The sequence below is a fragment of the Cupriavidus sp. 05N39 genome, assembly GCF_056397325.1.
In genome coordinates this window covers 1-55,917 of record NZ_JBFTNE010000030.1, presented here as the reverse complement: position 1 = coordinate 55,917, position 55,917 = coordinate 1, and the positions used below count along the sequence as shown (strand labels likewise).

At 65.0% G+C, this 55,917-nt stretch carries 54 protein-coding genes and 1 pseudogene (1 of these 55 only partly in view); 31 read left to right on the top strand and 24 right to left on the bottom strand.

Going from position 1 to position 55,917, the window contains the following annotated elements; genetic code table 11:
• Positions 1–286, bottom strand: partial view of a TetR/AcrR family transcriptional regulator gene (locus tag AC1DN0_RS16500; protein ID WP_441633229.1) — the 5' end (the start) only. It extends 419 nt beyond the left edge of the window; 286 of the gene's 705 nt are visible here — the first part of the coding sequence; its start codon is at positions 284–286; its stop codon lies beyond the left edge, outside the window.
• Positions 287–441: 155 nt separating this feature from the next.
• Between AC1DN0_RS16500 and AC1DN0_RS16495 the strand changes: the two genes are divergently transcribed.
• From AC1DN0_RS16495 to AC1DN0_RS16485, 3 genes are all read left to right on the top strand, one after another.
• Positions 442–906, top strand: a complete 465-nt coding sequence (locus AC1DN0_RS16495; protein ID WP_477111827.1) for a YybH family protein — start codon at positions 442–444, stop codon at positions 904–906.
• Entirely contained in the window at positions 900–1,331 is a 432-nt protein-coding gene (locus AC1DN0_RS16490; protein ID WP_441633225.1) for a VOC family protein, read from the top strand. Before AC1DN0_RS16495 ends, AC1DN0_RS16490 begins: the two co-directional genes overlap by 7 nt.
• Before the next feature lie 224 nt (positions 1,332–1,555).
• Positions 1,556–4,063: a GcvT family protein gene (locus AC1DN0_RS16485; protein ID WP_477111826.1), complete on the top strand. Its 2,508-nt coding sequence runs from the start codon at positions 1,556–1,558 to the stop codon at positions 4,061–4,063.
• A 114-nt stretch (positions 4,064–4,177) separates the two neighbouring features.
• Here the strand turns inward: AC1DN0_RS16485 and AC1DN0_RS16480 are convergent, their stop codons facing one another.
• Positions 4,178–4,378 (bottom strand): hypothetical protein, encoded by a 201-nt coding sequence (locus AC1DN0_RS16480; protein WP_428180234.1) that lies wholly within the window; start codon positions 4,376–4,378, stop codon positions 4,178–4,180.
• A 97-nt stretch (positions 4,379–4,475) separates the two neighbouring features.
• Complete coding sequence (locus AC1DN0_RS16475) at positions 4,476–4,826, bottom strand: hypothetical protein (RefSeq protein ID WP_441633221.1); 351 nt, start codon at positions 4,824–4,826, stop codon at positions 4,476–4,478.
• A gap of 177 nt (positions 4,827–5,003) precedes the next feature.
• Here AC1DN0_RS16475 and AC1DN0_RS16470 point away from each other — a divergent pair.
• Positions 5,004–5,459 (top strand): annotated as a pseudogene (locus AC1DN0_RS16470) (alpha-ketoglutarate permease); the annotation flags it as partial.
• 18 nt (positions 5,460–5,477) lie between these two features.
• Here the strand turns inward: AC1DN0_RS16470 and AC1DN0_RS16465 are convergent.
• Complete coding sequence (locus AC1DN0_RS16465; RefSeq protein WP_441633219.1) at positions 5,478–6,449, bottom strand: pyridoxal-phosphate dependent enzyme; 972 nt, start codon at positions 6,447–6,449, stop codon at positions 5,478–5,480.
• Positions 6,450–6,619: 170 nt separating this feature from the next.
• Here AC1DN0_RS16465 and AC1DN0_RS16460 point away from each other — a divergent pair, with 170 nt between their 5' ends.
• Positions 6,620–7,546, top strand: coding sequence for a LysR family transcriptional regulator (locus AC1DN0_RS16460; RefSeq protein ID WP_441633217.1), 927 nt, complete (start codon positions 6,620–6,622; stop codon positions 7,544–7,546).
• On the opposite strand, the gene AC1DN0_RS16455 is transcribed toward AC1DN0_RS16460, so the two are convergent.
• The 4 genes from AC1DN0_RS16455 to AC1DN0_RS16440 are packed head-to-tail and all read right to left on the bottom strand — an operon-like array spanning position 7,543 to position 12,213.
• On the bottom strand, positions 7,543–9,015 hold the full coding sequence (locus tag AC1DN0_RS16455; RefSeq protein ID WP_441633215.1) for an efflux transporter outer membrane subunit: 1,473 nt from the start codon (positions 9,013–9,015) through the stop codon (positions 7,543–7,545). The two genes, AC1DN0_RS16460 and AC1DN0_RS16455, sit on opposite strands and share 4 nt — an antisense overlap.
• A complete protein-coding gene (locus AC1DN0_RS16450; protein WP_477145851.1) occupies positions 9,012–9,920 on the bottom strand; it encodes an efflux RND transporter periplasmic adaptor subunit in 909 nt (302 codons plus the stop codon). The genes AC1DN0_RS16455 and AC1DN0_RS16450 overlap by 4 nt, the downstream gene beginning before the upstream one ends.
• Positions 9,917–10,129 carry a DUF1656 domain-containing protein gene (locus AC1DN0_RS16445; RefSeq protein ID WP_045235883.1) on the bottom strand — a complete coding sequence of 71 codons (213 nt, stop codon included), beginning with the start codon at positions 10,127–10,129 and terminating at the stop codon, positions 9,917–9,919. Before AC1DN0_RS16445 ends, AC1DN0_RS16450 begins: the two co-directional genes overlap by 4 nt.
• The gene (locus AC1DN0_RS16440; protein WP_441633211.1) at positions 10,123–12,213 is read right to left on the bottom strand and encodes an FUSC family protein; all 2,091 of its coding nucleotides are present in this window, start codon (positions 12,211–12,213) and stop codon (positions 10,123–10,125) included. Before AC1DN0_RS16440 ends, AC1DN0_RS16445 begins: the two co-directional genes overlap by 7 nt.
• Before the next feature lie 73 nt (positions 12,214–12,286).
• Here AC1DN0_RS16440 and AC1DN0_RS16435 point away from each other — a divergent pair, with 73 nt between their 5' ends.
• Together AC1DN0_RS16435 and AC1DN0_RS16430 are read left to right on the top strand one after the other, a co-directional pair.
• Positions 12,287–12,517, top strand: a complete 231-nt coding sequence (locus tag AC1DN0_RS16435) for a hypothetical protein (RefSeq protein WP_441633210.1) — start codon at positions 12,287–12,289, stop codon at positions 12,515–12,517.
• A 45-nt stretch (positions 12,518–12,562) separates the two neighbouring features.
• Entirely contained in the window at positions 12,563–13,456 is an 894-nt protein-coding gene (locus AC1DN0_RS16430) for a LysR family transcriptional regulator (protein WP_441633208.1), read from the top strand.
• 84 nt (positions 13,457–13,540) lie between these two features.
• Here the strand turns inward: AC1DN0_RS16430 and AC1DN0_RS16425 are convergent, their stop codons facing one another.
• Positions 13,541–14,443, bottom strand: a complete 903-nt coding sequence (locus AC1DN0_RS16425) for a LysR family transcriptional regulator (RefSeq protein ID WP_441633206.1) — start codon at positions 14,441–14,443, stop codon at positions 13,541–13,543.
• Between the two features lie 117 nt (positions 14,444–14,560).
• On the opposite strand from AC1DN0_RS16425, the gene AC1DN0_RS16420 reads away from it, so the two are divergent.
• From AC1DN0_RS16420 to AC1DN0_RS16390, 7 genes are all read left to right on the top strand, one after another.
• The gene (locus tag AC1DN0_RS16420) at positions 14,561–15,547 is read left to right on the top strand and encodes a 2Fe-2S iron-sulfur cluster-binding protein (protein WP_441633204.1); all 987 of its coding nucleotides are present in this window, start codon (positions 14,561–14,563) and stop codon (positions 15,545–15,547) included.
• A gap of 49 nt (positions 15,548–15,596) precedes the next feature.
• A complete protein-coding gene (locus AC1DN0_RS16415) occupies positions 15,597–16,853 on the top strand; it encodes an aromatic ring-hydroxylating dioxygenase subunit alpha (protein WP_441633255.1) in 1,257 nt (418 codons plus the stop codon).
• Between the two features lie 3 nt (positions 16,854–16,856).
• Positions 16,857–17,330: an aromatic-ring-hydroxylating dioxygenase subunit beta gene (locus AC1DN0_RS16410; protein WP_441633202.1), complete on the top strand. Its 474-nt coding sequence runs from the start codon at positions 16,857–16,859 to the stop codon at positions 17,328–17,330.
• An 8-nt stretch (positions 17,331–17,338) separates the two neighbouring features.
• Complete coding sequence (locus AC1DN0_RS16405) at positions 17,339–17,650, top strand: non-heme iron oxygenase ferredoxin subunit (RefSeq protein WP_441633200.1); 312 nt, start codon at positions 17,339–17,341, stop codon at positions 17,648–17,650.
• A gap of 576 nt (positions 17,651–18,226) precedes the next feature.
• Positions 18,227–18,634: a PAAR domain-containing protein gene (locus tag AC1DN0_RS16400; protein WP_441633198.1), complete on the top strand. Its 408-nt coding sequence runs from the start codon at positions 18,227–18,229 to the stop codon at positions 18,632–18,634.
• Between the two features lie 18 nt (positions 18,635–18,652).
• Entirely contained in the window at positions 18,653–18,880 is a 228-nt protein-coding gene (locus AC1DN0_RS16395; RefSeq protein ID WP_441633253.1) for a T6SS effector amidase Tae4 family protein, read from the top strand.
• Entirely contained in the window at positions 18,865–19,218 is a 354-nt protein-coding gene (locus AC1DN0_RS16390) for a hypothetical protein (RefSeq protein WP_441633196.1), read from the top strand. The genes AC1DN0_RS16395 and AC1DN0_RS16390 overlap by 16 nt, the downstream gene beginning before the upstream one ends.
• A 358-nt stretch (positions 19,219–19,576) precedes the next feature.
• Here AC1DN0_RS16390 and AC1DN0_RS16385 read toward each other — a convergent pair whose 3' ends face one another.
• The 3 genes from AC1DN0_RS16385 to AC1DN0_RS16375 all read right to left on the bottom strand — a co-directional run bounded on the left by AC1DN0_RS16385 (position 19,577) and on the right by AC1DN0_RS16375 (position 23,708).
• The gene (locus AC1DN0_RS16385) at positions 19,577–20,593 is read right to left on the bottom strand and encodes a Bug family tripartite tricarboxylate transporter substrate binding protein (protein ID WP_441633195.1); all 1,017 of its coding nucleotides are present in this window, start codon (positions 20,591–20,593) and stop codon (positions 19,577–19,579) included.
• A 97-nt stretch (positions 20,594–20,690) separates the two neighbouring features.
• Entirely contained in the window at positions 20,691–22,658 is a 1,968-nt protein-coding gene (locus AC1DN0_RS16380) for an aconitase family protein (protein WP_441633251.1), read from the bottom strand.
• A 150-nt stretch (positions 22,659–22,808) separates the two neighbouring features.
• Positions 22,809–23,708, bottom strand: a complete 900-nt coding sequence (locus AC1DN0_RS16375) for a LysR family transcriptional regulator (protein WP_441633193.1) — start codon at positions 23,706–23,708, stop codon at positions 22,809–22,811.
• A 449-nt stretch (positions 23,709–24,157) separates the two neighbouring features.
• Between AC1DN0_RS16375 and AC1DN0_RS16370 the strand changes: the two genes are divergently transcribed.
• Genes AC1DN0_RS16370 through AC1DN0_RS16360 form a run of 3 tightly spaced genes read left to right on the top strand, consistent with a single transcriptional unit; the run spans position 24,158 to position 28,835 of the window.
• Positions 24,158–26,992: a xanthine dehydrogenase family protein molybdopterin-binding subunit gene (locus AC1DN0_RS16370; RefSeq protein WP_441633191.1), complete on the top strand. Its 2,835-nt coding sequence runs from the start codon at positions 24,158–24,160 to the stop codon at positions 26,990–26,992.
• Positions 26,989–27,540 carry a (2Fe-2S)-binding protein gene (locus tag AC1DN0_RS16365; RefSeq protein ID WP_441633189.1) on the top strand — a complete coding sequence of 184 codons (552 nt, stop codon included), beginning with the start codon at positions 26,989–26,991 and terminating at the stop codon, positions 27,538–27,540. The genes AC1DN0_RS16370 and AC1DN0_RS16365 overlap by 4 nt, the downstream gene beginning before the upstream one ends.
• The gene (locus AC1DN0_RS16360) at positions 27,540–28,835 is read left to right on the top strand and encodes a c-type cytochrome (RefSeq protein WP_477111825.1); all 1,296 of its coding nucleotides are present in this window, start codon (positions 27,540–27,542) and stop codon (positions 28,833–28,835) included. Before AC1DN0_RS16365 ends, AC1DN0_RS16360 begins: the two co-directional genes overlap by 1 nt.
• A 92-nt stretch (positions 28,836–28,927) precedes the next feature.
• Here AC1DN0_RS16360 and AC1DN0_RS16355 read toward each other — a convergent pair whose 3' ends face one another.
• The 3 genes from AC1DN0_RS16355 to AC1DN0_RS16345 all read right to left on the bottom strand — a co-directional run bounded on the left by AC1DN0_RS16355 (position 28,928) and on the right by AC1DN0_RS16345 (position 30,398).
• Entirely contained in the window at positions 28,928–29,335 is a 408-nt protein-coding gene (locus tag AC1DN0_RS16355; protein WP_441635003.1) for a hypothetical protein, read from the bottom strand.
• A gap of 276 nt (positions 29,336–29,611) precedes the next feature.
• The gene (locus AC1DN0_RS16350) at positions 29,612–29,932 is read right to left on the bottom strand and encodes a DUF3470 domain-containing protein (RefSeq protein ID WP_045235870.1); all 321 of its coding nucleotides are present in this window, start codon (positions 29,930–29,932) and stop codon (positions 29,612–29,614) included.
• 58 nt (positions 29,933–29,990) lie between these two features.
• Positions 29,991–30,398, bottom strand: coding sequence for a cupin domain-containing protein (locus AC1DN0_RS16345; protein WP_400092867.1), 408 nt, complete (start codon positions 30,396–30,398; stop codon positions 29,991–29,993).
• Positions 30,399–30,661: 263 nt separating this feature from the next.
• Here AC1DN0_RS16345 and AC1DN0_RS16340 point away from each other — a divergent pair, with 263 nt between their 5' ends.
• The 4 genes from AC1DN0_RS16340 (at position 30,662) to AC1DN0_RS16325 (ending at position 34,124) form a co-directional block, all read left to right on the top strand.
• Positions 30,662–31,999, top strand: coding sequence for an MFS transporter (locus AC1DN0_RS16340; protein WP_441635001.1), 1,338 nt, complete (start codon positions 30,662–30,664; stop codon positions 31,997–31,999).
• 167 nt (positions 32,000–32,166) lie between these two features.
• Entirely contained in the window at positions 32,167–32,856 is a 690-nt protein-coding gene (locus tag AC1DN0_RS16335; protein ID WP_477103696.1) for a helix-turn-helix domain-containing protein, read from the top strand.
• A 94-nt stretch (positions 32,857–32,950) separates the two neighbouring features.
• On the top strand, positions 32,951–33,580 hold the full coding sequence (locus AC1DN0_RS16330) for a DJ-1/PfpI family protein (RefSeq protein WP_441634997.1): 630 nt from the start codon (positions 32,951–32,953) through the stop codon (positions 33,578–33,580).
• Positions 33,581–33,749: 169 nt separating this feature from the next.
• Positions 33,750–34,124 (top strand): hypothetical protein, encoded by a 375-nt coding sequence (locus AC1DN0_RS16325; RefSeq protein WP_477145850.1) that lies wholly within the window; start codon positions 33,750–33,752, stop codon positions 34,122–34,124.
• Positions 34,125–34,316: 192 nt separating this feature from the next.
• Here AC1DN0_RS16325 and AC1DN0_RS16320 read toward each other — a convergent pair whose 3' ends face one another.
• The 5 genes from AC1DN0_RS16320 to AC1DN0_RS16300 all read right to left on the bottom strand — a co-directional run bounded on the left by AC1DN0_RS16320 (position 34,317) and on the right by AC1DN0_RS16300 (position 38,768).
• Positions 34,317–34,688: a hypothetical protein gene (locus AC1DN0_RS16320; RefSeq protein ID WP_441634993.1), complete on the bottom strand. Its 372-nt coding sequence runs from the start codon at positions 34,686–34,688 to the stop codon at positions 34,317–34,319.
• Between the two features lie 8 nt (positions 34,689–34,696).
• The gene (locus AC1DN0_RS16315; protein ID WP_441634991.1) at positions 34,697–35,770 is read right to left on the bottom strand and encodes a porin; all 1,074 of its coding nucleotides are present in this window, start codon (positions 35,768–35,770) and stop codon (positions 34,697–34,699) included.
• Positions 35,771–35,896: 126 nt separating this feature from the next.
• Entirely contained in the window at positions 35,897–36,715 is an 819-nt protein-coding gene (locus AC1DN0_RS16310; RefSeq protein WP_441634989.1) for a carbon-nitrogen hydrolase family protein, read from the bottom strand.
• Between the two features lie 16 nt (positions 36,716–36,731).
• On the bottom strand, positions 36,732–37,706 hold the full coding sequence (locus AC1DN0_RS16305; RefSeq protein WP_441634987.1) for a Bug family tripartite tricarboxylate transporter substrate binding protein: 975 nt from the start codon (positions 37,704–37,706) through the stop codon (positions 36,732–36,734).
• 141 nt (positions 37,707–37,847) lie between these two features.
• Positions 37,848–38,768, bottom strand: a complete 921-nt coding sequence (locus AC1DN0_RS16300; RefSeq protein ID WP_441634985.1) for a LysR family transcriptional regulator — start codon at positions 38,766–38,768, stop codon at positions 37,848–37,850.
• Between the two features lie 81 nt (positions 38,769–38,849).
• On the opposite strand from AC1DN0_RS16300, the gene AC1DN0_RS16295 reads away from it, so the two are divergent.
• From AC1DN0_RS16295 to AC1DN0_RS16285, 3 genes are all read left to right on the top strand, one after another.
• A complete protein-coding gene (locus AC1DN0_RS16295) occupies positions 38,850–39,773 on the top strand; it encodes a carbon-nitrogen hydrolase family protein (RefSeq protein ID WP_441634983.1) in 924 nt (307 codons plus the stop codon).
• Between the two features lie 52 nt (positions 39,774–39,825).
• Positions 39,826–40,725, top strand: coding sequence for a LysR family transcriptional regulator (locus AC1DN0_RS16290; RefSeq protein WP_477145849.1), 900 nt, complete (start codon positions 39,826–39,828; stop codon positions 40,723–40,725).
• A gap of 151 nt (positions 40,726–40,876) precedes the next feature.
• Positions 40,877–42,073: a trans-sulfuration enzyme family protein gene (locus tag AC1DN0_RS16285; protein ID WP_477145848.1), complete on the top strand. Its 1,197-nt coding sequence runs from the start codon at positions 40,877–40,879 to the stop codon at positions 42,071–42,073.
• On the opposite strand, the gene mdeB is transcribed toward AC1DN0_RS16285, so the two are convergent.
• The 3 genes from mdeB to AC1DN0_RS16270 all read right to left on the bottom strand — a co-directional run bounded on the left by mdeB (position 42,070) and on the right by AC1DN0_RS16270 (position 45,682).
• On the bottom strand, positions 42,070–44,745 hold the full coding sequence (gene mdeB, locus AC1DN0_RS16280; RefSeq protein WP_477145847.1) for an alpha-ketoglutarate dehydrogenase: 2,676 nt from the start codon (positions 44,743–44,745) through the stop codon (positions 42,070–42,072). The two genes, AC1DN0_RS16285 and mdeB, sit on opposite strands and share 4 nt — an antisense overlap.
• Before the next feature lie 230 nt (positions 44,746–44,975).
• Positions 44,976–45,413, bottom strand: coding sequence for a helix-turn-helix domain-containing protein (locus AC1DN0_RS16275; RefSeq protein ID WP_441634975.1), 438 nt, complete (start codon positions 45,411–45,413; stop codon positions 44,976–44,978).
• Positions 45,398–45,682 carry a type II toxin-antitoxin system HigB family toxin gene (locus tag AC1DN0_RS16270; protein WP_441634973.1) on the bottom strand — a complete coding sequence of 95 codons (285 nt, stop codon included), beginning with the start codon at positions 45,680–45,682 and terminating at the stop codon, positions 45,398–45,400. Before AC1DN0_RS16270 ends, AC1DN0_RS16275 begins: the two co-directional genes overlap by 16 nt.
• 288 nt (positions 45,683–45,970) lie before the next feature.
• Here AC1DN0_RS16270 and AC1DN0_RS16265 point away from each other — a divergent pair, with 288 nt between their 5' ends.
• From AC1DN0_RS16265 to AC1DN0_RS16255, 3 genes are all read left to right on the top strand, one after another.
• Positions 45,971–46,975 (top strand): 5'-nucleotidase, encoded by a 1,005-nt coding sequence (locus AC1DN0_RS16265; RefSeq protein WP_441634971.1) that lies wholly within the window; start codon positions 45,971–45,973, stop codon positions 46,973–46,975.
• Complete coding sequence (locus AC1DN0_RS16260; protein WP_441634969.1) at positions 46,972–47,289, top strand: YnfA family protein; 318 nt, start codon at positions 46,972–46,974, stop codon at positions 47,287–47,289. The genes AC1DN0_RS16265 and AC1DN0_RS16260 overlap by 4 nt, the downstream gene beginning before the upstream one ends.
• 115 nt (positions 47,290–47,404) lie before the next feature.
• Positions 47,405–47,725, top strand: coding sequence for a hypothetical protein (locus AC1DN0_RS16255; RefSeq protein ID WP_441634967.1), 321 nt, complete (start codon positions 47,405–47,407; stop codon positions 47,723–47,725).
• A 24-nt stretch (positions 47,726–47,749) separates the two neighbouring features.
• Here the strand turns inward: AC1DN0_RS16255 and AC1DN0_RS16250 are convergent, their stop codons facing one another.
• On the bottom strand, positions 47,750–51,310 hold the full coding sequence (locus AC1DN0_RS16250) for an indolepyruvate ferredoxin oxidoreductase family protein (RefSeq protein ID WP_441634965.1): 3,561 nt from the start codon (positions 51,308–51,310) through the stop codon (positions 47,750–47,752).
• A gap of 117 nt (positions 51,311–51,427) precedes the next feature.
• On the opposite strand from AC1DN0_RS16250, the gene AC1DN0_RS16245 reads away from it, so the two are divergent.
• From AC1DN0_RS16245 to AC1DN0_RS16230, 4 genes are all read left to right on the top strand, one after another.
• Positions 51,428–52,375, top strand: coding sequence for a LysR family transcriptional regulator (locus AC1DN0_RS16245; RefSeq protein ID WP_441634963.1), 948 nt, complete (start codon positions 51,428–51,430; stop codon positions 52,373–52,375).
• A 231-nt stretch (positions 52,376–52,606) separates the two neighbouring features.
• Positions 52,607–54,127, top strand: a complete 1,521-nt coding sequence (gene adh / locus AC1DN0_RS16240; protein WP_441634961.1) for an aldehyde dehydrogenase — start codon at positions 52,607–52,609, stop codon at positions 54,125–54,127.
• Between the two features lie 111 nt (positions 54,128–54,238).
• Positions 54,239–55,267 (top strand): alcohol dehydrogenase AdhP, encoded by a 1,029-nt coding sequence (adhP, locus tag AC1DN0_RS16235; protein WP_477145846.1) that lies wholly within the window; start codon positions 54,239–54,241, stop codon positions 55,265–55,267.
• A 40-nt stretch (positions 55,268–55,307) separates the two neighbouring features.
• Complete coding sequence (locus AC1DN0_RS16230; RefSeq protein ID WP_441634957.1) at positions 55,308–55,724, top strand: DUF779 domain-containing protein; 417 nt, start codon at positions 55,308–55,310, stop codon at positions 55,722–55,724.
• Positions 55,725–55,917: the final 193 nt, after the last annotated feature.

The following is a 55,917-nucleotide window of genomic DNA, read 5'->3' as shown; positions in this document are numbered from 1 at the left end:
CCAGCAACGCCAGCGAGGCGGAACGCACGGCTTGCAGCAGGTCCTGGCGGCTGGCGAAGTGCCGGTACGCGGCATTGGGCACCACCCCGGCGCGCCGGGTGGCCTCGCGCAGCACCACCGCGTCCGGCCCGCCGTCGCGCGCCAGTTCCATGCCGGCTTCCAGCAATGCGCGCCGCAGGTCGCCGTGGCGATAGGTGCTGCGGGCCGGAGGGCCATCGGCAGGGCTGGCCGGGGCTTCGGAATCCGCCGGATCCAGGATGCGCGCAGTGCGCTTTGCGCCCGTCATTTCTTCTCCATGTGGACATCGTCCATTTTCTTGACTACCTTGGTGTTAGTGGACAGTGTACACAACGGATTCAGGCGATCACAGCCACGCATGCGCGGGCGCTGTTATCGCCCAATGGCCCAATGGCCCAAAGGCCCAAAGGCCCAAAGGAGCACATGATGGTGCACGCATCCCCGCCCGCATCTCACCCGGGCAGTGAAGTGGAAGTCCGCGCCCTGGTCGATGCCTGGGTGAACGCCGTGCGTGCAAAGGACGCGGTTGCCATGATGCGCAACTATGCTGAAGACGTGATCATCTTCGACGTCGTGCCGCCGGCGCAGTCCCGCGGCGTGGCGCCATACCGCCAGCGCTGGCAGCAATGGTTCGACAGCCTGGATGGCCCCGTGGGCTTCGAGATGACCGGGATGCACCTGACGGCCAGCGAAGACCTGGCCTGTTGCTACAGCGTCAGCCGGGTAAGCAGCCCCCCAGGGGCGGCGCTCCCCAGGAAGCGTGGGTGCGCGCCACTGTCTGTTTTCGCAAGATCGGCGGTCAATGGCTGGTCGTGCATGAGCACGCATCGGTGCCGATCAGTTTCAACCCCTCAGCGTGAAAGCGCAAAAAAGGAGACAAGATGCTAGTCCAACCCTACCTGTTCTTTGAAGGCCGCTGCGAGGAAGCGGCTGAGTTCTACAAGCGCACGCTGGGCGCCGAAGTGATCATGATGATGCGCTTCAAGGAAGCGCCCCCGCCGGAGTCGCCCCCGCCAGAAGGCGCCTGCGGCCCCGCTGCCGGCAGCGAAGAAAAGATCATGCACATGTCCATGCGCATCGGCGAGACCACGGTGATGCTGTCCGACGGCCGCTGCACGGGCAAGCCCGACTTCCAGGGGTTCTCGCTGTCAGTGACCGTACCGGATATCGCCACCGCGGACCGCGTATTCAACGCCCTGGCCGAGGGCGGCCAGGTGCTGATGCCGCTTGGCAAGACGTTCTACTCGCCACGCTTCGGCATGACGACGGACCGCTTCGGCATGTCGTGGATGGTCATCGTCCTGGAGTCCTGAGTCCTGAGTCCTGAGTCCAACCCACCCGGCGGTAGCTGCGCCGCTGCCCGCCTGACGGCATCCGACGCCGCCGGGCGGGCTTCCCATCTCCTCCTTCCCTGCGCCGCGCCAACTCAGTGGCCTGCCGGCGCACGCGCCGTTTTGTTGCGTTTTGTGTTTTTTATTGGCAAACTGTGGCAAACAGATACAGCGCCTCCCGGCGCGCTTTCTCCACAGGTGCCCCTATGTCCGCGTCTTATCGCCGCCCCGTTCCCGAGCACGCCCGCGTCGTCATCATCGGCGGCGGCATCATTGGCTGCAGCGTGGCCTATCACCTCACCAAGCTGGGCTGGAAAGACGTGGTGCTGCTCGAACAGGGCCAGCTCTCCTGCGGCACCACCTGGCACGCGGCCGGCCTGGTCGGGCAGTTGCGCGCACAGGAGAGCATGACCAGACTGATCCGCTATTCGACGCGCCTCTATAGCGAGCTGGAAGCGGAGACCGGACTGGGCACCGGCTGGAAGCAGTGCGGCTCGCTTTCGGTGGCGCGCACCGCCGAGCGCATGACCCAGCTCAAGCGCACGGCGGCGGTGGCGCGTGCTTACGGCGTGGATTGCGAGGTGATCTCCCCCCGCCAGGCCGGCGAGCTGTGGCCAGTGATGCGCACGGACGACCTGCACGGCGCGGTGTGGCTGCCTGGCGATGGCAAGGCGAATCCCACCGATCTCACCCAGGCGCTGGCGCGCGGCGCCCGCAGCCGCGGCGCGGTCATCGTGCAGGACACCAAGGTCACGGCGATCCATACCCGTGACGGCCGCGCCGCGGGTGTGAGCTGGCAGGACAAGCAGGGCGCGGGCGGCCGTATCGAGGCGGAAATCGTGGTGAACTGCGCAGGCCAGTGGGCCAGGCAGGTAGGCCGCCTGTGCGGCGTGACCGTGCCGCTGCATTCGGCCGAGCATTACTACATCGTCACCGAGCGCATTGCCGGCGTGCACCCGGACCTGCCGGTGATGCGCGACCCGGACGGGTTTATTTACTTCAAGGAGGAAGTGGGCGGGCTGGTGATGGGCGGTTTCGAGCCCAACGCCAAACCCTGGGGCATGCAAGGCATTCCCGAGCCGTTCGAGTTCCAGCTCCTGCCCGACGACTGGGACCAGTTCGAGATCCTGATGCAGAACGCGCTGCAGCGCGTGCCGGCGCTGGAAACGGCCCAGGTGAAGCAGTTCTACAACGGCCCCGAGTCCTTCACGCCAGACAACAACTTCATCCTGGGCGAAGCGCCCGAGCTGCGTCACTTCTACGTGGGCGCGGGCTTCAACTCGATGGGCATTGCCTCGGCTGGCGGCGCCGGCATGGCGCTGGCGGAGTGGATCGTGGCGGGCGAGCCCACCATGGACCTGTGGCCGGTCGACATCCGCCGCTTTGCCGGCTTCAACGGCAACGAAAGCTGGCTGCACGACCGCGTCAAGGAAACCCTGGGACTGCATTACGCCATGCCCTGGCCCAATCGCGAACTCGATACCGCGCGGCCTTTCCGCCGCTCGCCGCTGTACGCCCACCTGCGCGACGCCGGCGCCAGTTTCGGCAGCAAGATGGGCTGGGAGCGGCCGAACTTCTTTGCGCCCGCCGGGGAGACGCCGGAGATCCGGTACGCGTTCGGCCAGCAAAACTGGCTGCCATGGAGCGGCGCCGAGCATCGCGCCTGCCGCGAGGGCGTGGCGCTGTTCGACATGAGCTCCTTCTCCAAGTACATCGTCAAGGGCGCCGATGCCGAGGCCGTGCTGCAGCAACTGATGAGCAACGACGTTGCAGTGCCGCCGGGGCAGACGGTCTACACCGCGATGCTCAACGAAGGCGGCACCTATGAGTCCGACCTGACCGTGACCCGGCTGGCGCAAGACCAGTACCTGCTGGTGACAGGCTCGGCGCAGACCACGCGCGATTTCAGCTACATCGAACGGCTGATCCCCGCCGACCAGCGTTGCGCCATCGTCGACGTAACCGGCCAGTACGCGGTGCTGGCGGTGATGGGACCGCGCTCGCGCGAGCTGTTGCAGAGCGTCTCGCGCGCGGACTTCTCCAGCGCGGCCTTTCCCTTCGGCAGCTCGCGCGAGATCGACCTGGGCTACGCCACCGTGCGCGCGACGCGCCTGACATATGTAGGCGAGCTTGGGTGGGAACTGTATGTGCCCGTGGAGTTCGCCGTAGGCGTCTACGAGACCTTGCACGCAGCGGGCAAACCGCTCGGGCTGGTTAATGCCGGCTACTACGCCATCGAATCGCTGCGCATCGAAAAAGGCTACCGCGCCTGGAGCCGCGAGCTGACCACCGGCATCCATCCCTTCGAGGCCGGGCTGTCCTTCGCCTGCAAACTGGACAAGCCGATTCTTTTCCGGGGACGTGAAGCGCTGCTGAAGCTGCGCGCGTCAGGCGGCGGCGCCCAGGTGAAACGGCGCGTGGCCGTGCTGACGCTGGACGGCGCCAGCCAGGCCATGCTGTGGGGCGGAGAGGCGGTGCTGCGCACCGGTCCGGATGGCACGGTACGCCCGGCCGGCTTTATCACCTCGGCGGCCTTCGGCCATACGCTCGGTTGCCCGGTGGGCCTGGCGCTGCTGCAGCGTGAAGATGGCGCGGCCAATGCGGAATGGATCGCCGCCGGCAAGTACCACGTTGACCTGGCTGGCGAATTAATACCTGCCAGCGTGCATCTGCGGCCGCCTTACGATCCGGGCAACGCCAGGGTCAGGGTGTGATGCGCTGATGCGCGCGGTGAAATGGCGTGCGGAGCGCCGGGGTGCCGCGTAACAGGAGCCGGACACTGGTGTCCAGCCGAACCGCGTGCGATGCCGGCACCCCGGTGGCAATGCTCAGCTTGACTTGCCGTCGGCGCCGGGAGCGGCAGCCGCTTGATTGGACTTCAGCGCGCAGGGGGTCTGCGCTTGCTGCTTCGCTTGCGCCTGCTTCTGGGCGCGAGCGCGCTCGATGACGGTCCAGTCCGGACCGGCAAGGGCCGGCAACGAGGAAGCGAGGGCGGTGACGCTAAGCAGCGCCAGCACGATGGTTTTCATGATTTGTCTTGAGACAGGGATAGCAATCGGGGATCTTGATACTTGCTGGCCAGCCCCCCGGGCGAGGGAACCCAGGGGCCGGACCGGCCGCGCTGTATCAGGCGCTGGCCTGGCTGTTGGCTGCCGCGCCATGCGCCGGCGAAGCCGACACGCCGGACAGGTCGCGGCCGGCAAGTTCCAGAGCCGCGGAGACGCCGCCATGCGCGCCGTCCGTGAACGGGTCGCGGCGGTCGTTGGCACGCGCACCGTCGGTAAACGCATCGCGGCGGTCATTGACGCGTGCGCCGTCGGTGAACGGGTCGCGCTTGCCGTTGTGCAGTGCGTAGCCGTACTTGTCGCCGGCGCTGGTGCTATCTTTCGGACCCGTTGCGTTGGCTTGCGTCGATGCCAGTACGCAGACACCGAAGGCGGCTGCGGAAACGAGGGTCGTGAAGAGCTTCTTGTTCATGATGCTGCTTGATTCCAGAATTTGGCGGCACTTTCCACTTAACGTGGAGCGGGATAGGCGGATCTGCGTCCCGCATGTCGTCTGTTTCGCCTTTTGATCTGCACCGGCGCGATGAGCAGCGCGGTACAGGTCCATAGTGTAGTCACGGCGAATCATTCCTGTGATGAATTAAACGTCTCGTCTTCAGTCGTTTTTTTCACAATCCACAACCAGGCGAAGTCCTTTGCCGCAACGGGGCCGGCGCCCGCCGGCGGCTCGCTGATCTTCTGTACGTTCACCACGTATATGCAGAAGTACCTGATGAACTCCGCGGGCATGTCCATCAGGACGGCAAGCACGGCGATGACCGGCTGCCTGTTCCTCTACATGTGCATGCAGCCGCTGTCCGGCGCCTTGTCGGACCGCATCGGCCGGCGCAGCAATATGCTGGCCTTCGGCGCGCTCGGCGTGGGACTTGCCTATGCCATCTCCAATGCGATCTTCGGCGGCTCGGCCGAATACGTGACGCTGGCCTTGAAATCGGCGGGGCACCAATCGTCCTTCTACTGGTACGTGACGGCAATGATGGCCCTGGCGTTCGTGGTCAGCTTGCGCCTGCCACGGGAAGCCAGGCACCTGCGCCACGAGGATTGAGGCGAGCGGCGGGAAGCGCTAGCCCTCGCACCCCCATGCCTGCAATTGTTCAGCAGTCGCGCCCGCGCCGCCGCAAACGATGACCAGCACATCCGTTGCCGCCATCACCGCCGCCGGCCGTTGCTCCAGGGCAGCCAATGCCGCGCCGCACGCCGGCTCCACGACGATGCGGTGCTCCGCCAGGAAGCGCAGGCATGCGCTGACCGCGGCCTTGTCCGAGACCACCTGGCTGACGATCGGATGCCGCGTGGACCACTCGACCGCCTTGTCGCAAGGGCGCTTCGCCCCCAACGAGGTCGCAATGCTGGTGACTGCCGGCAGTTCCACCGGCGCGCCTGCCGCCAGCGAGGCCGCGTAGGATTCGGCGCCAACGGTCTCGGCCGCAATGACCGGCACGTCGCCCCAGCCGTTCCGGTGCAGCCCGGCGAGCACGCCGCACAGCAAGCCGCCGCCACCCACCGACAACACCGCGGCGCCGGGCTTGATGCCGGTGGCAGCGACCTCGTCGATCATGGTCGCGTGGCCTTCCCAAAGCAGGGGATCGTCGAAGGGATGGATGAATGCGTAGTCCTGCTTCATCAACGAGAGCGCGTGATCGTTTGCCTCGCTCCATGCGCGTCCGTGAACGATCAGTTCGGCGCCTTCCATGCGGATGCGCTCGCGCGCCGCGGCGGATGTGCTTTCGGGCACGACGACAGTGACCGGCACGCCGAGAAGCCGCCCGCTATAGGCGACGGCAATGCCGGCATTACCGCCGGAAGAGCAGACGAAGTGCTTTGCCCCCCGCGCCTTGTGGACCCGGCAAGCATGGCCGATTCCCCTCGCCTTGAACGAGCCGGGGGGCTGAAGCGCTTCCATCTTGAACCACACCGACCGGCCCAGCCGCTGCGAATAGGACGTGGATCTCAGCAGCGGCGTGACGATATGCAGGTCAGGTTCGTGCGCTGCCCCGCCAGGGGCGCCCGGCAGTGCGTGGTCAGAATTGGACATGTGAAGCGTGTTGGTTCGGCAATGAGGGATGCTGCATGGTAGGAGCCGGACCGCCATGCGGTCAAATGCTTGCTGAATGCGGAAGCTATACTTTCAAGGCATAGGCCTGGCACCGTCATGGCGACGGGATTCGCCAGCGGCACGAGATCCCCGGAGCAAAGACAGCACGAATGCGCAACATCGAAACCCGGCACTTACGCTACTTCATCGCCGTCGCGGAGGAAGGCAGCATCATTGCGGCCTCCCGGGCCCTGAACATCACCCAGCCAGCCTTGTCGCGGCAGATCCAGGACCTGGAGGGCGCCATTGGCGTCCCTTTGTTCGAGCGGCATGCCATGGGGGTGCAGCTTACCGATGCCGGGGTGAGCTATCTGCAGGATGCGAAGCAATCCCTGCTGCAGCTGGAACAGGCGCGCGATCGCGCCCATCGCATTGCGCAGGGGCAGACCGGTTCGTTCAGGCTGGGCATCATGCCGAGCTACCTGGCTTCACCGGTCACGCTGTCGATTCTCGAACACTATCGGGAGCACAACCCGGAGATCCTGCTGTCGATCGAGCCTCTGCTGTCATTGCAACAGGCGCAGGCGCTCAGAAGCGAGGAGCTCGACGGCGGCATCATGGCCTGGCGCACGGCGGACGATGCCAGCCTGAGCGGCATCCGCTTGTACCGGGAGCACTTCGTGCTGGCGGTGCCGGCGCAAGCCTCGCCGCCCGCCAGGCGCCCGAGGCGGCTGGCCGATATCGCCGGCGAACGCTTTGTCTGGTTCAGCCGGGAAAAATCGAGCGCGCAGCACAGCCTGCTGATGGCGGCCTGCGCGAACGCGGGCTTTGCCCCGCACATCGTCCAGATCGGCACCGACACGCCGACCATCCTCGGGCTGGTGGCCGCGGGCATGGGATGCGCGCTGGTGCCAGCCAGTTCGCAGCTRCATGCGCCACCGGCTGTTGCCTTCATCGCGCTGGCCGACCTGACTGAGCGCGTCGATATCGAGTTCGTGTACTCGGCGGCGCGCCGCTCGCCGCGCGTCCAGCGCTTTATCGAGTCCGTGCGGCACGTCACCGGCAAGAAGGCGAAATCCGCACGCGGCAATGCCTAGTGGTGCTCGCTTGGGTGCTCGCCTGCCGCAGTGTGCTCCTCCACCTTGGGGCTGTTCTGCCATCCTCCGCCCAGCGCCAGGAAGAGGTTGATCTGGTTAATGGCGACCTGGCTGTCCGATGCCGCCAGCGCGGCATCGGCCCCGGCCAGTGTGCGGTCGGCATCGAGACTGGACAGATAGGGCACGCGGCCCGCCTGGTACAGCATCCGGTGCTGCCGCGCCACTTCATTGGCGTCGTCGCGCGCCACGCGCAAGGACTGGTTGCGCTCCAGTTCGCTGGTGTAGGCGCTGAGCGCCGTCTGGGTTTCCTGCAACGCCTTCAGCACCACGCCATCGAAGCGGGCCAGCGCGGCGTCAGCGCCGGCTTCCATGCCGTGGATGCGCGGGCGCACGCCGTTGGTGGGCAGGTTCCAGGTCAGTAGCGGGCCCATGCTCCAGCGGGCGGTCGGACCCGTGCCGAGGTCGCTGAGCAGGCCGCTCAGGCCGGCCGACGCGCCGATGCGGATGGAGGGGTAGAGATCGGCAGTGGCCACGCCAATCTTCGCCGTGGCGGAGGCCAGTTCGCGCTCCGCCTGCCGTACGTCCGGCCGGCGCTTGAGCAGCGTCGCACCGTCCCCTACCGGAATCGCCTGGCGCAGCCGCGGTTCCTCCTTGCACTCGGATTCGGCCTCGGGCAGTGCCGCCGGCGGCTTGCCCAGCATGACCGCGAGCCGGTACGCCGCGCTTTCCTTTTCCGCCCTGAAGCGTGGCAGTGCCGCGCGCAGGGTCTCGGCTTGCGCCCGGGCACGCAGCATGTCGGTGGGCTGGCCACGGCCGGCGGCCACCATCTTGCCGGCGATCTCCACGCCACGCGACTGCAAGGCAAGCTGGTGCTCCGCCACTTCCAGCTCATGCGTGGCGGCGCAGCCCTGCACATAGGCGCGCACGGTTTGCGCCACCACGCTGACCCGGGCCGCGTCCAGCGCGGCCTGGCTCGCCTCCGCGCTGGCCAGCGCGGCCTCGTCGGCGCGGGCCAGCTTGCCGAAGAAATCCACCAGGTAGGACACCGAGAAGCCGAAGTCGCCCAGATTGAAGACCGGTATCTTCTCTTTGATCAGGAAGCTCTCGCCGGCGATCTGCGCGCGCTCGGCCTTGGCTGACAACGCCGCTTGCGGCAGGTTCTCCGACTCGACCTCGTGGTAGATCGCAATGGCGCGCCGCAGGTTGGCGGCGGCAACGCGCAGGTCGGTATTGGCGGTCAGCGCCTGCCGGACCAGCTTGTCGAGCCTGGGGTCGTCATACAGGCGCCACCAGTCGTCCGGCACCGGCGCGACGGAGACGGCCGGGTTCGCCGTGCCAAGCAAGGGGCCGTTGGCCTCCGGCGCGCGCACGGCGGCTTGCTCGGGCACGTGGTAATCGGGGCCCACCGTGGTGCAGGCGAACAGCAGCGGCGCCAGCGTGGGCAGCAAGGCCAGGCGGAACTTGCTCATCGCGCGCCCTCCTCGTCACGCAGGACGGGAATGCCCTTGCGGGGCTCCGCCACGGACACCGTCGCCGTGCGGCCCGATACGAGCCGCACCCCGGATGGCACGTCGTCAAGCACGATGCGCACCGGCACCCGCTGCGCCAGCCGCACCCAGTTGAAAGTGGGGTTCACGTTCGGCAACAGGTTGGAGCCGTTGCTGCGGTCGCGGTCCTCGATGCCGGCGGCAATGCTCTGCACATGTCCGTGCAGGAGGGTGCGCTCGCCCATGATGCGCACCGTGACGGGGTTCCCGATGCGGATGCCGTGCAGCTTGGTCTCCTCGAAATACCCTTCGACGTGGAAGGAGTCCGTGTCGACCATCGACAGCACGGGCCGGCCCGTGGTGACGTAGTCGCCCAGCCGCGGCAGGCGGTCGTTGAGAAAGCCTTCCACCGGGCTGACCACGCTGGTGCGGGCAAGGTTGAGTTTCGCCAGGGCGACGGCGGCTTCGGCTTGCGCCAGCGCCGCTTCGCCCTGCTGCACCCTGGCCTGCCCTTCCTCCACCACTTCCGTGGCGACCACCYCGGACAGGTTGCGGTTGCGGGCGGCCTCCCGGCGCGCCTGCGCCAGCGTCGCGCGCTGCGCGGCTGCCGTCGCCATGGCTTGTTGCAGCGCCAGCTGATAGCGGTCCTGGTCGATCACGAACAGCACCTGCCCGCGCCGCACGCGCTGGTTGTCCTTGACCAGGATGTGCGTGACCAGCCCGGAAACATCGGGGGCAACCTGCACCACGTCGGCGCGCACGTGGCCATCGCGCGTCCATGGCGCGATGGTGTAGTAGTCCCACAGGTGCCGGACGACGAACAGGGCGGCAACCGTGGCAAGCACGGTCAGCAGTACGGGGCCCAACAAACGGAATTTGAGTTTCATGATTGCAGCGAGCGGGCCATGGCGACCACGCCACCCAGCACGATCAGGTAAAGGGCGAGATTGAACAGCGACCGGTGCCAGACCAGCCGGTAGAAACCCACGCGGGCGAGCACCGCGCGCATGCCGGCGGTGATGGCAAAGGTGAGCAGCATCAGCGCGAGCAGGCCCGGCACGAACACGCCGTAGATATCGATTTCCGCGCTCAGCATTTGTGTTCCGCCTGCAAGGGAAGCGGCAAGCCGGGCAAGGCATCCGCCGGCCGCGCCGTCGCCGGCTCCGCCGGATATAAGGTGACACGGAGGGCGATCAGCGCGGCGAGCGCATGGCGGGCGCTCTCGCCCAGGGCTCCCGCGCTGTCGGATTGCAGGGCGACCTCGCGAATCGCCTTGTCGATCCGCTCGGACAGCGCGTCCGGGGGCGCCATCGCATGCCCGGCTTTCAGCCGTGCGCGGAAATGCAGCGCAACCGCATTCAGCACCCTGGTCACGCCCCGGCGCGCGGCCGGGCGCAAGGCTGGCAGGTTGCGCTGCAGCGCCAGCGCGCCAAACCCGACCTGCAGTTCGGCAAAGCCATCCGACGACATCTTGTCGTCGCTGGCCGCGAGCCGGGGCACGAGCTGGCTGAGCCGGTCGAGCATGCGGCCACCCAGCTTTGCCTGCTCGCCGGGCTCGCGCCGGGTCGCGGCCTGCGCCAGGTCCTTCCAGCTGGCGCGGATCAGCCGGTGCGCGGCCACGCGGGCGCCGAACGGCCGCGTGGCCATGGCCCACAGCGGCGCGAACAGCATGCCGCCGATACTGGCAAGGCTGCTGTTGAAGGTACCAAGGAAATTCGTATCGTAGACACTCTGCACATTGGCGAAGGAGGCCGTATTGACCGACAGCAGCATGGCGATCAGGTTGAAGCCCGGCCGCGAGATCAGCATGCCGATGCCCATGTAGGGCACCGCCAGCATGCCCACCAGGGTTTCGAAGTTGTGCGCGTTCGGCACCACCAGGAACAGGTAGAAGGAAGAGACGGCGAAACAGAAACAGCTCCAGCGCAAAAAGGAATGCGCCACCGGCCGCGGCTCCTCGATGGTGGCAAAGAAGCAGCACGCGATCGACGCCACCGCGACCGACCCCGCCCCGTCCTCCCATCCCGAGACGATCCACAGCATCCCCGCGCAGAACACGGCGAGGCTGGTCGAGCACGCATAGAACAGCAGCATGGCGTGATCGTGGTGATGCGCCCGGTCCGCACGGTCGGCTCGGTGGCTACTGCGGCCGCGGTGCGCCGCCGCCGCGCCCGCCGCCTGGTCGCCGATGCCGCGCTGCAAGGCGTGGCAGTCTTCGCACACCTCCGCCAGCTTGCGCAGGTGATCGTTGGCGGTGGCGACCAGGCCGGCATGCCAGCCCGGCGCCTTCCCGTATCCGGCCCACGGCCCGGCCGCCGGCTCCAGCGCGGGCGGCGGGCCATCGAAGCCAGCGCGGATCCAGCCCGACATGTCGGCCATATGGCGTGCCAGGTGCTCCGGAATGCCGGCCGTGTGGCGCCGCAGGGCCTGCAGGACAGCCGCCAGCGAAGACAGCACAGGCAGCAGCATCGTCATCCGCTCGCGCAAGGCGCGCGCATGGCGCAGGGTGTCCGCGCTTTCCGTGTCGTAGGACAGCTGTGTGATCAACTGGTCCAGCGCGAGGATATCGGCGGCCAGCCGGTGGCGGCTGCCATGGCGCGTGGCATTGGCGTCCGGATCGGCGGACAACATGTCGGTTGCCCAGAGCGCCGCGTCCGCCAGCCAGGTGGCGGAGCGGGCGCGCAGCGCCGGTGCCACCTTTGCCGGAAAGACGATGGCGCCCACCATGCCGGCGCAGACGATGCCGATGACAATCTCCTCGATGCGCGCAACGGCAATGTCGAAGACCTGCGCGGGTTCGCTGACCGAGGGCAGCGCCACGATCGGCAGCGTGTAGGCCGCCAGCAGGAACACATAGCTGCGCGGCGTGCGTTGCAGCAGCGAGAGATAGAGCAAGGCGCCGGTCCAGAGTGCGATCGCYCCCATCAGCATGACGGGCGCGTTGACCAGCAAGGGCACCGTGACCACGGCGGCGGTCGCGCCCAGCAGCGTGCCCACCACGCGATAGGCCGCCTTGGAGCGGGTGGCGCCCGTCAGCGGATGCGACACGAAATAGACGGTTGCCATGGCCCAGTACGGGCGGGGCAAGCCCAGTGCCAGCGCGATATAAAGCGCCAGCATCGAAGCGGCGAATGCTTTCAGCGAAAAGAGCCACTGCCGTGCGCTCGGCCAGCTAGGCATGACGCGAACCTGTTGTTTTTTGGGGGGCGCTCGATGTATTCACGCCGGCGTGGCACGCTGGCGGACAGGGGCGATGAACCAGGACGATCGGGCCGGCCGGCTAGGTGTTCCGCCCAAGGCGGCGTGCAACGGGACGCAGGCGCATCGCACGGGGGGCGGCGATGGCGGTTGGGCGCGTTTGCGCACGGGCATTCATCTTGTCTTCCTTGGCTTCCAGATCCGGCGCCGGGTTCCTGCAACGGCAGCCCGGCGCCGCATAGAAAAGAAGTGTAGCCAACTGGCGGCCATTCCGAACATGATTTAAAATTGCCAATCATATTCGCTTTTTTCATGGCAAAGGAAGTCCCCCATGCCCATCGATATCCGTGCCCTGCGGTACTTTGTGGAAACCGTGCGCCTCAAGAGCTTCACCCAGGCGGCAACCTCCCTGTTCGTCACGCAGTCCACCATCAGCAAGATGGTGCGGCAGCTGGAAGACGAGATTGGCCAGCCGCTGCTGATCCGCGCGGGCAAGCAGGTCCAGTTGACCGACGTGGGGCGGGTGGTCTACGAACGCGGGCAGGAAGCGCTGGGCGTGGTGCACCGGCTCACGCTGGAAGTGGCCGACCTCTCCTCCCTGGGCCGTGGCCAGCTCACGGTAGGGATTCCGCCCATGGCCAACCTGTTCTTCTCGCCGGCCGTCAGCGCCTTCCGCCAGCGCTATCCCAACCTGGACCTGAACCTCGCCGAGCATGGCGGCCACATGGTGGAACAGCAAGTGGCGAGTGGGGAGCTTGAAGTCGGCGCAACGGTGTTGCCCAGGGATAGCGACCTTGCCCTGGCCACGCGCGAGTTCGCCAAGTATCCGATCTGGGTGGCGGGATCACGCAAGGCCAGCTGGGCCAAGAACAAGACCGTCACCCTGGCGGCGCTGCGCGACGAGCCCCTGCTGCTGCTGACAGAAGACTTCTCCCTGACCCGGAAGCTGCGGCAAGCCTTCCTCGAGGCCCGCATCGAACCGCGGGTCGTGGCGCAAAGCGGACACTGGGAATTCCTCGCCTCGATGGCGGCGGCCGGGCTGGGCACYACCTTCCTGCCGCAGCCGCTGCTGTCCAAGCTGCAGCTCGAGGACAAGCTGGCCGTGGCGCGGCTGACGGAGCCCACCATGGACTGGGCGCTGGCGCATATCTGGGCGCAGGGACGGTATCAGTCGCACGCGGCGCGGGCGTGGTTGTCGGTATGCGCGGAAGTTCTGGGGGCTTGAGGGTGGGTCTTGTGGGCAGGCGGGGAATGCTGACGCCGCCTTTCCCATGGGAGCGGGAATCAGGAATCGCCTCCGGCGACACATTTACTTCGAGAACGCCTCAAACACCAACTGCCGCAACCACTGGCTGGCCGGCTCCCGATTGTTCCGGGCATGCCAGAGCACGTTGATCACAATATCGGGAATCTTGACCGGGCACGCCGCCGCCTCCAGGCCAAAGGGCTTTAGCGTCCGCTCCGCATAGGCCTCCGGCACTACCGCAATCATGTCCGTCGTCTGCAGGATATGGCCCACCGCCACGAAGTGCGGCACCCGCAGGCGCACCTGCCGCGGCACCCCCGCGCGCTGGATCACTTCGTCCACCATGCTGTGGCCGGTCCCGGCCGCCACGATCGCCACATGCTCGGCGTTGCTGAACGAACCGATCGTCATGCCCTCGCGCGCCAGCGGATGGCCCTTCCTGAAAATGCAGACGTAACGCTGCCGGAACAGGCGCCGCTGGAAGAAACCGGCCTTGAGATCCGGCATGAAGCCGATCGCCAGGTCGACGCGCCCGCTTTCCATCTCCTCGCGCAAGTTGACCGTATGGTTGCGCACCGTGCTGATGGTCACGCCCGGCGCCACCTTCGACAGCCGCTTCATCAGGTCAGGCAGGAAATAGATCTCGCCGATATCCGTCATGGCGATGGTGAAGTTGCGCGTGCTCGATGCCGGCTCGAAGGCTGACTGCGCATTGAGCGTGTTGTGGATGGCACCAAGCGCATAGCCGATCGGCTCCGCGAGATTCTCCGCGAACGGCGTGGGCACCATGCCCCTGGATGTCCGCAGGAACAGTTCGTCGCCAAGCAGCTTGCGCAAGCGATTGAGCGCGTTGCTGATGGCGGGCTGGGAAATGCCCAGCGCCTCCGCCACCGCGGAAACGCGGCGCAGGCGAAGCAATTCGTTGAACACGACCAGCAGGTTCAGGTCGATTTCCCGCAGTTCCATTCCGCCTCCTTTATCACTCACAGTGATATGACGTATCACCTTCCTTCTATTTATTTATTTTACCTGCCGCGCCAATATGCGGACAACGACAGCAAGCATCGTTGGAGACAAAGCCCCATGGAAGTATCCATTCATCCGCTCGCGCGCACGCTCCACGTGCAGCCCGGCGACAACCTGCTGGACGTGCTGCGCGCCAACCAGGTTCCTATTTCATACAGCTGCATGGCGGGACGATGCGGCACCTGCCGCTGCAAGATGGTGGGCGGCCGCGCGCTGGTTGCCGGGCCGGAGGATTCCCGCGCGCCCATGGCGGCGGGGGATACGGTGCTGGCGTGCCAGACCACGCTGGTGGAAAGCTGCGCGATCGAGATTCCCGAACTCGACGAAGTCGTGGTGCACCCGGCAAAGATCCTCAAAGGCACGGTGACCGGCCTGGATGACCTCACACATGACATCAAGCGCGTTCGCGTGGGAATTCCGAAGCCGCTCGACTTCTCGCCCGGGCAGTACGCGACGCTGCAGTTCACGCCGCGCCATATCCGCCCCTACTCGATGGCGGTCGCCCATGGCGCCGATGAACTCGAGTTTCACATCCGGCTGGTGCCCGACGGGCGCGTCACGTCCTATGTGGCGTCGGAGTTGAAGGTCGGCGATGCCATCCGCGTCAGCGGTCCGCTGGGCACGGCCTACTTGCGGCGCAAGTGCGACGGCCCGGTAGTGTGCATTGCCGGCGGCACCGGCCTCGCCCCGATCCTGTCGATCCTGCGCGGCATGCTCGATGCCGGCATGCGCAATCCCGTGCATGTCTACTTTGGTGTCCGCACGCAGGCGGACGTGTATGGCCTGGAGTGGCTACGCGAACTGCAGGCGCGCCACGCCGCGCTGCACGTGCATGTAGTGGTGGCGGCAGCCGGCGACGGCGACGGCTTCCGGGGCGGCGTGGTGACCAAGGCGGTCGCTGACGACTGGGCACATATGGGCGGCTGGCGCGCCTATCTCGCCGGYGCCCCTGTCATGGTCGACGCCGCCTCCATCCTGCTCAGGCAGAGAGGCATCGATCCCGAGCACATCCACGCCGACGCATTCCATGCCAGCGGCGTCTGAGACATCCCGACAACAAACCACACGGAGACAAGCCATGCACGAACAGGCCATGTGCGAACAGGCTATTGCATTCAGGAAGAAGGAATGGAAGGACGAAGGCTCAAGCCGGATTCCGTTCTGGGCCTATACCGACGACGAAATCTACCGGCAGGAGCTGGAACGCTTCTTCTACTCGGGCCACTGGTGCTACATCGGGCTGGAAGCGGAAATCCCGAACCCGGGCGACTTCAAGCGCACGGCGGTCGGCGAGCGTTCGGTGATCGCCAGCCGTGCGGCGGACGGCGAGATCTATGTGGTGGAAAACGTCTGCGCGCACCGCGGCGTGCAGTTCTGCCGCGAGCGCTCCGGTAATCGCAAGGACTTCACCTGCCCCTATCACCAGTGGAACTACGACCTCAAGGGCAACCTTGTCGGCGTGCCGTTCCGGCGCGGCGTCAAGCTCGACGGCAAGGTCAATGGCGGCATGCCAGCCGACTTCGACCCGAAGGCGCACGGCCTGACCAAGCTCAAGGTCGCGCGGCGCAACGGCGTGATCTTCGCCTCGTTCGATCATGCGGTGCCCGAACTGGAGGACTATCTCGGCCCGGCCATCCTGGCCTACTTCGACAGGGTCTTCGATGGCCGCAAGCTGACTATCCTCGGCTACAGCCGCCAGCAGATTCCCGGCAACTGGAAGCTGATGCAGGAAAACATCAAGGATCCGTACCACCCCGGGCTGCTGCACACCTGGTTCGTGACGTTCGGGCTCTGGCGAGCCGACAACAAGTCGGAGCTCAGGATGGATGAGCACTTCCGCCACGCGGCGATGATCTCCACGCGCGGCCAGGGCGGCAAGGGCGAAGTGACCAGCGGCGTGTCCAGCTTCAAGGAGCAGATGAACCTGCACGACGACCGCTTCCTCGACGTGGTGAAGGAAGACTGGTGGGGCACGCCCACGGCGGTGATGATGACACTGTTCCCCAGCGTCATCATCCAGCAGCAGGTGAACTCGGTTTCCACCCGGCATATCCAGCCAGCCGGCCACGGCACGTTCAACTTCGTGTGGACGCACTTCGGCTTCGAGGACGACGATGCCGACATGACCCGGCGCCGGCTGCGCCAGGCGAACCTGTTCGGTCCGGCCGGCTTTGTCTCGGCCGACGACGGCGAAGTGATCGAGTTTTCCCAGCAGGGCTTCGAGCAGAAACCATTCCACCGGACGGTGGCGGAACTGGGAGGACGCGAGATCGGCGATACGGACCACATGGTGACCGAGACGCTGATTCGCGGCATGTACAACTACTGGCGGCGCGTGATGGAGGCTTGAGACATGCTCGACTTTGAAACCTACTCGCAAGTGCTGGCGCTGTATGCGGACTACGCCGCGGCGCTCGACAACAACGAATGGGGGAAGTGGCCGGACTTCTTCACCGAGGCGTGCGTCTACAAGCTGCAGCCGCGCGAGAACTACGATGGCGGCTTCCCGCTTGCCACACTTTCCTTCGAGAGCCGCGGCATGCTCAGGGACCGCATCTACGGTGCGACCGAGACCATCTTCCATGATCCGTACTATCAGCGGCATGTGGTCGGCATCCCGCGCATCCTGAAGGCCGATGCGGAGCGGATCGACGCCGAGGCCAGCTATGCGGTCTTTCGTACCAAGCCGGACGGGCTGTCCACCGTGTACAACGTGGGCCGCTATATCGATGTGATCCGGCGCACCGGGGAGGGCTTGAAGTTTGAGTCCCGGCTATGCGTTTTCGATAGCGAGATGATCGCCAATTCCATTATTTACCCGATTTGAGGTGTGCCATGCCGAAGCAATGGATTCAAGTGATGCCACTGGTCGCGATTCCCAAGGATGATGTCGTGGCGGTTAATGCTGGTGGCCGGGAGATCGCGCTTTATAGCGTGGGGGATGAGATTTACGCGACGGATAATGCTTGCAGTCATGGTAACGCGCGGCTGTGTGATGGGTTTCTCGATGGACACGAAATTGAATGTCCGTTGCATCAGGGGAGGTTCGATGTGCGCACCGGGCGGGCTATGTGTGAGCCGCTGACTGGTGATATTGAGGTGTTTGGGGTGAGGGTTGAGGGTGGGGGGGTGTTTGTGGAGATTTAGGGGGGCTTTATTTGAGCGATGTCGGCATCTTGCACCCAAAGGAATACGACATCCCCCTGCGGGGGACGCCGGTCACTTTTCTTTGCGTTCGGCAAAGAAAACTAACGAAAAGAAAGCCGACCCTGCCGGGGGCAGAGCAATCGCGAATGCGAGGTCCAGGGGATTCGTCGTACGGCCACAGTTCTGCTGGCTTCTGCCGGTACCGGCTTGAAAGGCCACGAACCTGCCAGTTTCCAGGATTCGTGGTGGAGCCCCCGGTAGCCGAATGCTTGCCCATTCGACCATCTGCCGTTACCGGCGCGAACCACCACGACACATCGCCCGCCAGTGGTTTCGTGGTGGGGCGGGCGCGGTGGTCAAGGCCTCGGGCTTATCAAAGCGGTGCCACCGCGCCCGCGACGAAATAGAAATTGTGCAGCACTGATAATAAGAAAATTCATCACGCATCGGGACTTGTCCGATTGATCTCGATGAGGCACTAGGCACAAATGGGGGGCGATTTGCGCACATAGCCCATCTTGAGGGAGATCGTATGCAGGAAGACATGCAGCCCATCGGCATTTGGGAGGCTCAACCATGATGCGAAGAATTGCCTGCGTTGGCGACGTACTGGAGCGCGGCGGGAAGATCCTGCCTTATGCAGGCCTAGCTTGTACCTTTGGCGACCCAGGCCACCAGGCCGCACTGATCGGAGGCCAGGCTTACTGCGAAACCTGCAAGAGCACCGGCACGATTGCTAAGTCCGGCGGGCCGCGCCGGATGCAGTTCATGGGCGAGATTGCCCTGGACGGCGATATTGTCCTGTGCCAGTGCCCCACGCCGCCGCGCATTGTTGCTCTGCTTGCCGGCGAAAAGTGGTTCGAAGATATGGGCGCGCGCGACGGGGCATCCGGGTTGCGTGGCTCCGGTAATCCGGGGTTCACAGCTACGGGAGCTCAAGCCTATGGCTGGCATCGGCGCACCGGAAAACATCACCGGGTCTGATTCGCGGGACGCACTGGCATCGCCGCGTTCAGGAACTATTGGAGGCGCGATGGCGAAACGGCTGGCAACGCCAGCGGCGGTCACATTGACCTGTGGAATGGGTCGCGGCTGACGATCAGCAGCACTCCCGGCGTCGTTTCAACAATCGGTCGCAGCTTGGGATGGGATGCGTTCTTTCCCGGCACCCATTATGGGTGGTCGGATCTCGGGCGATCAACGGAGATACTCTTTTGGGAAATCAAGTAGGCTGGCGGCGCTTCGTTGTGACGGCAGCATTTGCCGGCGTCGGCGTGGCCAGTGTAGTCGCATGTTCCGTCATTGATGCGTACCTCTGTGACGTGTTCCTGCGCCTGTGCACGCCGCGGCCTGGGGCATGCGTTGGAATAGACGTGTGCCCTGCTGATGTCCGGATGCTGTTTGGCTTGATCCTGCTGATACCCGTTCCACCGGTTCTGTTTGGGGTGCTGGGGTTCGTGCTCAGCACGCGCGTCGAGAGAACCGGCCTGCTAGCCGTGGCGTTGGTGGCGACAATTCTCACGCATTGGGCAGTAACATTCGCCGCCACTAGAATTGTTGCGCTGTAGCAGCTAGGTATTGCGTGACATGAAGAAAAGTAAGTGCGCCCTGCCGGGCGCACCCAAAAGAAAGCGATCCTTGCAGGAGGCTGGTGTATCGGCATCGGCATCCTTGCCCATTCGCCCATTCGCCCATTCGCCCATCTGCCGGTGCCGGTGCCAGTGCCGGTGCGCACCATCACAACACATCACGTCGTGATGGTTTTGTGGTTGGGCGGGCGCGGAGGTGAAGCCCTCGGGCTCATCAATCCGGTGCCACCGCGCCCACGACGAAACCGGTATCGCTTGCAACTTCGTGGCTGGTCACTCTGCGAGCGAAAGACGGCTTGAATCGAGAGATGCCCGCTGGTCCCTGGTGGGTGCACCCTCACTCCACGGCAATCGACGCGCTCTTGATCAGCGCCTGGCTCCTGCCCAGTTCGTCGCGGATGAGGCGGGCGGTCTCTTCGCCATTGCCGCTCTTCACGACAAAGCCCTGCGCGGCGAACAGTTCCTTGGCCTTGGGCGCCGCCAGCGCCTTGGCCATCGCCTGCTGTAGCCGCGCGGTGATGTCCCTGGGCAAGCCGGCGGGGCCGACCAGCGCGATCCAGGCGTCGTAGGCATAGTCCTTGACGCCGGACTCCGCCAGGGTCGGCACGCCGGGCAGGCTATCCAGCCGCGTCGGGGTGCTGACCGCCAGGGCTCTCAGCTTGCCGGCCTTGATCTGCGGCAAGGCGGATGGCGTGGCCAGGAAGGCGGCATTGATCTGTCCGCCAAGCACATCGGTCATCAGCGTATTCACTCCCTTGTAGGGCACGTGCAGCATATCGATGCCTGCCTTGGATTTCAGCAGTTCGCCGGCAAGGTGGAGCACGCTCCCTTTGCCAGAGGAACCGTAGCTCAGGCTGCCCGGATGGGCGCGCGCCGCGACGATCAGTTCCTGCGCTGTCTTGTACGGCGAGCCCGCACCCACCACCAGCACCAGCGGCGTCGTGCCGATCAGCGCCACGGCCGTGATGTCCTTTACGCTGTCGTAGGGAATATTGCGATACAAGCCGGGGTTGATGGCATGGTTGGACGACACCACCGCGAGCGTGTAGCCGTCGGCGGCGGCGGACACCAGTTGCCGCGTGCCGGGAATGCCGGCCGCCCCTGGAATGTTCTCCACGTAGAACGGCTGCCCGAGGTCCTGGCCCAGCCCCTCGGCCACCACGCGCGCGACCACGTCGGCGGTGGAGCCCGGCGAGTTCGGCACGATCAGGCGCACGGTCCTGGCGGGATATTTGTCGGCGGCGCGGGCGGCGGGCGTGCCGATGACCGGCAGTGCGGCTGCCGCGGACAGCATGGCAGTGGCGGCAAAAAACCGCCCCGCCGCGCGCAGGGCGCGCGAGGTGATGGGGAACATGTCTGTCTCCTGTGAATGCTGTGAATGGCGGCCGGGATCTGTCGCCCCGCTCAGGTGCCGCGATGCCCTCGCTGCCGCGGGGGCCTGGGGTGAATGACTACGAGGCAGGCCGGGCGGTACTGGCCTGCAATTGCCCAAAGGTGCTGATCTGCCCGGCCAGCGCGCTCGCGGCCACGGTGTAGGGGCTGGCGAGCCAGACCTGGCCCGGCCCCGAGCGACCGGGGAAGTTGCGATTGATGGCGCTGATGGTGACCTGCCCGCTGGTGGTGGAAGCGCCCGGCCCGCAGTTGGCGCATGAACCGCAGCCCGGCATGACCAGGGTGGCGCCGGCGGCGGCGAAGGTGTCCATGTAGCCGCGCGCTTCGCAGTAGTCCTTCACGCCGAGGGTGCCGAACTGCAGGAAGAGCCGAGTGCGCGGTGACACCTTGAGCCCATGCTCCAGGCCCCAGCGCAATACCTCGTGGTAGTAGTCGAAATCCTCGCGCTTGCCGGCGGTGCAGGACCCGCCGTAGGCGATGTCCACCGGCACCGGCTGGTCCAGGGTGTCCGCCGCGATGCCGTTGCCAGGATCGCCGGGGCGCGCAACCATGGGCGCGATGACGCCTGCGTCGATGCGGATCACGTCGCGGTACGTTGCGCCTGCATCGCTGCGCATCCAGTCCTCGACGGCGAAGTCGACGCCACGCCGTGCATTCAGGAAGGCCACGGTCTTGTCGTCGGGTTCGACGATGCCGGTAAAGCCGCCCAGCTCCGCCACCATATTGGTCAGCGTGGCGCGCTCGTCGATGGACAAGGCCCGTACCGTGCTGCCAGCATATTCGAACACCATGCCGATGGCACCGCCGGAGCGGATTGCGTCCATCTGCAGCAGGTAGAGCACGATGTCCTTGGCCGTCACGCCCTCGGCCAGTTCGCCCTCGACCTCCACGCGCAGCGTCTCCGGCACCTTGCAGCGCACGTAGCCGGTGACCCAGCTATTGGCGACATCGGTGGCGCCGGCGCCGAACGCCAGGCAGCCGAGCGCGCCGGAATGCGGCGTATGCGAATCGGTACCCACCACCACCTGCCCCGGCAACGCGTATTGCTCGGCCATCAGCGCATGGCAGATGCCTTCCGAACCCGGCGTTTCGCCCGGAAGCGCGTTATGCGAGCGCACCGGGTAGTCGTGCGCAAAACTGCTATGTCCCTGCATCAGGTTGGCCACACCGGGCAGCAGGCCGTCGCGCACATGCGGAAAGCTCTGGGCCGCCAGCACAAGGTGGTCCTGGAAGGCAATGATGTGGTCGGGCCGGTGCAACGCCGCCGGCTTGCCGAAGGCGCGATGCATCAGGTGCGCGCACATGCCGGTGAAATAGTCGTGCGAGAAACGCCAGTCCGCCATCACGAACACGCCCTGGCCGCGCTCAGCACTCGGCGTGCCAGGGAGCAGATGGCGGGCGATGATCTTTTCCACCAGGGTGCGCGGTGCGGCATCGCCCGTTGCCTCCGTGGCCTGCGCACCCTCGCCCGCCGCCGGCCAGTTCGCCGCGCGGCTATAGGCCAGCAGGCCACCGGCGCGGATCACCTGCCGGGTCAGCGCGTCGCGCCCGGTCAGGAACGCCTCGATGGGGATCGCTTCGCCCGCCAGCACCCGGTCGAGCACCGTGAAGTCCGTGGTGGTGAGGATGCCGATGTTGTCGCAGTTCTGCTGGTAGATGCGCTCGAAGCTCTCGGCAACGATCAGGCGGATGCCGGCCGACAACTCGGCCAGCGGACTGGACTCGCGCGAAGACCCCTTGCCGTAGCGCTTGCCCGCTACAGTGACCGCGAAGCCGCCGTTGCGGATCGCATCGCGGCCGATCGGCTGCTCGCCGCCGGCCTGAAAGCCCACATAAGGGAATTGCCCCAGGCGCTCGTCATAGGCGAGCATGATCGTGACAGGCGTGATCTCATCGGTGGAGATGTTGTCGCGCAGCGGGCCCGCTGCGGCCAGGGTCATCGGCCTGCCCTCAAGCTGGGCGCGCACGCAGGCGGGATCTTGCGACAGGTACAGCACGCGGCCGCTGAATCGAATGGTGTCTTCCATCATGGGGGTTCTCGTTCTGATGGCCCCACTATATGTTTTGGCGCCGGACGGGCAAAGTGCGGAGTCGGCATGGCAGCCGTCTCGGTTCGAGACGGCTGCCATGCCTTGCTATCGTTGCTATTGCCAATACCGCTATTGGCACCATTGGCGCTATTGCCGGCAGAGAAACCCCACCAATGCCGCGGCACTGGCCGAAAGCTGCTCGTGCGACTGGAACACCACCACCAGTTGCCGCGTGGCCCAGGCATCCGCCAGAGGCCGCGCCGCCACATCGAGCGTGTTCAGGTAAAGCTCGCCCACCTGGCGCGGCACGATGGCGATGCCCAGCCCGACATGCACCATGCGGCACAGCGCATCCAGGCTGGCCACCCGGATCTTGATCCTGAGCGCTGCGTTCAGGCGTGCAGCCTGATCCGACAACAGCCGGCTCAGTGCGCTCTCATCCCGCAGCGCAACAAACGTCTCGCCCAGCAAGTCCGCGAAGCGCACCGCCAGCGCCGAGGCCAGCGGATGGCCGCCCGGCACCAGTACGCATAGCTGGTCCTCCCGGTACGGCAGCGAGACGAACTGCTCGACGCCCGGGATGGCGTTGCAGATTCCAAAATCCGCACTGCGCTCGCCCACCATGCGCAGCACCTCGGGGCTATGCTGCTCCTCCAGCTCGATGCCAACATCGGGATACACCCGGCCAAAGGCCGCCAGGTCCTCCGGCAGGAACTGCACGATGGCGCCGAGATTGCATACCATCCGCACATTCCCGCGCGCACCCGAGGAAAAGCGCGACAATTCCGCCCCGAGCGCCTCGATATTGCCGATGATGGCCAATGCATGGCGCAGCACCGTCTCGCCCACTGGCGTGACCGTGATGCCGCGCGGATGCCGCTGGATCACCGGCAGGCCGATCATCGCCTCGATCTCGGCGATGCGGCGGCTGACCGCCGACGGTGCAATGAATTCACGCTCGGCGGCGCGGGCAATGTTCTGTTCCTGGCAGACGGCGACGAATAGCCGCAGCGAGGTCAGGTCGAGTTTTCTGAGCAGGTTGTCCATGGCTGCGATGCTACAACGATCAGGCATCGCGGACGATGCCGGACGACGATCGCGCGGCACGCCCGTGCGACGCTGGTTTGTGCTCCGCACAACGCGCTACTTCAATGTCGCCCGCAACGGGATGACACGGCCGTGATAAGCATTATTCAGCCCGCCCCGTTGCTGCCGCACTCCCGACGGCGCAGAATCCGCGCCCCGGCGTGCACTTCCACGCCTAGAATAAATGCTTGCATTGCCCCACAGATCACCAGCCCAGTCTTGCGTCGTAATCCGCGCCGGTGCCGTACTTCGTGCCCGCGCCCTCATGTACGGAGACCTAGATTGCCGCTGCGCCTCGCCTTCCGGTTCTTCCCGTCTCGTTCGCCCGGCTACCCAGGCCGGACGTGTCAGGCCGTGTATCTCGTCCGGACGCCGCCGCAGCGGCATCGGCGCATTCCCAAGGAAAATCCATGGCTAATTTCAGCCCTTCGCGCCGCACGTTCCTGAAGGCCAGCGTCGTGGCCGGGGTATCGGTGTATATCGCACCGATCGGCGGCAAGGCCTTCGCGGCCTTGTTCGAAGAAAAAATCCTGACCCCGGTCCAGTGGGACCCCAAGACCGGCGCCCCGAATTTCCGCATCGACGGCATGGCCAAGGTCACTGGCGACAAGGTCTTCGCCCGCGATATCCGTTCGCGTGACATGCCGCACTGGCCCAAGGCGCAATCGCATGCCTTCATCCTGCGCGCCACCAAGGCGGATCGCAGCTATGCGGGCTTCGACCTGGCGTTGCTGGGCGACGATCTCAAGCCCGACCGCGTAGTCACCGCCGCGGACCTGACGCGCGACGGCGTGGCCTTTCCCGCCTTCTATGGCGAGGACATGCTGCTGCCGGAAGGCAAGACGCCGGCCTATCTCGGTCATGCCGTGGCGATCCTGATCTATCACGATTTCGCCCGTTTCCGCTTTGCCAAGGACAAGCTCAAGTTCCACGACGAGATCATCCGCTACGGCGCCTCGACCGGCCCGCTGGAGCGCGATCCCTGGGGCACCTTCCGCTTCGTGCGGGTGGGCGGCGAGACGCCGTTCGACGATGATGTGTTTTCCAGCCTGAAGAATGCGCCGCTGTTCCCCAGCATGATGCGCAAGCACGAACCGGTCTGGCCCGACGGCAAGGACCACGGCCAGCTCGGCGAGCAGGGCATGTTCCACGCCGGCCAGATCCGCCAGCAACTGGACCAGCCGCCGGCTGACTGGCTGGTGYTGGAGCGCGAGTACAACACGCAGTCCGTCGATACCGCCGCGCTGGAACCAGACAACGCCAACTGCTGGTATGACGCCGGCACGCAGGCGCTGCACATGGTCGTGCCGACCCAGTCCCCCATCGAAGTCGGCGAAAGCGCGGCGGAGATGATGGCCAGGGCCAAGGGCGTGTTCCCGGTGAAGCAGGTGTTCGTCCATCCCTGCTACACCGTGGGCTATGGCTCCAAGGATCACTACAACTTCCCCTTCTATGGCCTGGTGACGGCGCTCTACGCCGACGGCAAGCCGGTGCGCCTGGCCAACGACCGCTACGAGCAGTTCCAGACCGCGATCAAGCGGCACGCCTTCAGGATGCGCTACCGCATCGCGGTGGACAAGAACACCGGCCTGTTCCAGTCCTTCCAGGGCGACTTCGAGGCCAATGGCGGCGGCCGCGCCAACTTCTCGCCCTCGGTGGCAATGGTGGGCGCCACCGCGGCGCAGTCGATCTATTACTTCCCGAAGAACGACCTGACCGCCGTGGCCATCGCCTCGCGCGCCATCGATGCCGGCTCGGCACGCGGCTACGGCACGCTGCAAAGCATGGCGGCCACCGAGATGATGGTCGACGAGTTCGCCGAGCAGCTCAAGCTCGACCCCATCGAGTTCCGCCTGAGGAACGCGCTGCGTTCGGGCATGAAGAATACGCAGGGCGCGATCCCCGCCGGCGCCATCCGCGTGGATGAAGTGCTGGAGGCGGCCAGGGCCCATCCGCTCTGGACCGGCCGCGCGAAGAAGAAGGCGGATTTCGAGGCGAGCCATCCCGGCCGGCGCTACGGCGTGGGCTTCGCCTGCGTGCAGAAGGACTTCGGCACCGGCGCGGAAGCCTCGTTCGCCAAGGTGGAGATGCGCGCCGACGGCACCATCGCCCTGCATCACTGCGGCGCCGAGATCGGCACCGGCATGTCGACCTCGCAGGCGGTGGCCGTGACGCGCTGGCTGGGCAAGCCAGCCACCGAAGTGCGCGTGGCGATCACCGACTGGCCCGACCTTCCCGTCACCGCCACCGGCGATCCTTACCTGATGAGCCAAGCCGACCAGGACAAGCTGTCGGCCAATCCGCGCTGGTCGCCGGCCTACGCCTCGCCTTCCAGCGCGACCAATTCAGCCTACTACTTCACCCACAGCACCCGCGAAGCCGCGCGCGTGGTCTTTATGCACGGCCTATGGCCCGCTGCCATGGCGATCTGGAGCCAGGGCGTCGGCGGCGGTCAGGCCGCCTCGCTGGTGGTGCGCGTGGAGGATGCGCGCTGGGTCAAGGGCAAGCTCACCGCCGGCGGCCTGCAGGCGCTGCCCTACGAACAACTGGCAAGGAAGGCGCACGAGCTGGGCCTGGTCACGGGCGCCACGGTGCACGTGTTCAATCGATGGCAATGGAGCGAGGCTGATTTTGAGGTCGACGGCACGGCTGCCCGGCTGCCCATCGACGGGCTCTCGGTACGCTACGGCGATGGCGCGGACGCCGCGCGCAAGGCGCGGATGACCACCAGCGGTGGCTACCAGGTGCTGGACCGCAAGAAGGTTTACATCGCCCCGACCCAGCGTAACAACGCGACCGTGACCTATTACAGCGCGGTGGCCACGCTGGTGGAGCTGTCGGTGGCCGAGGCCAGCGGCAAGGTGGATATCCTCAGCCACCACTCCATCATGGAATGCGGCTCGCAGTTGTCGCCGGAACTGGTGTCCGGGCAACTCCAGGGGGGCATCGCCATGGGCATCGGCCACGCGCTGCACGAGATCCTGCCGCTCTATGAGGACGGGCCCGGCAACGGCACCTGGAACTTCAACCGCTACCACTTGCCGCGCGCCAGCGACGTGGCGGTGTGGTCGCAAACCGGGATAGTCCTGCCGCCCGTGTCCGACACCGATCCGCCCAAGGGCATCGCCGAAGTGGTGATGATTCCGGTGGTGGGCGCCATCGTCAACGGCATCGCGCATGCCATCGGCCATCGCTTTACCGCCCTGCCGGTCAGCGCCGAAAAGATTCAGGAGGTCCTGGCATGAGCATCGCCACCCAACCGCTTTCCCTCAACATCAACGGCAAGGACGTTGGCCCCATCGACGTGCCGGAAGGCCTGATGATGATCGACTTCCTGCACGAGTACCTGGAACTCACCGGCTCGCGCCTGGGCTGCGGCCAGGGCATCTGCCACGCCTGCGTGGTGATCCTGGACAAAGCCGACGGCAGCAGCGAGGAAGTGCGCGCCTGCATCACCGGCGCGCACTACTTCCAGGGCAAGAAGGTGCGCACGGTGGAAGGCCACGCCAGGCGCAACGACAAGGGCGAGGTAGTGGAACTGTCGCCGGTGCAGCAGAAGTTCCTGGAGCACTTCAGCTTCCAGTGCGGCTACTGTACGCCGGGCTTCGTCAACGGCGCGACCATCCTGGTGGAGCGGCTGAAGCGCCAGCCGGTAGCGCGGGGCAAGGTCGACGAGACCATCGCCGCGGCGCTCGACGACCATATCTGCCGCTGCACCGGCTACGTGCGTTACTTCGAAGCCGTCAAGGACGTGGTGGTCAACACCCCGGGCCTGGTAAAGGAAGACAAGTGATGACGAGCCAGCCCGACTTCCTCCGGCACGCGCGCACCACGCTGGCGACAATGGCCGCGCTGGGCGCGGCCCTGCTGGCTGGCTGCGGCGACCACGCCGCCCCGATCGACACCGCCGCCGACCAGCAGCCCGCCACCAAGCTCTCTCCCGCCGACCAGATCGCACGCGGGCGCTACCTGGCGCGCGCCGCGGATTGCGCCGCCTGCCATACCAGCGCCCAGGGCGCGCCGTTTGCCGGCGGGGTGGAACTAGCCTCGCCATTTGGCACCTTTTACGGCACCAACATCACGCCGGACAAGGACCACGGCATCGGCAAGTGGAGCGCGGACGATTTCTACAAGGCGCTGCACGACGGGGTCGCGCCGGACAAGCATCTCTATCCGGCCATGCCTTACACCTCGTATCGCGGCCTGTCGCGTGGCGACACCGATGCGATGTACGCCTACCTGATGCAGCTGAAACCGGTTGCCGTGGCCAACAGGCCGCACGATCTCAGCTTCCCGTACAACATGCGCGTGACGCTGCCCGGCTGGAACCTGCTGTTCCTGAAGGACCAGCTGCCCGACGCCTCCACCGGCCAGACCCCGCCCTGGCAGCGCGGCCGCTACCTGTCCAATGCACTGGGCCACTGCGCCGAATGCCACACGCCGCGCGCCGCGTTCGGCCGCCTGGACGCGGCCAAGCCACTGGCCGGCGCCGCGCTCGGCCGCGTGGCCGCGCCGGACATCACGCCCGCCGGCCTGGCCGCGCGCGGCTGGACGGGCGCCGACCTGCAGACCTTCTTCGCCACCGGCATCGCGCCGCAAGGCTCGGCTTACGGCGAGATGTTCCCCGTGGTCCATCTCAGCAGCCAGTACCTGAACAAGGCCGACCTCGCCGCGATGTCGACCTACCTGCTGGGCGACCAGCCGCCGCAGCCCCAGCCGCTCAAGCCGGTCAGCGCGGACGCGGCCCTGCTCAAACCCGGCCGCCAGCATTACCTGGCCGTCTGCGCCGGCTGCCACGGCCGCGATGGCGAGGGCAAGCCGCACGTGGCGGTGGCGATGCTGGGCAACTCCACCGTGCGCAACGCCGACCCGCACAACCTGATCGTATCCATGCTCGACGGCATCGAAGCCCAGAAATTCCCCGGGCTGGAGAGCCTGCAGGACATGCCCGGCTTTGCGTCGCGCATGAGCGACGCGGAGCTTGCCGACCTGGCCAACTACCTGCGGGCGAGCTACGGCGGACAACCCGGCGATGTGAGCGCGGACAAGGTGAAGGCCCTGCGCGCGGAAGCGGGCAAGGGCCATTGAGGGAGAGCACCGGCGCGGACGTGCCGGCGCACTGCCCGGTTCACGGGACGTTGCACTCCGAAGGGTTGGGGCTCAGGAAGGCTGCCAGGCGCTCAGGCGCCGTCGAGGAAGGGGTTGCGCTGGCCCAGGCGCGTCCCGAGCGCATCGGGAGCCAGGCTCATGCTGGCGGCGTCCATTGCCGGGTTGGGGCTGCGGGCCAGCGTCGGGTCGACCGGTGCGGGCGCAACGCCCGGCTGAACCGGCTGTTCGGCACCTTGCGCATAAGGATCGCGCGCGGCCGGCAGCGTCGCCTGGGCCGACGGCGCTGCCGCCGGCGTGGCTTGCACAGGCTGCGCGGATGACACCGACTGGGCGGTTTGCATAGGTTGGGTGGATTGCATCGGCTGAGTCATCGGCATCGGCTGGGCCGGCTGAATGGGCTGGGCCTGCTGCGCGAACAGCGGGTAGGACGCGATCATCGCGCCAGCCATCAACAGGGATTTCGCCAGATGTTGCTTCATTCGTGTACCTCCAAAGAACGCCTTCAGGCATGGGAAGGACCACTGTAGCGCCGAGGTACCTGACATTTTGTTTGATTTTGCAACAGTCATTTACCAGCGTTGCCATCGACGCCAAGGCGCGTTATCTGCGCGCGCTCGATCGTTGTGCTGCCACCAGAGAGCGGGGACGACTGGCTAGTGTGCCGAGCACCCAAAGCTGTCAGGCGCTTCCTGATCCTCTGCACGGCTGACCGCATGGACGGCAGCTCTCCGTGGCGATGGCCCCTCACCTGCTCCCTAGACCAGCAACGCCCTCTTGTTTTCCAGAAACGCCCAATCGTCGGCATCCGGCAGCGGCCCGTCCCCAATTTTCACCACCGGCCACTTCTGCGCCAGCTTGTCATTGAGTTCAACGAAACCGAGTTCCTCCTCTGTCAGGTCATAGTCATTCTTGATGGCATTGACCGGGCATACCAGGGTGCAAATCGTGCAATTCAGGCAGACCGACGGGTCGATCACCATAAAGTTCGGCCCCTGATGGAACGCATGCACGGGACAGACTTCCGCGCAATCTCCATAGCGGCAGTTGATGCAAGCTTCAGTGACGACGCAAGCCATGGCGACTCCAATGACAAATCCCGGAGCACCACGCCCCGGGGATAGGACGCCGGCAATTTCAGGAGGTCTTGCGGAAGCCGGCCGTACCAAAGAAGACGTTCGGCTTGCGATAGACCGCGAACAGCAGGCAGCCCTCGTCGGAACGGGTTTCGTGCAATGAACCAGGCTGGCGCCAGACGAACTGGCCGGCGCGGCAGATCCCGTCGTGATCGTAGAACGATCCCTCGAGCACATAGCTTTGCTCGATCTCCGGATGCTTGTGGAATGGCAGCACCGCGCCTGGCTCCCACTTGAGGAGCACGGTCATTTCGCCGGCGGCGTCGTTGCGATACAGGACTTTCATCGAGATCTTCTCGAACTGGGAGGGCTCCCATTCGAGGGTATCTGGATCGACATAAACCGAACCGCCGGGGGTCGGCTCCAGTTTGCCCTTCAAACGCTCGCTGAAGTGTTGGTTCTCAATCACGGCAGTCTCCTCTGGACAGTTAGGTAAGTGCAAGCGCGCAAACACGATGCGTCGCACGGAAACTAATTTACTCAATAGTTTCCTTTTGGTCAACCCACCTTCAATGTGTTTTGATATTTATGCTTTATTAGTAACTTTAGTTTCCTTGTTTACCCTACATTGCTTGAAAATGTTTCCCAATTGACTACTATGAACGCGCAGTTCTCGCGAGATTGCGCCCCCGAAGCCAATGACAAGCAGCAAACAGGAGACAGGAGACACCGATGGATGCATACACAAACACGGAGGGCGCCGCAGGTTTGGTCGACACAGCGCACCGATCCAGCGGCAGGGACAGCATGAGCAAGGTGGTGACGGCCAGCGTCATCGGCACCATGGTCGAGTGGTACGACTTTTTGCTCTATGGCACAGCCGCCGCGCTGGTGTTCAACAAGCTGTTCTTTCCATCGCTAGACCCGTTGATGGGGACCATGGCCGCGCTGGGATCCTTTGCCGTTGGCTTTATCGCGCGCCCCCTGGGTGGTGTCGTATTCGGGCACTTCGGCGACAAGGTCGGCCGCAAGACCATGCTGATGACGACGATGTTCCTCATGGGCGGCGGCACGTTCGCCATCGGTTTGCTCCCCACCTATGGCCAGATTGGCATCTGGGCGCCGGTGCTGCTGATCTTGCTGCGCGTGATCCAGGGCATCGGCATCGGCGGGGAGTGGGGCGGCGCGGCGCTGATGGTGATCGAGCATGCGCCGCGAGACAAGCGCGGCTTTTATGGGAGCCTGGTGCAGATGGGATTCCCGCTGGGCATGCTTGCCTCTACCGGCATCTTTGCCTACCTGAGCAGGATGGCGGACGCCGACTTCCTGGCGTGGGGCTGGCGCGTCCCGTTCCTGCTGAGCGCCATTCTTGTCTTCCTGGGCTTTTATATCCGCTTGAAGGTCTCGGAATCGCCGGTCTTTGCCGCGGCGTCGCAGGACAAGGAGCCGCCGAAGATCCCCCTGCTCGAGGTGCTGACCAAGCACCGCCGCAACCTCGTCATCAGTATTGGATTGAAAGTCTGCGAAGTTGCCTGGGTCTATATCCTCACCGTGTTCGTCGTCGTGTACGGGACCACCGTACTGAAAATTCCCAAGACGGTCATTTTGGACGGCGTGCTGCTTGGTGCCGCGCTGGAACTGCTGACGATCCCGTTGTTCGGCCATCTGTCAGACCGCTGGGGCCGGCGCCCGCTGTATTTCCTGGGATCCCTTTTCACCATCGCGGCGGCCTATCCGCTATTCATGTGCATCCAGACCGGCAATCCCGCGATCATTGCGCTGGCCGTGGCAATTTGCATGAATCTGGGCCACGGCTCCATGTACGGTCCACAAGCCGCCCTGCTTCCCGAGCTGTTCGGCACCAAGGTACGCTACAGCGGGGCATCGCTGGGGTGCCAGGTGGCGGCGGGCATCGGGGGCGGCCTTGCGCCCATGCTGGCGACCGCCCTGCTGGCCAGGCAAGGACATTTCGTCGGCGTGGCCATCATGATTGCCGTGCTTGGCCTCGTTACCCTGATCGCTACCGCGGCCAGCACTGAAACCTATCGGGACAACCTCTACGAATCCTGACGGATGGCTGCTTGCGGTGGCGTCGCCTTCCTGGCGCAAGGGCAGCGCAAGCGGCGCCCAACCCCCCTGGGCAACAAACGCCACGCAACAAGGCTTACAATTCCAACCGGGAAACTTGCCCAAGTTTCCCATTCCCCTACCAGACGGGCGAACGGAACTTGCAAGCCATGACGGCAAAAACCCTCGATAAAACACTTCTCGCATCACGGCAGAAGCAAGCCGCTCAGGATGTGAGCACGGCGCCGACAGATGATGAAGAAGCCGTCTGCCTGCGCCTGCGCACGGCACGCATCGAGCATGGCCTTACGCTTGAAGCCCTTGCGGAGCTATCCGGATTCACAAAGGGCTATCTATCCAAGATCGAGAACGGGAAAAAGGCGCCGCCGATTGGCTCGCTGGCTCGCATCGCACGCGCCATGGGCATGGAACTGAGCTATTTCTTTGTCGACACGGATGCCGCGGACGCGGTCTCGCCCGAAAGTGCCGACACCCCCGTCTCCGTGGTACATCATTGGGAGCGCAAACCCGTGTTTCGCGGCGGCAGCGCCTACGGGTACGACTATGTGAGCCTGGCGCACAAGAAGCAGCGCAAGCACATGGACCCCTTCATGTTTACCTTCCCCTCCGAGATCAATCTCGACTTCTTCTTCGAGCATGCGGGAGAGGAATTCGTCTTTCTCCTGTCGGGGAAAGTCGAATTCGAGTTCAAAGTCAAAGGCAAGCTTCAACGCTGCATCCTGGAAGCTGGCGACAGCCTTTACTTCGAGTCCAGCACGCCGCATCGGGGCCGCGCCCTGGAGGGCGATGCACAGGCAGTGGTGGTTGTAATGGAGCCTGCCGAGCCAGACCTCAAGTGAGACGTAGCAAAACGGCAGGCTAGCGAAATGAGTAAGTTGCCCAAAAGGAAACAATGTCATAAGATTGGGAAACAACCCACTCGGAGACAACACCATGCGCATCGCGGTCGTTTTGTATGAACACATTGAGCCCATCGAACTCGCTGTCATCGGGACGCTATCGATGGCGAAACGCGTGACGGAGAAGCTCTCGTACTTCACCGTTTCAGAGCACGGCGGCATGGTCCGGTTGCAGAACGGGCTGCGCGTCGAAACCGACTACGCGTTCGCCGATGCGCCGCCGGCGGATGTCGTGATCGTGACCGGAGGCCCGGGCTGGCGCGAGCAGGTGCATAACAATGGCATGCTTTCGTTTATCCGCCGGCGTCACGCCAGCGGCGAGCGCGTGGCGAGCGTATGTACGGGCGCCATGATCCTCGGGGCCTCCGGCCTGCTCGAAGGCAAGACCGCCACGACAAAGTTTCCTGTCACAGGACCAGAGGAATGCCCGGGCACCACCCTGGCCAGACTATATCCGGACACGCAAGCCGTCCAGGCGCTGGTGGTCGATGAAGGCGATGTCATTACCGGCGGCGGCGTGACGCTCGGCATTGACCTGACGCTCTACCTCCTTGAGCGGTACCTCGGCTCCGAAGTGAGCCACGAGACGGCCCGCATCATGGAGTATGACGCGGCGCTGGACGCCAACCGGCGACGCCTGCGCACGCTCAGGCATGCTGCCTGACCAGTTGCTTCCTAGCGCGCAGCAGCCGTAGGAATGAGCACGGTCACGCTCAGCCCTTTACCCGCACCTGCATCCTCGTTGGCGTAATCCATTGCGACAGTGCTGCGCTTTGTTGGACCGATGCCGCCTGCGGTATAGTCCTCGCGTTCAATTTCGGTGGAGAGATAGCATGGCGGAGAAAAAGGTTCGGGTGTYGCATATCGGTGTTCCCGGCAACCTGAGTGTCTTGAAACTCAAATCGTATCTGCGGACGGCCTTTGCCAATGCGGCGCAAACGGAGAAAACGGAGAGTGAGGAGGAAATCCTGCTGATCAAGGTGCTTGTTCCCCGCCCGCTCGGCTTGCGTGCGGGGGAGAAGCTATTTGACAAGGTGCTGCAAGGCATCGTCGACAAGGACTCCCGTATTACCCGCGTCTCGGTTGAGTTCGTCGATGGCGAAGTTACGCAGCAGACCATTGACGCTAGCATGGCGAGGATCCAGAAGGAACTGGATGAGTTCGGGCACGTCTTGCACGAACGTTCAGAGGATGCGAGCGGGGATTGATCTAGGCCGCGGCGCATGGCAAGCGCAGCTTTCCATGCAACGCGCAAATCGCATCGACACACCAAATGAATCTTCCGCAGAGACTTCGCTATCGTCCTGGCGTTGCGCGCTGAGGCGGGCAAGGGGCACGGAGGGAGATCGCCGGCGACAGTGGGCGTCGGCGCTCCCCATGTCGCGGAATGGCGTCCCTTCCTACGCGCTCAATTCATAGTCGTCGACCCCGACCACGGTCCGAAGCGTATCGGCGTAGGCCTTGCGTAGATTGCGGGCTTCCCCGGTCCGATCGAACTGCCTGGCGGCTTCGGCAATCAGCCCGGGAAAGGCATTGCGTTGCGCCACGTCGCGGAATGCGAACACACGGCACTGCGTCCCGCTTTTGCCGCACGGATTGGCTTGGGTCAGGCAAAGCACCTCAAGGAAGGCACCATCGGCAAAAGCAACCTCGTCGATGGGCTCCACCACATTCCTCAAGTATTGCCGGTAGGCCAGTTCCTGGCCAGGCAACACCTCGAATCTAAATACGCGGATGCATCCTATATGCTGCGCGATCCAGTTTGAAATCATGGAATCTCTCAGAAATTGTGCCGCATGCCGATCTGGACAGTGCGAGCCGTTGGGTTACCCGGTCCGACAGTGCCCCCGGCGTACAAGCCACCGCCAAGGGAGTACTGTGACCCATTTTTATTGAGAATGCGCCCTGACGCGGCGAACAAGACCGTGCGCTTTGACAATGCGTAGTGGCCGCCGATGGCAATGAGATTGGTGTTTCTGTTGGCCACGCCTTGCGTACGGTCCTTGACCAGCACGAACTGGGCGATAAGCGTGGCCTGCGCACCGACGCCGTACTTCACGCCGAAGGGAAACATGTCGTAGACCTGCTCCGGCCCCTTTGTTGACGGCGTATTTGCCTGGCTATTCCAGTCGCGGTGCCAGCCGGTAAACAGCTTCGCCGGCCCCACCGTGTAGTTTCCCCCCATGCTGAAGGCCTGCAGCTTTCCCGTGTCGGTCGCGTTGCGCTGTGTCACGAAGCCGATGTTGAAGTCGGCGAGGTCGTTCTTCTGCCGCGTGGACACGCCCCACATCCGCCCGGCCCGCTGGTTCCCCGCGACCTCTCCTGGTGCGTACATCACGTAAGTGACACCCGGCCAGCGATCCGGGGACGTCCATAGGATGGAGTTGTCGACCCGCCCGAGCGTGGCACGCGCCACGCCGGCGGGAATAATGGCCGGAAGGCCGCCGGCCAGCCCTGCGTTGAACGCATCGATGTTCCAGAACATCCGGTTCTCGGGAGAGTACTGGCGACCGAACGTCAGCCGGCCCAGCTGCTCGCTGGAAAGACCCATGTATACCTGGCGCCCGAACAGCCTCCCGCCTTGCTGGGACATCCCGTCGTCTGCCCCGAAGCCGCTCTCCAGCCAGTAAACGGCGCTCAGGCCCGGCGAGATGCGCTCGACCCCCTTGATGCCGAAACGCGAACCCCAGTCGCTGCCGCTCTGCAGGCGTGTCAGCGTTCCCAGTCCTTGCTTCGAGATATCGAGTGCCATATCCACGACACCAAAGACCGCCGATTCGGCCTTTGCGTCCGAGGTGCAGACCGAGATGCTCAGCCCCGTCACAGCAGCCAATGTTGCGGCATTTGTCTTCATAGCTTTCAAACCGTTAAGCAATACGAGGGCCACACCCCCGCCTGGAACGAGGGAGGGAAGAATTGGAACGCTTGATTGAAGTGCTTGAGGCTTGAGGCTTGAGGTGCGCCGACGTGGCCTGCTGTACTACAAGCCGATGGCCGTCGGCCCCAGAATCCGTCGGTGCTTGAACGCCGGAATGGCTTCGCGGACGCTGCGCAAACGGTCTTGGCTCATCTCGCCGATGACAACGCCTTCGCCCTGGGGCAGGCTGGCAACCACGTCTCCCCATGGGTCGATCAACATGCTGTGGCCAAACGTCTGCCGCTGATTGGCGTGCGTCCCGCCTTGCGCCGCGGCCAGCACATAGCACTGGTTCTCGATCGCTCTCGCACGGAGCAGGATCTCCCAGTGCGCACGGCCAGTGGTTTGCGTGAATGCCGACGGCACGAGGATGAGGTCCACTTGCCGCATGGCCCGGTAGAGCTCCGGAAAGCGCAGGTCATAGCAAATGGATAGCCCCACGCAGCCGAACTCCGTCCGCGCCGTGACCATTTCGGTGCCCGCGACCATCGTCCGGCTCTCGTCAATGTCGCGGGTGCCATCCAGGTAACTGAACAGATGCAACTTGTCGTAGCGCGCCTTCACCTCTCCCGTGGGCCCGAACAACAATATCGTGTTGGTGACCTTTGGCGCTTGCGTGGTAGCCAGCGGGAGCGAGCCGCCCGCGATCCATACGCCGTGCTGCCTCGCCTTGGCGGCCAGGCAAGCCTGGATCGGCCCCTCGCCGAACGCCTCGGCAATCGCGAACTTGTCAGTCTCGTGAAGACCGATCTGGCAGAAGTACTCGGGCAGAAGGACAAACGTGGCACCGCCGTGCACGGCTTCATCGATCAGGTTTTCCGCGACGGCAAGGTTGTCCGGCAGGCTCGGAGAAGACACCATTTGAATGGCGGCGATTTTCATTTTCCGGCTCTCCGCTTCAGTCCATTTCCGCGTGTGAGGTGGTAACGATCTTGCGCCAGGTCAGGGCATCGCGCTGGATCGTCTCTGCAAATTTCGCGGGGCCATCGCCAACCGGCTCCGCAATCTGCCTGGCAAAGGCATCGCGCACCTCTGGCCGCGCGAGTACCTCCTTCACGCTCTGGCCGATCCTGGACACCACCTGGACCGGCGTTCCACTGGGGGCGCATATTCCTACCCACCCCGTAAAACTCAGCTCGCTCAGGCCCTGCTCGGCCAGCGTGGGCACCGCGGGAAGCTGCGGCAGGCGCTTGGCCGTCCCTGTCGCCAGGCCCTTCACGCGGCCGGATTCAACGAAAGGCAACGCGGAGATGACGCTATCCATCATCAAGCTGACGCGACCGGCGGTAAGGTCCGTATATGCGGGCGTCGAGCCTTTGTAAGGCACATGCTGCATGTCCAGGTGGTTCCGCATTTTCATGGCCACTCCGGCAAGATGCGGCGTCGTCCCGTTGCCGCCAGATGCGAAGTTGTACTTGCCGGGCTCGCGCTTGGCCAGGTTGATGAATTCCTTGAGGGTGTTGGCGGGAATTTGGGGGGCTGCCACCCAGATGGTCGGCGTATTGACGATGTGGCTCACCGGGACCAGGTCCTTGATCCCATAGGACAGCTTTGGGTATAGCGCCGTGGCGACCGCCAGGTTCCCGGTAGAGCAAAGCAGCAAGGTGTAGCCATCCGGCGGCGCCTTGGCGACGAATCCCGCGCCGATCGTGCCACCGGCGCCGGGCCGGTTGTCGATAACAAGGGACTGCCCGAGCGCCGTGCTCATCGCGGCGGAGATCAGGCGCGCGACCAAGTCGTTCCCTCCTCCCGCGGGAAATGGCACAACCAGCGTCACGGGCTTGGCCGGCCAGTCGGCCGACACAGCAAGGGTTGGTACCGCGCAGCACAGTGAAGCGAGACTGGCGGCGGCGAGGCAGAACAATTTGGGCATGCGGCATCTCGGTGGCATGAGTGTGATGAAGCAACACACTTGACGAGCGAGATCGTGCCGTAAGCCGCGGCGCTGGTAAAACAAATAAAAATTACGCTCAGACAAGGAAATTTTGACTTCCTCCCTCCTGTCAGCCGATTCCTAAGAGATCCACGCCATGTTGGCGAAGGTATCGACGACGGCCTGCTTGACAGCGGCCACCGCCGGATCGCGAAGGACGTCCATCCGCCACGCCAGTTCAATGGGATCGCGGGGCAAGGCGACCGGGCACGGCAGTACCTGGAAGCCGCCCAGGCCAGCCAGGGCGTGCGCGGCATGCGCAGGCAGCGTCGCGATGGTGTCGTTCCCGCGGAGCAGGAACGGCACGGCTGCGAAGTGGGTGGTCGAAACCTCCACCCGCCGCTTCAGGCCAAGCGCGGCAAGGGCCTCGTCGACAATGCCCACAAAGCCGCCGGAGGAGATCAGGATATGCTTCCTACGCACGTATTCCTCAAGCGTCAAGCCACGCGCTGGCGCGCCAATGGCAGGCACCAGGCAGGCATAGCCCCCCATCCCGAGTACATGCTTCGCCACGGCCCGCGATGCCAGTCCCCCCGCTGCCACGATGAGGTCCACGGAGCGATCCACCAGCATTTCCACGGCCTTCTGACTGTGTGTCTGCCGAAACAGCAAGCGGATGCCGGGCGCCATTTCCGCCAGGCGGTCGACGAGACGGCGCCCCATGGCGATCTCGTAGTCATCCGAAAGCCCGATGGAGATCGTCCTTTCGTGAAAGACGTTGCCGCCCGGCGCCACCATCGAAAGGCTCTTGCGGCAGTGGTTCAGCGCTTCACTGACCACGGGCTTCAGTTCCTGCGCGCGCGCCGTGGGGCGCATGCCACGCCCGGCTCTCTCGAACAGCGGGTCGCCATAGACGCGGCGCAGGCGGCCGATCGCCGCGCTCACCGCGGACTGCGTCAGGCCCAAGCGGATCGCGGCTCGGCTGGCGCCGCCCTCCTCGTAGAGCGCCTCGAAGACCTTCAGCAGGTTGAGGTCCATCGCCTCAATATCTATGGCATTCATATCAGATACATCCCAATCCACCTTGATTCATGATGGCGTGGGCGTGAACATAGCGCAACCCTCTTCCCGGAGCCACACCTCATGCCCGCTTCCATCGTCGCCGCCCTCCAGATTGGTTCCTCCCCCTCGGGAAAGGCCGAAACCCTGGCCAGGATCCTGGCGTTCGAGGACAAGATCCTCTCATCCTGCGCAAGCGTCGTCGTCATGCCGGAGGCACTCCTGGGCGGATATCCCAAAGGCGAGATCTTCGGTACGCGGCTGGGTTATCGCCTGCCCGAGGGCCGCGACGCATTCGCCAACTACTTCGAGAACGCCATCGACGTACCCGGCCCCGAAACGCAAGCGCTGGCGGCGCTGTCCACGCGCACGGGCGCGAGCCTCGTGGTGGGGGTCATTGAACGAGACGGCAATACGCTGTACTGTACGGCGCTGTTCTTCGATCCCGCCGCTGGTCTCGCCGCGAAGCACCGCAAGTTGATGCCGACGGGCACGGAGCGCCTCATCTGGGGCCAGGGAGACGGCTCGACGTTGCCTGCCCTGCAGACATCCGCCGGGCGCGTGGGCGCTGCGATCTGCTGGGAGAACCACATGCCCCTGCTACGCACGGCGATGTATGCCAAGGGCGTGGAGATCTGGTGCGCACCGACCGTGGACGAGCGCGATATCTGGCAGGCGTCGATGCGCCACATTGCCCATGAGGGCCGCTGCTTTGTCATCAGCGCCTGCCAGGTCCAGGCCTCGCCGCGGCAACTCGGCATCGACGTACCGCATTGGGAAGCGGATCGCCCGCTGATCCGCGGCGGCAGCGTGGTCATTGGACCGATGGGCGACATCATCGCCGGGCCTTTGCTGAATGCGGAAGGCCTAGTAGCCGCCGAGATCGATACCGACGAGTTGGTGCGCGCACGCTACGACTTTGACGTAGTCGGCCATTATTCTCGCCCGGATGTCTTTTCGATGACGGTTGACGAACGGCCGAAGACATCGGTCAACTTCCAGACCTGAGGCGGACAGGCGGGGGAGCCCGAGCCGTAAGCCATGCGCAGGATGCCAGCCCATGAACCTTCGATTTCTTGAAACATTCGTCTGGGCGGCCCGGCTGCGCAGGATGACCCTGGTTGCGCAGCGGCTTCACGCCACCGATGCCACCATCTCCGCGCGCATCGCCGCGTTCGAAGCAGAGCTGGGCGTAAAGGTTTTTGTCCGGGAAAAGGGAAAGCAACTGTGCCTCACCCCGGAGGGCGCCGAGATGCTGGCGCCGGCGGAGGAGCTGCTTGCCCTTGCGGACGCGTTCACCCAGCGGTTTGCCGCARAGGATGCAATGCCCAGCCAGATCACCATCGGCATGAGCGGCACGGTCGCCGGGGCAATACTCGAGCCGCTGGTTGACGTGCTTTATGCCAGATGGCCTGACGTCAATATCCATCTGCCTTCTCTCACCAGCACCGACATTCGGCACAAGCTACTAAGCGGCGCGCTCGATATTGGCCTTCTCCTCGGCAGTGTCAACGAACCGAACGTGGACAACCTGAAGCTGCTGGAGCTTGACTACGCCTGGGTCGCGAGCCCCCGCCTGATTCCCGGCAACGTATCGCCGTCGGTCGAGGCGCTAAAACAGCAGATGTTGCTCTCGTATCCAGTCGATTCGGACCTCTTCGCCTCGGTTGCCACCTACTTTGACACGCCGCATCTGGCCGGCTTCAAGCTGAACGTTCTCAGCTCCTTGTCCGTGATGTTGCGCCTCGCCTGTGCTGGCGTTGGATACGCGGTGCTGCCCGTTGACCTCATCCGCAACGAGCTCGATACAGGAACGCTAAGATTTCTCGGGCTCTCCCGGCCGTTCCCGACGCAGACATACTTCGCTTCCTTCATCGATCTGCCGTCGACCCCCTTGCGCCGTATCATCGCCGAGTGCATCCGCGATATTGCGCGGCTACCGTCGCGGGCGAACGCGTGATGCATGTTGCGCACGCCGATGCACAAGGAGGGCAGGCACCATCGGCACACGCGCCAGGGCAACCGGCCCAGGTTTTCAACAAGAAACATAATTCTCATGCCTTCGGGAAAGACCCGGATGGCTAGCAAACCCACCTTGTCAAGGCACAGTCATGCGTTCTCAAAAGCCCGCTTCATCGTCCTCCCCCGCCCTCGGCCTGCGCACCCTCGCCGTGCACGCCGGACAACATCCGGATGTGTCGACCGGCGCCATCGCGCCGCCCATCGCTGCCACCTCGTCGTTTGCCTACGACGATTTCGACGCGGGCGCGCGGCGCTTCTCCGGGGAGCAGCCGGGCTTTCTCTACAGCCGTTTCGCCAACCCGACCGTGCAGACCTTCGAGGCCAAGATGGCTGCGCTGGAAGGCGGCGAAGGCGCGGTGGCGTTTGCCAGCGGCMCGGCTGCCATCACATCGACGCTGCTCGGGCTGCTCTCGGCGGGCGACGAGGCCATCTACGTCGGCACGCTCTACGGCGGCACCGACGGGATCATGCGCAACCTGCTGCCCCGCCTTGGCATCCAGACCTTTGCCGTGCCCGACCTGGCGAGCGTGCAAGCCCGCCTGAGCGAGCGTACCCGGCTGATCTACGTGGAAACGCCGGCCAATCCCGTCATGGGCATCATCGACCTGGAGGAAACGGCCCGTATCGCGCGGGCGGCGGGCATCCTCAGCGTGGCCGACAACACCTTCGCCACGCCTTGCCTGACCCGGCCGCTGGCGCTCGGCATCGACGTAGCCGTGCATTCGGCCACCAAGTACATCGGCGGCCACGGCGATGCCACGGGCGGCGTCGCTGTCGCCCGCGGCGAGCTGATCCAGCGCATCCGCCCGACCGGCATGAAAGACCTGGGCGGTTGCCTGAGCCCGCATGAGGCCGCCATGCTCATCCGGGGGCTGAAGACGCTGCCGCTGCGGATCGAGGCAGCCTGCGACAACGCACAGCAGATCGCACAGATGCTGCATGGCCATGCCGCGGTCGAGCGCGTCTACTATCCGGGCCTGCCCTCTCACCCCGGCCACGAGATCGCGCGTGGCCAGATGCGGCTGTTCGGCGGCATCCTGTCGCTGGAACTGCGTGGCGGCCGGGCAGCGGCACGGCGATTCCTGGACCGGCTGACACTGGTCACGCAGGCGGTCTCCGTGGGCGATGCCGACTCGCTCGCCTGCCATCCCGCCTCCACCACGCATAGCGCTGTCGCGGAGGATATACGCTTGCAGAACGGCGTCACGGACGGGCTGGTCCGCCTCAGTGCCGGCATCGAGGATGCACCGGACCTGCTGGCGGATATTGCGCAGGCGCTTGCTTAACGCACCCAGGGCCCATCGGACTCCATGCGCACGCCATAGTGCTCCAGCCCCCGCGCGTGCAGCTCCGGCGAGATCGCGCGCAGCGCGGCAATTGCCACGTGGTACCGGTCGATCTCGAAGAAGCGCCGCAGCGCCGCGCGCGTATCGCTGCGCCCGAAGCCATCCGTGCCCAGGGCGGTGAACGGCGCGGGCAGGTATGACGCGATAAGCTGCGCATAGGCCCGCACGTAATCGGTCGCGGCAATGACCGGGGTTGCGCCCGGCAGGCAGCGCTGCAAATGGCTTTCCGTTTCGCCACCGCTGGCGAACAGGCTGGCGCGCTCGCATTCGCGGGCGTCCCTGGCCAGTTCGGAGAAGCTGGTCACGCTCCAGATCTCTGACTTGATATCCCAGTCGCTCGCCAGCAGGTCCGCGGCGGCGATGACTTCGCGCAGGATGGCGCCCGAGCCGAGCAGCCTCACGCTGGTGGCGGCGCCTTCGGGTCCGCGCGTGCCGTAAAGGTACATGCCCTTGATCACGTCGTCATGCGCGTCCTCGCGTAACGGCGCCTGCACGTAGTTCTCGTTGTTGACGGTCAGGTAGTAGAACTCGTCGCGCTGTTCTTCCAGCATGCTGCGCGCGCCGTGATGGATGATGACCGCAGCCTCGCTGGCGAAGGCCGGATCGTAGGCGCGGCAGTTCGGCACCGTGGCCGCAATCAGCTGGCTGGTGCCGTCCTGGTGCTGCAGGCCTTCGCCGGCAAGGGTGGTACGCCCGGCCGTGGCGCCGATCAGGAAGCCCCGCGCGCGCTGGTCCGCCGCCGCCCAGATCAGGTCGCCGACGCGCTGGAAGCCAAACATCGAGTAATAGATGTAGAACGGCAGCATGGCCACGCCGCTCACGCTGTATGACGTGGCCGCGGCCGTCCACGAGGCCAGCGCCCCGGCTTCGGTAATGCCCTCTTCCAGCAACTGCCCTTGCTGGCTTTCCTTGTAGTACAGCATCGAACCGGCATCCTCCGGCTCGTAGAGCTGGCCCATGGGCGAGTAGATGCCGATCTGCCGGAACAGGTTGGCCATGCCAAAGGTGCGCGCCTCGTCCGCCACGATAGGCACCACCCGCGGGCCGACGGTCTTGTCCTTGATCAGGTTGGTGAACAGCCGGACCACGCCGGTGGTGGTGGAGACCGCGCGGTCGTCCGGCTCCATGGCGAAGCGGCCGTACTGCATCAGTTCCGGCATGCGCAGCGCGGGCGCGGTTCGCGCACGCGCCGGCAGGTAACCGCCCAGCGCCTGGCGGCGCGCGCGGAGGTAGGCCATCTCGGGACTGTCCTCGGCCGGCTTGCAGAAACGCAGCGCCGCCACGGCATCGTCGTCCAGCGGCAGCGCAAAGCGGTCGCGGAAGGCCAGCAGCGCGTCGATGTCCAGCTTCTTCTGCTGGTGCGCCGTCATGCGGGATTCGCCCGCCTCGCCCATGCCGTAGCCCTTCTTGGTCTTGGCGAGGATCACCGTCGGCCGGTCCTTGTGTTCCTGCGCGGCGCGGAATGCGGCATACAGYTTGCGGAAATCGTGCCCGCCCCGGCGCAGCGCATCGATATCCGCGCTGCTCATGCTGGCGGCCAGCGCTTTCAGTYCGGGGTCGCGGTTGAAGAAGTGCGCGAGGTTGTAATCGCCATCCTTGGCGCCAAGGTTCTGGTATTCGCCATCCACCATCGCGGCGAAGCGCCGCAGCAGCGCGTGGCTGGTATCCCGGGCGAACAGGGCATCCCACTCGGAACCCCAGACCACCTTGACCACGTTCCAGCCGGCGCCGCTGAACAGCGCTTCCAGCTCATTGATCACCTGCCCGTTGCCGCGCACCGGGCCATCCAGGCGCTGCAGGTTGCAGTTGATCACGAAGGTCAGGTTGTCCAGCTTCTCGCGCGCGGCGAGCGAGAGCGCGGCGAGCGATTCCGGCTCATCCATTTCGCCGTCGCCGAACACGCCCCAGACGCGGCGCGCCRCGGTGTCGGCAATGCCGCGATGGCCGAGGTAGCGCAGGAAGCGCGCCTGGTAGATGGCGCTGATCGGGCCAATGCCCATCGAGCCGGTCGGGAACTGCCAGAAATCCGGCATCAGCCAGGGGTGCGGATAGGAGGAGAGTCCACCGCCGCCTGTTTCCTGCCGGTAGCTGGCGAGCTGGGCTTCGGACAGCCGTCCTTCGAGGAAGGCGCGCGCATAGACACCCGGCGCGGAATGCGGCTGGAAGTAGACCAGGTCGCCCTTGCGCTCGCCCTCGTCCGCGCGGAAGAAGTGATTGAAGCCCACCTCGAAGATCTCGGCGGCGGAAGCATAGCTGGCCAGGTGGCCGCCAAGCTCCCCATAGGCCTTGTTGGCGCGGACCACCATGGCCAGCGCATTCCAGCGGATGATCGACGTCAGTTTTTGCTCGAGCGCCAGGTCGCCGGGATAGCGTTGCTGTTCGCCCACGCCAATCGTGTTCTGGTAGGCCGAGTACGGATTCGCCCTTGGCCCCAGGCCGAGATGGCTCGCATGCTCGGCAAGGCGTTCCAGCAGGAAGCGCGCGCGCGGGGCACCGCTGGCGCGGAAGACGCCGGCCAGGGCGTCGAGCCATTCGCGGGTCTCTTCGTGGTCGGGGTCGTGGCTTTGGCCTGAGGCAATCTCGATGGCGGCGGGCTTTTGCAGGGCACTCATTGCGGTCTCCGTGGGCTTCGTTCTTCTGTATCCGGCGACAGCGTCAAGGATGCCGCGAATCGAGGAATTCATTGTAGGGAGGAGGCCGCGGCAGAAGCTGCCGAATTGGCAAGCGACACCGGCCACTGGCAGCGTAGCGTGCTGCGGCTGGGCCGCTGGCAGCGCAACGTGCTGCGGGGACAGGCGCGCTGGCTGCAAGTGGCGGCGGATGGGCTTGGCGTATCGCGGCCTCAGGCTACGACAGGTGCATCGGCCGGGAGGAAGACGGATGCAGCGACGCCAAAACGGGCAGCGAGGGCCCGAATCTGGCGCACGTTGAGTTCGCGGCGCCCTTTCAGGATTTCCGAAACCACGCCCTGGCTACCGATTTCGGGGACTTGTGCCTGCGTAAGGTGGTGCTGCTCCATCAGAAATCGCAAGGCATCCACGCCGCTTACGGCAGGAAATGCGTAGTGTGCCTGGTCGTAGTCTGCAATCAACTCACCGAGCGTCGCGACCAGATCCGCCAGAGGATGCGATTCGTCTGCCGCGCCCGCATCGAGCAGTGCGTTCATGACGTTGACGGCCTCGTGATAATCACGTTCAGTCCGGATGGGGTGCAGGGGTACGACTTCGGACAAAGCGCGGAAGTGAGCGGTCAGTGCAGCCACGTTCAAGAGGGCTTCCATTTGTCGTACTCCTTGTGAGTCAGGACTTCGCGCACGTAGAGCATCTGGCGGTCGAAGTGAATCGCGGTGATGAGATGGTATTTGTTGCCACCAAAGTCGAAGACGTAGAAATTTCCCACACGATCGGTAGCATCAAAGGTTGCCTTCAAGTGGGCATAGCTGCCGAAGCTGGTGGCCTCGACCAGTTTGCGCCAAGCCTGTAAGGGTACTTTGGCATCCGGATATCGGGCCGCGAAATCCACCAGGGTTTTGTTAGAGATCACGCGCATGACGGCAGTGTATCTCAAATTGAGATTACCCGCGCAAGGGCCAGTATTACCGCCGGCTAGCCTTAGCCAGCAGGACGGCTGTGGCTGAACGCCACCACCAGGTCGGCCGAGTCATCCTGGACCGTGCCATCGGCATGTATCAAGCACCACTCATGCTCGATAGGCATTCTCAGACGCTTGCCCGCGCCTGAGCCACCGCAGCGCAGACTTGGCCCTGATCACGCCCACGCCATCCTCAATGTCGATGTTGGCGCCATAGCGTCGAATCGTCTGCCTTTATACTGCGGCATGGCCTACGATCTCACCGACAAACTCGTCATCGGCATCTCGTCCCGAGCGCTATTCGACCTCGAGCACGAGAACGGTATCTATCAATCCGAAGGCGTGGCTTCCTACTCCGCCTACCAGCGCCAGCATGAGGACGAGCCCCTGCTGCCGGGCACGGCCTTCCCGCTGGTGCAGGCGCTGCTCGAACTCAATCACCTGATCCCGGACCGCAGGCTGGTCGAGGTGGTGGTGATCTCACGCAATTCGCCCGACACCGGGCTGCGCGCGTTCAACGCCATCGAGACGCATCGGCTGGACATCACCCGCGCGGCCTTCACCGGCGGCGAGCCGATCTCTCGATACCTGCAAGCCTTCAAGGTAGACCTGTTCCTCTCGCGCGAAGCCTCCGACGTACAGGCCGCCATCGACGGTGGCGTGGCCGCGGCCCAGCTTTACGCCGCGCCCGCCGACTATCACGCCCCCGCCGGCCAGATCCGCATCGCCTTCGACGGCGACGCCGTGCTGTTCTCGCCCGAGTCCGAGCAGATTTTCAAGCAGAAAGGGCTGGAGGCCTTTACCCGGCATGAGCAGAAACACCGCCACAAGGCCATGGCCGAAGGGCCGTTCGCCAAGCTGCTGCTCCGGCTGGCGGAGATCCAGTCGCATTTCGAGCCGGGACAGTGCCCGGTGCGCATCGCCATCGTGACTGCGCGCAACAGCCCGGCGCACACGCGGGTGGTGCATACCTTGCGGGCGTGGAACGTCAGCATCGACGAGGCGTTCTTCCTGGGCGGGCTGCCCAAGGACCAGGTCCTGCAGGCCTTCGGCGCGCATATGTTCTTCGATGACCAGGAGGGACATGTGGAACTGGCTTCGGCGGTGGTGCCGTCGGGGCGGGTACCTTATAAGGGCGGCGAACTGGGCGGCGGCAAGCGGCGTACGGCTGCGCGCAAGCGCGTGACGAACCCGCGGGCCGATGCGCCCCCTGTAGACACGTCTGAGTCCGCTGCCTCTTCCGTTGAATGAAAACGTTCGCCCTTTACCTCGTCACTGCCTGCGCGGAAATCCTCGGCTGCTATCTGCCTTACCTGTGGTTGCGCCAGGGCGCCAGCGCCTGGATCCTGATCCCCGGCGCCCTGGCGCTGGTGTTGTTTGCCTGGCTGCTGTCGTTGCACCCGGACGCGTCCGGGCGGGTCTATGCGGCTTATGGCGGGATTTACATCGCGGTCGCTATCGCGTGGTTATGGCTGGTGGATGGGGTGCGGCCCAGCCACTGGGATCTGGCCGGGGTGGCGGTGGCAATTGCGGGCATGGCGATTATCGTGTTCCAGCCACGGTGAGATAAAGCGGGCATGGATAGGTACGAGGCTGCAGGCACGGCCTCGCTATAATGAACGCCGCGCCCCCCCGCGGACGGCACTTTTTTCTTTGGCGGCCCGCCGTTGCCTGACTCATATGATGACCCTGATTGAAGCGTTCGGTCTTGTCGAACGTCTGCCTGCCAGAGAACGCCTTATTGTTGGCCGCCCTGACGAGAAACGCACGTACTGGTCCTCCGGGAGCATTGAGAGCGCGGACCTGGTGAAAGACCTTGACCCGAGCGTCATTCAAGCCGTCGACGAGTTCCGCGCTGGCAACGGCAATCTCAGGGTCATCATCTTCAGAAAAGGCGATGCCGTCGATCTCGTGGTGGCGATGGGCGTCGACTCCCTGGACGCCATTGCAGATGCGCTTGCGATTGCCGATCAGGAGCGGGCGCGCCGCCGCACTCGCTGACCGGCACGGTGCATCCGGGGCCGCTCAGGCCGCCACGCGCACCGCCTCGCCCCGATACCGGGCCAGCAGCTCCGCCCGGCGTGCCGCCACTTTTTCCATATTGGCTTCCTTGACATGCCCGAAGCCACGGATGTCGTCGGGCAGGCTGGCCAGCGCCACCGCCGTGTCCAGGCGATCGGCACTCAACGTTGCGCCAAACTCTTCCACCATGGCGATGTAATCCTCGATCAGTTTGCGCTCCGCGCGCCGCTCGGCGGTCTTGCCGAACACGTCGAAGGCGGTGCCGCGCAAGCCCTTGGCGCGTGCCAGCAAACGGAATGCGGTCAGCATGGCCGGGCCGAAGCGGCGCTTGACCAGGTGGCCATGCGAGTCCTGCTTGGCCAGCAGCGGGGGGGCCAGGTGGAAGCTGAGCTGGTAGTCACGGCCAGGTTCGCCTTCGAACTGCGCGCGCAGTTTGTCCAGGAAGGCGGGGTCGGCGTACAGGCGGGCGACCTCGTACTCATCCTTGTAGGCCATCAGCTTGGCCAGGTTGTGCGCCACGGCTTCGCTGAGCGGCAGGCGGGCATTGGCACCCACGCGCGTCTCGGCGGCGCGCACGCCGTCGACCACGGCACGGTACCGGGCGGCGTATGCCGGGTTCTGGTAGGCCGTGAGCAGCGCTTCGCGCTGGCGGATGACGCTATCGAGCGTTTCCGGCATGGCCACCACCTGCGCGCGCGGCGCCATTTGCAATTGCGCGCTCAGCGCCGCTTCGCCATGGTGCGCCAGATAGCGCCCCCAGTCGAAGGCCAGCAGGTTCTTCTCGACCGACACGCCGTTCAGCTCGATGGCCCGCACCAGGCTGTCACGCTGCAGCGGCACCCAGCCTTTCTGCCAGGCAAAGCCGAGCAGCAGCGGGTTGGAGTAGATCGAATCGGCCAGGAGCTTCACGGCCCAGGCATTGGCATCGATAAAGGCGCAGGCTTCGCCGACGCTGGCGCGCAGGTCTTGCTCGGCCGAGGCGCCCGGGAACTTCCAGTTCGGGTTTTTGATGAAGTCGGCGGTCGGCGTGTTGGCGCTATTGATGGCGGCCGCCGTCACGTCGACCCGGGTCTTGGACAGGACTTCGGGCGAGGCCGAGACGATGGCGTCGCAGCCGATCACCAGCCGCGCCTCGCCAGTGGCGATACGGGTAGCATGCAGCGCGGCGGGAGTCGGCGCAATCTGCACATGGCTGATCACCGCGCCCCCCTTCTGCGCCAGGCCGGCCATGTCGAGCACGGTCACGCCCTTTTGCTCCAGGTGGGCAGCCATGCCGAGCAGGCCGCCGATGGTGACCACGCCAGTGCCGCCGACACCCGTTACCAGCACGCCGTAGGGCCGCTCGAGCATGGGCAGCGCCGGCTGCGGCAGCGCGCTGAAATCGGCGCCCGCGCCCTTGCCGCCCGCCGCGGCCGGCTTGCGCACCTGAGCGCCTTCAGCCGTGACAAAACTCGGGCAGAAGCCGTTGACGCAGGAGAAGTCCTTGTTGCAGGAGGACTGGTTGATCTTGCGCTTGGTGCCCAGCGGCGTTTCCAGCGGCTCCACCGACAGGCAGTTGGACTTGACCGAGCAATCGCCGCAGCCTTCGCAGACCGCGTCGTTGATGAAGGCGCGTTTGGCGGGATCGGCCATGGTGCCGCGCTTGCGGCGGCGGCGCTTCTCGGTGGCGCAGGTCTGGTCGTAGATCAGGATGGTGACGCCGGCGGTGTCGCGCAGCTGGACCTGGATGTCGTCGAGCTGGTCGCGGTGATGCACCGTGACGCCGCCGGGCAACATGCTGCCGTCGCCGTATTTCTCCGGCTCGTCGGTCACCACCACGATCTTGCTGGCGCCTTCGGCCAGCACCTGGTGCGCAATCTGCGGCACGGTCAGCACGCCGTCCACGGGCTGGCCGCCGGTCATCGCCACGGCATCGTTGAAGAGGATCTTGTAGGTGATGCAGGCCTTGGACGCGATGGCCGCGCGGATCGCCAGCAGGCCCGAGTGGAAGTAAGTGCCGTCGCCAAGGTTGACGAACACATGCTTCTCGCCGGTGAAATGCATCTGGCCGGTCCACGCCACGCCTTCGCCGCCCATCTGGCTGAAGGTGTCGGTATTGCGGTCCATCCACATCGCCATATAGTGGCAGCCGATGCCGGCGAGCGCGCGCGAGCCTTCGGGCACGCGGGTGGACGTGTTGTGCGGGCAGCCCGAGCAGAACCAGGGCTTGCGCTCCACCGAGATACGCGGGCGCGCGGCTTCGCGCTCCTTGGCCTCGATCAGCGCCACGCGCGCGGCGATGCGTTCGCGCACGTCAGACGGCAGGTCGCTCTTCTCCAGCCGGGTGGCGATGGCCTTGGCGATCAGCGCCGGCGATAGCTCATAGTGCGCCGGCAGCAGCCAGTTGCCGCGCGGTAGCGACCATTCGCCGCCGTGGTTGCCGCGCTCGTCGAACTTGCCGTAGACCTTGGGGCGCACGTCGTCGCGCCAGTTGTAGAGCTCTTCCTTGAGCGCGTATTCGAGGATCTGGCGCTTTTCTTCCACCACCAGGATCTCTTCCAGGCCGGTGGCGAAGTCGCGCGCGTCGTGCGCGTCCAGCGGCCACACGCAGCCCACCTTGAACACGCGGATGCCGATGCGGCGGCAGGTGTCGTCGTCCAGGCCGAGGTCCGACAGCGCCTGGCGCACGTCGAGGTAGGCCTTGCCGGCGGTCATGATGCCGAAGCGCGCGTTGGGCGAATCCAGCACCACGCGGTTGAGCTTGTTGGCGCGGATGTAGGCCAGTGCCGCATACCATTTGTGGTCGAGCAGGCGGGCTTCCTGCGCCAGCGGCGGGTCGGGCCAGCGGATATTGAGGCCGCCTTCCGGCATGGCGAAGTCCTCCGGCAGCACGATCTTCACGCGATCGGGATCGACTTCGACCGAGGCCGTGGATTCCACCACATCGGTCACGCATTTCATCGACACCCACAGGCCGGAGTAGCGGCTCATGGCCCAGCCATGCAGGCCATAGTCGAGGTATTCCTGCACATTGGACGGATACAGCACCGGGATGCCGGAAGCCAGCAGCACGTGTTCGGACTGGTGCGCCACCGAGGACGACTTGGCGGCGTGGTCGTCGCCCGCCAGCACCAGCACGCCGCCATGCTTCGCCGAGCCGGCGGAATTGGCGTGCTTGAGCACGTCGATGGAACGGTCCACGCCCGGGCCCTTGCCGTACCACATCGAGAACACGCCGTCGCGGGTGCCGTGCGGGAACAGATTGACCTGCTGGGTGCCCCACACGGCGGTGGCCGCCAGGTCCTCGTTCACGCCGGGCTGGAACACCACGTCGCTGGCGGCCAGGTGCTTCTTGGCCTTCCACAGCGCCTGGTCCACCCCGCCCAGCGGCGAGCCGCGATAGCCCGAGATAAAGCCGGCGGTATTCAGCCCGGCAGCGCGGTCGCGCGCCTTTTGCAGCATGGGCAGGCGCACCAGCGCCTGGGTGCCGCTGAGATAGACGCGGCCTTTTTCCAGGGTGTATTTGTCGTCGAGGGTAACCGACGCCAGGGCATCTTGCTGGGCTTGGGATAGGGGGGCATTCATCGATGCTGTCTCCGTACGCTCTTATGGGGCTGGAGCTGAGTGTAGGAAGGCGCGCCGATATCGTAAAATCACGAATTCAGAGAGCTGGTATCTGAAAAACACATAGCTGGAGCGCACATGGCGAAAGAACGGCACGGCAAGGAAGAAGGCGGGCAGCGCATTGCCAAGGAAATCACCTTGCGGCAGTTCCGCTACTTCTCGGCGGCGGCGGAAACCGGGCAGTTCTCGATGGCTGCCACGGCCGAGCATGTGTCGCAATCGGCCATTACCAATGCCGTGCTGATGCTCGAGCAGCAGCTCGGCGTGCGTCTCTTCGATCGCTTGCCACACGGCGTGGCACTGACGGCGGAGGGCCACCGGCTACACCAGCGCGCCCGCCAGATCCTGGACGCCGTGCAGGACACCCTGCGCGAGCCGCGCTTCCAGGCGCACAACCTGCAGGGCAAAGTCCGGCTGGCGGCGTCCTATACCGTGCTGGGCTACCTGCTGCCGGGACTGCTGGCGCGCTTTCGCACCAACTATCCGGATGTGGATTTCGACCTGCACGACATGGACCGCCCGGGCATCGAGCAGGCCGTGCTGTCCGGGGAGATCGAGCTAGGCATCGGCCTGCTGTCCAATATCGAGAAGCTGCCGCGGTTTGCCCACCACACGGTAATCCGCTCGCGGCGGCAGCTCTGGGCGTCGCCGTCGCACCCTTTGCTGGCTCTGCCCCGCCTGACGCTGAAGGACATCGCGGCGCACCCCTACATCCTGCTCACGGTGGACGAAGGCGAGCGCTCCACGCTGCGCTACTGGCGCAGCAAGCGGCTGGCGCCGTCGATCGCGTTTCGCACCAGTTCGATGGAAGCGCTGCGCGGCCTGGTGGCGCACGGCTTCGGCGTGACCGTGTTGTCCGACATGGTGTACCGCCCGTGGTCGCTGGAGGGCAGGCAGATCGAGGCAAGGCCGATTGCCGACGGCGTGCCGGACATGGAAGTCGGGCTGCTGTGGCAGCCCGGGCGCAAGCTGGAGAAGGCGGCGGACGCCCTGCGCGAGTTCCTGATCCACACCAGCGGCAGCTGACTGCGCCGCTGCGCCGCATCGCCACACCTGGTGTTCCAGATCGGAACACTGCCTCGCGCCGTGACACATCGGCTACAGCCGGCATAGCCCGGCCAAGCGCCGTCTTTGCCCGGTTTCTGGCGTTCTCGCTCCGTAATGTCCGCCGGGCACAGCTCTTGCGGAAGGGTATCCGTGCGCAAACAAAGCGGCACGACACGCAGTACAGAGCGAAATCACAAATCGGAGCGAGACATGAACATGGCGGAAATCGCCCAGCTGGGCGTTGCGTATCCCTACAAGGAACAGTACGAGAACTATATCGGCGGCGCCTGGGTGGCCCCGGCCGATGGCCAGTACTTCGAAGCCATCTCGCCGGTCACCGGCAAGACCTTCACGCGCGTGCCGCGCTCCAACCAGAAGGACGTGGAAGCCGCGCTGGACGCAGCGCACCGCGCCAAGGGCACCTGGGGCCGTACCTCCACCACCGAGCGCGCCAACATCCTCAACCGCATCGCTGACCGCATCGAGGCCAACCTGGTCACGCTGGCGGTGGCCGAGACCATCGACAACGGCAAGCCCATCCGCGAAACCACGGCGGCCGACCTGCCGCTGGCGGTAGACCACTTCCGCTATTTCGCCGGCTGTATCCGGGCGCAGGAAGGCGGCATCTCCGAGATCGACCACGACACCGTGGCCTATCACTTCCATGAGCCCCTCGGCGTGGTCGGCCAGATCATCCCGTGGAATTTCCCGCTCCTGATGGCCACGTGGAAGCTGGCGCCCGCGCTGGCCGCCGGCAACTGCGTGGTGCTCAAGCCCGCGGAACAAACCCCGGCCTCGATCCTGGTGCTGATGGAAATCATCGGCGACCTGCTGCCGCCGGGCGTGCTCAATGTGATCAACGGCTTCGGCCTGGAAGCCGGCAAGCCGCTGGCATCCAGCTCTCGCATCAGCAAGATTGCCTTTACCGGCGAGACCACCACCGGCCGGCTGATCATGCAGTACGCCTCGCAGAACCTGATCCCGGTCACGCTGGAACTGGGGGGCAAGTCGCCGAACATCTTCTTCGAGGATGTGCTGTCCGCCGACGATGCCTACTTCGACAAGGCGCTGGAAGGCTTCGCCATGTTCGCGCTGAACCAGGGCGAAGTCTGCACCTGCCCGTCGCGCGCGCTGATCCAGGAATCGATCTACGAGCGCTTCATGGAACGCGCGCTCAAGCGCGTGGCGGCGATCAAGCAGGGCCACCCGCTCGACAAGGCCACCATGATCGGCGCGCAGGCCTCGCAGGAACAACTGGAAAAGATCCTCTCCTACATCGACCTGGGCAAGCAGGAAGGCGCGCAGTGCCTGATCGGCGGCGAGCGCAACGCGCTGGGCGGCGACCTGTCCAGCGGCTACTACGTCAAGCCCACGGTATTCGCCGGCCATAACAAGATGCGCATCTTCCAGGAAGAGATCTTTGGCCCGGTGGTTTCTGTCACCACCTTCAAGGATGAGGAGGAAGCGCTGGAAATCGCCAACGATACGCTCTACGGCCTGGGCGCCGGTGTATGGACACGCGATGGCGCGCGCGCCTTCCGCATGGGCCGCGGCATCCAGGCTGGCCGCGTGTGGACCAACTGCTATCACGCCTATCCGGCCCATGCGGCGTTCGGCGGCTACAAGCAATCCGGCATCGGGCGCGAGAACCATCGCATGATGCTGGATCACTACCAGCAGACCAAGAACCTGCTGGTGAGCTACAGCCCGAACGCGCTCGGCTTCTTTTGATATAGCGCAAGAATGGGCGTATCCGCCCATGCCATGATCGGCATGGTGCCCGGGCTGCCGGCCTCCTGCCGCGCAGCGCGGGCGTCCTTGCCAACAGCATCAGGAGTCGAGATGACAGCGATGATGAAAGCCGCCGTGGTGCGCGAGTTCGGCGCCCCGCTCACGATCGATGAAGTACCGGTGCCGCAACCTGGACGCGGCCAGATCCAGGTCAAGATTGAAGCCTCGGGCGTATGCCACACCGACCTGCACGCCGCCGAAGGCGACTGGCCGGTCAAGCCCACCCTGCCCTTTATCCCCGGCCACGAAGGCGTGGGCTATGTATCGGCGGTAGGCGCCGGCGTGACCCGCGTGAAGGAAGGCGACCGTGTCGGCGTGCCCTGGCTCTACAGCGCCTGCGGCTATTGCGAGCACTGCCTGCAGGGCTGGGAAACCCTGTGCRAAAAGCAGGAGAATACCGGTTATTCGGTCAACGGCGGCTATGGCGAATACGTGGTTGCCGATCCCAACTACGTAGGGCTGCTGCCTGACAGCGTGGGCTTTGTCGAGATCGCGCCCATCCTGTGCGCGGGCGTCACAGTCTACAAGGGCTTGAAAGTTACCGATACTCGCCCCGGGCAATGGGTGGTGATCTCCGGCATCGGCGGGCTTGGCCATGTGGCGGTGCAATATGCGCGCGCCATGGGCCTGCGCGTGGCGGCGGTGGATATCGACGACAAGAAACTCGATCTCGCCCGCAAGCTGGGGGCCGAGGTCACGGTCAATGCGCGTACGACCGATCCCGTGGCGTTCCTGCAAAAGGAAATCGGCGGCGCGCACGGCGCGCTGGTGACGGCGGTTTCGCCCAAGGCGTTCGGCCAGGCCATCGGCATGGTGCGGCGCGGCGGCACGGTTGCGCTGAACGGCTTGCCGCCGGGAGACTTCCCCACGCCGATTTTCGATGTGGTGCTCAAGGGCATTACCATCCGCGGCTCCATCGTCGGCACCCGCAGCGACCTGCAGGAATCACTCGACTTCGCCGCTCATGGGGCGGTCAAGGCTACCGTGTCCACCGCGCCGCTGGAGAAGATCAACGAGATCTTCACGCGCATGCGCGCCGGCGATATCGAAGGCCGGGTGGTGATGGACTTTGCTGCCTGAGGTTTGTGGCCTGAACGGTCTGTAGGCAAGGAGCCACCCGATGTCCAACGCTGATGCCACTTCACCCGACGCGGTGCAACGCGTCGTTGCCACCCCTGCCGCGCTTGCGCTGATCGAGCGCTTGCGCGCTCAGCATGGCGCGTTGATGTTCCACCAGTCAGGGGGGTGCTGCGATGGGAGYGCGCCGATGTGCTATCCGGATGGCGAGCTGATTATCGGCGATGCCGACGTTTGCCTCGGCGAGATTGGCGGCGCGCGGTTTTATATGACGCGGGCGCAGTTCGAGTACTGGCAGCATACGCGGCTGGTGATTGATGTGGTGGCGGGGTCGGGGGGGATGTTTTCGCTGGAGGGGCCGACGGGGATGCGGTTTTTGACGCGGTCGGAGTTGTTTAGCGATGAGGAGGCTGGGAGATTGGACTCAACTTCAACTTCAATTTCAACTTCAAAAGCCTAAAGTCAAAGGCGGTTTCACCCCCCTGCGGGGGGCGACCTACTTTCTTGTCTTGCCAAGAAAGTAGGCAAAGAAGGCGCGCCGGATGGGGCGACTTCCCCTCGTCGTCAGGCAAAAAGAGCGGCCGGGGGCCAAACTCGCATCGCCTTAAGGCGATACTCAAACATGGCCCCCTCTTTTCCGCTCTTTTTGCCTG

What these genes read in the sequence shown, in the direction of transcription:
- AC1DN0_RS16495 (WP_477111827.1), top strand. Translation starts at nt 442, where the DNA reads ATGATGGTGCACGCATCCCCGCCCGCATCTCACCCGGGCAGTGAAGTG.
- AC1DN0_RS16490 (WP_441633225.1), top strand. Translation starts at nt 900, where the DNA reads ATGCTAGTCCAACCCTACCTGTTCTTTGAAGGCCGCTGCGAGGAAGCG.
- AC1DN0_RS16485 (WP_477111826.1), top strand. Translation starts at nt 1,556, where the DNA reads ATGTCCGCGTCTTATCGCCGCCCCGTTCCCGAGCACGCCCGCGTCGTC.
- AC1DN0_RS16480 (WP_428180234.1), bottom strand. Translation starts at nt 4,378, where the DNA reads ATGAAAACCATCGTGCTGGCGCTGCTTAGCGTCACCGCCCTCGCTTCC.
- AC1DN0_RS16475 (WP_441633221.1), bottom strand. Translation starts at nt 4,826, where the DNA reads ATGAACAAGAAGCTCTTCACGACCCTCGTTTCCGCAGCCGCCTTCGGT.
- AC1DN0_RS16465 (WP_441633219.1), bottom strand. Translation starts at nt 6,449, where the DNA reads ATGTCCAATTCTGACCACGCACTGCCGGGCGCCCCTGGCGGGGCAGCG.
- AC1DN0_RS16455 (WP_441633215.1), bottom strand. Translation starts at nt 9,015, where the DNA reads ATGAGCAAGTTCCGCCTGGCCTTGCTGCCCACGCTGGCGCCGCTGCTG.
- AC1DN0_RS16445 (WP_045235883.1), bottom strand. Translation starts at nt 10,129, where the DNA reads ATGCTGAGCGCGGAAATCGATATCTACGGCGTGTTCGTGCCGGGCCTG.
- AC1DN0_RS16435 (WP_441633210.1), top strand. Translation starts at nt 12,287, where the DNA reads ATGAACCAGGACGATCGGGCCGGCCGGCTAGGTGTTCCGCCCAAGGCG.
- AC1DN0_RS16425 (WP_441633206.1), bottom strand. Translation starts at nt 14,443, where the DNA reads ATGGAACTGCGGGAAATCGACCTGAACCTGCTGGTCGTGTTCAACGAA.
- AC1DN0_RS16415 (WP_441633255.1), top strand. Translation starts at nt 15,597, where the DNA reads ATGTGCGAACAGGCTATTGCATTCAGGAAGAAGGAATGGAAGGACGAA.
- AC1DN0_RS16410 (WP_441633202.1), top strand. Translation starts at nt 16,857, where the DNA reads ATGCTCGACTTTGAAACCTACTCGCAAGTGCTGGCGCTGTATGCGGAC.
- AC1DN0_RS16405 (WP_441633200.1), top strand. Translation starts at nt 17,339, where the DNA reads ATGCCGAAGCAATGGATTCAAGTGATGCCACTGGTCGCGATTCCCAAG.
- AC1DN0_RS16400 (WP_441633198.1), top strand. Translation starts at nt 18,227, where the DNA reads ATGATGCGAAGAATTGCCTGCGTTGGCGACGTACTGGAGCGCGGCGGG.
- AC1DN0_RS16385 (WP_441633195.1), bottom strand. Translation starts at nt 20,593, where the DNA reads ATGTTCCCCATCACCTCGCGCGCCCTGCGCGCGGCGGGGCGGTTTTTT.
- AC1DN0_RS16380 (WP_441633251.1), bottom strand. Translation starts at nt 22,658, where the DNA reads ATGGAAGACACCATTCGATTCAGCGGCCGCGTGCTGTACCTGTCGCAA.
- AC1DN0_RS16375 (WP_441633193.1), bottom strand. Translation starts at nt 23,708, where the DNA reads ATGGACAACCTGCTCAGAAAACTCGACCTGACCTCGCTGCGGCTATTC.
- AC1DN0_RS16365 (WP_441633189.1), top strand. Translation starts at nt 26,989, where the DNA reads ATGAGCATCGCCACCCAACCGCTTTCCCTCAACATCAACGGCAAGGAC.
- AC1DN0_RS16360 (WP_477111825.1), top strand. Translation starts at nt 27,540, where the DNA reads ATGACGAGCCAGCCCGACTTCCTCCGGCACGCGCGCACCACGCTGGCG.
- AC1DN0_RS16355 (WP_441635003.1), bottom strand. Translation starts at nt 29,335, where the DNA reads ATGAAGCAACATCTGGCGAAATCCCTGTTGATGGCTGGCGCGATGATC.
- AC1DN0_RS16350 (WP_045235870.1), bottom strand. Translation starts at nt 29,932, where the DNA reads ATGGCTTGCGTCGTCACTGAAGCTTGCATCAACTGCCGCTATGGAGAT.
- AC1DN0_RS16340 (WP_441635001.1), top strand. Translation starts at nt 30,662, where the DNA reads ATGGATGCATACACAAACACGGAGGGCGCCGCAGGTTTGGTCGACACA.
- AC1DN0_RS16335 (WP_477103696.1), top strand. Translation starts at nt 32,167, where the DNA reads ATGACGGCAAAAACCCTCGATAAAACACTTCTCGCATCACGGCAGAAG.
- AC1DN0_RS16330 (WP_441634997.1), top strand. Translation starts at nt 32,951, where the DNA reads ATGCGCATCGCGGTCGTTTTGTATGAACACATTGAGCCCATCGAACTC.
- AC1DN0_RS16320 (WP_441634993.1), bottom strand. Translation starts at nt 34,688, where the DNA reads ATGATTTCAAACTGGATCGCGCAGCATATAGGATGCATCCGCGTATTT.
- AC1DN0_RS16315 (WP_441634991.1), bottom strand. Translation starts at nt 35,770, where the DNA reads ATGAAGACAAATGCCGCAACATTGGCTGCTGTGACGGGGCTGAGCATC.
- AC1DN0_RS16310 (WP_441634989.1), bottom strand. Translation starts at nt 36,715, where the DNA reads ATGAAAATCGCCGCCATTCAAATGGTGTCTTCTCCGAGCCTGCCGGAC.
- AC1DN0_RS16305 (WP_441634987.1), bottom strand. Translation starts at nt 37,706, where the DNA reads ATGCCCAAATTGTTCTGCCTCGCCGCCGCCAGTCTCGCTTCACTGTGC.
- AC1DN0_RS16300 (WP_441634985.1), bottom strand. Translation starts at nt 38,768, where the DNA reads ATGAATGCCATAGATATTGAGGCGATGGACCTCAACCTGCTGAAGGTC.
- AC1DN0_RS16295 (WP_441634983.1), top strand. Translation starts at nt 38,850, where the DNA reads ATGCCCGCTTCCATCGTCGCCGCCCTCCAGATTGGTTCCTCCCCCTCG.
- AC1DN0_RS16275 (WP_441634975.1), bottom strand. Translation starts at nt 45,413, where the DNA reads ATGGAAGCCCTCTTGAACGTGGCTGCACTGACCGCTCACTTCCGCGCT.
- AC1DN0_RS16270 (WP_441634973.1), bottom strand. Translation starts at nt 45,682, where the DNA reads ATGCGCGTGATCTCTAACAAAACCCTGGTGGATTTCGCGGCCCGATAT.
- AC1DN0_RS16265 (WP_441634971.1), top strand. Translation starts at nt 45,971, where the DNA reads ATGGCCTACGATCTCACCGACAAACTCGTCATCGGCATCTCGTCCCGA.
- AC1DN0_RS16260 (WP_441634969.1), top strand. Translation starts at nt 46,972, where the DNA reads ATGAAAACGTTCGCCCTTTACCTCGTCACTGCCTGCGCGGAAATCCTC.
- AC1DN0_RS16255 (WP_441634967.1), top strand. Translation starts at nt 47,405, where the DNA reads ATGATGACCCTGATTGAAGCGTTCGGTCTTGTCGAACGTCTGCCTGCC.
- AC1DN0_RS16250 (WP_441634965.1), bottom strand. Translation starts at nt 51,310, where the DNA reads ATGAATGCCCCCCTATCCCAAGCCCAGCAAGATGCCCTGGCGTCGGTT.
- AC1DN0_RS16245 (WP_441634963.1), top strand. Translation starts at nt 51,428, where the DNA reads ATGGCGAAAGAACGGCACGGCAAGGAAGAAGGCGGGCAGCGCATTGCC.
- adh (WP_441634961.1), top strand. Translation starts at nt 52,607, where the DNA reads ATGAACATGGCGGAAATCGCCCAGCTGGGCGTTGCGTATCCCTACAAG.